This is a genomic window from Aliihoeflea sp. 2WW (assembly GCF_000497755.1).
GTDB lineage: Bacteria > Pseudomonadota > Alphaproteobacteria > Rhizobiales > Rhizobiaceae > Aliihoeflea.
In genome coordinates this window covers 1-56,064 of record NZ_AYOD01000049.1, presented here as the reverse complement: position 1 = coordinate 56,064, position 56,064 = coordinate 1, and the positions used below count along the sequence as shown (strand labels likewise).

The window sequence follows — 56,064 nt, the reverse complement described above, 5'->3', positions numbered from 1 at the left end:
GGGGGCGCCGAAAGATGTCATCTTGCCGCCGTCCGGCGGGCCACGTACACGCTTTTGCGATGACCGCCTTCCTGCCGCACGATTCCGAACCGAAGATCCATACGACGGCCGAGCTCAAGGGCTGCCGTCTCGGGCGCTTCGTCTCGGTCGGCCCGCGCGTCCTGTTGCGCGACGTGGAGGTCGGCGACTTCTCCTATTTCGAGCGCCATGGCGAGGCGATCTACACGACCATCGGCAAGTTCTGCTCGATTGCGGCGAATGTCCGCATCAACGCGCTCGAACATCCGATGGAGCGCGTCACCACGCACAAGATCACCTACCGGCCGAACGAATATTTCCGCTTCCACGGCGTCGATGCCGGCTACCGGTCGCACCGGCAAGCCGCGCGCGTCACCATCGGCAACGATGTGTGGATCGGCCATGGCGCAGTCATCATGCCCGGCGTTTCCATCGGCGACGGCGCGGTCGTCGGTGCCAATGCCGTCGTCACCCGCGACGTGCCGGCCTATGCGATCGTCGCCGGTTCGCCCGCGCGCGTCTTGCGCCAGCGCTTTCCGGCGGATGTCGCCGCGGCGCTGGTCGAGATGGCCTGGTGGGACTGGCCGCATGAAAAACTGGCCGAAGCGTTGCCGGACATGCAGCAGCTTTCGATCGAACAGTTCGTGGCCAAGTATCGAACCGATAAAGCTTGATTCAAATGCTGCCTGTTAAGGTCAAGGCGAAAGGTTAACCGGCCGTTTATTGGTTGTGTTAATGAAATATTGCAATTCCAGATTGCATATCCTGCAGTGCTGTGGCCTCCTCATCTCCGGAAACGAACCGAACCGGCGCGATCAAGAGAGGAGAAGACCACATGAAGACCTTCATCATCGTCACGACCGCAGCAGCAGCCCTTGCTCTTTCCGGTATGTCGGCCCAGGCCGGCGGCTGGGGCGGCAGCAAGAACTCGCACAATTATTCGAGCGGGCTCATCAACGTCTCGCCGTCGGTGCGCACCGGCAACGTCAACCTGCTCAACGGCACGTCGGTGCTCAACAACTCGCCGATCGCTTCGGGCAATGTCCTCTCGGGCATCCTGAGCGGCAACCAGACCGGCAACGGCATCGGCAATGGCAACGGCATCCTGGGCGGCACGCTCGGCATCCTCGGCGGAAATTCCAGCAAGTATTCCGTCCGCAAGGGCCGCCGCTAAGGCGAACATCGCTTGAGGAAACGGGCGGCTCCGGTCGCCCGTTTTCGCATGTGCTAGACACACCTTAGAGGCGGGTTCGCACCGCCAGGGACGCGTCGAGCCGGTCCTTGGCGAAGTCGATGTCCGGCGCGCGCGTCTCGCCATAGTCGAGGCGCAGGACCAGCGTCACTTTTTCGGACGCCTGCCAGCCCAATTCGCCATAGATGCCGCGGCGGTTCTCGCTGTAACCGAGAACGAGATTGTCGCGCGCCTCGACGAATATGCCAGTCGATAGAGCGAAATGTTCGGCAAGCGGCCAGGCAAGCTGCGCTTCGGCGCGCCGCACCCAGGACGCCAGAAGGTCGTCCGTGTCGTCGCTTTCGAAACCCGTTCGCAACGTGCCGCGCAGTTCCAGCCCGGCGATAGGCGCAATCGCGGTCGCCTCGATCGACGGGCGCACGATGTCGATCAGGTCGAAGGAGGCGCGCAGCCATTCGCCGCCCGCGGCAAGCGCGAACGCATATCCATTCTCGCTTCGCCAGCCGATCTCGCCGCGAAGCTGCAACCGGTCGAGGTTTATCGCCTCCGCGAAACTCCCGGAGAAAGTCGTCCGCTCCGCGGTCGTCCGGACTGCTCTTTGGACCGGGCCGTCGGTATGCGTCAGCGCCTGGCTGGCAAAGATGCGGTCGCGATCCGGCTCCAGTCGCAAGGCCGGCAGGACATCGTCTTCGAAGAACGTATCGCGCGCGCGTTCGCGAAATCCCTTCACCTCCGTCGTCGAGACCAGTGCCGGCGTCAGGCGAAGGCCCACCACTGCGCCGGCGCCGCCGATCGTCTTCGCCGTCTGCGTCCCGATCGCCAGGTCCTCGATGACCAGCGCGTCGCCTTCGCGGATGTGTCGCAGAAAAAGCGTGCCGCGCAGTTCGAGGTCTTCCGACGGGCGCAGCGTCGTCTGCGTCTCGATACCGCCGGCGGCATCGTTCTCGATGGTGAAGAGGTCGTGCCGGCGCAGTTCGCCACCGAGCGTGATCCGCGTCTCTCCGAGCCCATGGTCGATGTCGCCAGCGACCGACCCGCGCATCAGCGTGTACCAGTCGGAGACCGCCAGAGGCTCGTCAAGCACGTTGTCGGTGTAGTGCCGCGAGATAGAAATCTCGGCGCTAACGGGCGAGGGCGCGTCCGCTTCGGAAGCCATTGCGATGCCGGGCAGGAGCAGCAGCGGAGACAGGACGGCAAGACGCATGGGACCTCGGACGATCTGTCCGGGAGACCCGAAACCCCTTCCGCCGCGGGGGTGGTGAGACGGAAGGGGTCCCGGAGTCGAACCGCCCGGAAGCGGAATGTGCAAGGCGTGATTGCCGTGCAGGTGAACGATCGCATCTGCAACTTAAAACTGTATTAAAATTATCAAATGCAACCGAAAGGCGCAATCACGCTGCCGTGACGAACCCGTCCAGCACGCGCTTCTGGCCCGCCTTGTCGAAGTCGATGGTCAGCTTGTTGCCTTCGATCGCGGCGATGTTGCCATTGCCGAATTTCTGGTGGAACACCCGGTCGCCGACCGTGAACGCCGAGGGCGTCTCGGCAACGGATTTGGCGACCAGTTCACCCTCGATGGTGCGACCCTTGATGGAGCCGCGCCCCGCACCGAAGCCCGAATCCGGCTCGCCATAGCCGATCCGCTCGATCTGATGGCCTGAGCGCGAGCCCCAGTTGCGATCGGTCGCCTCGGTCTTGTTCTTTTGCGCGCGTTGCCAGCCGGGCGTCGCGTAAGTGTTCGAGAACGATCCCTGATCGTCGAAGCGTGACGCGCCGTATGGATTGCGCCGCCCGGCAAACCCGCCGCCATGGCTCACGCCGTACCCGCCATAATTGCTGTTGCCGCTCTCGGCGACCTCGACATGCGCTTCGGGCAGTTCGTCGAGGAAGCGCGATGGGATCGTCGATTGCCACAGCCCATGGATGCGCCGGTTCGAGGTGAACCACAGATGGAGGTTCTTCTTCGCGCGCGTCAGGCCGACATAGGCGAGGCGGCGTTCCTCTTCGAGGCCGGAACGCCCACCCTCGTCGAGCGCGCGTTGGTGCGGGAAAAGCCCTTCCTCCCAGCCCGGCAGAAACACGGTGTCGAATTCCAGCCCCTTGGCCGAATGCAGCGTCATGATCGAGACGGCATCCATCTCCTCCTGCTGCTCGGCATCCATGACCAGCGCGACATGTTCGAGGAACGAGCGCAGCGACTCGTAGTCCTCCATGGAACGGATCAGTTCCTTCAGATTGTCGAGTCGGCCCGGCGCCTCGGCCGAGCGGTCGTTCTTCCACATCTCGGTATAGCCGCTCTCCTCGAGAATGGTCTCGGCGAGTTCGGTGTGGGACATGGTTTCCAGCGCACTTTGCCAGCGCGCGAAATTGGCGGAAACCTCGCGCAGGCTGGCGCGCGGCTTCGGCTTCAACTCGTCGCTTTCGGCCAGCTTCGCCGCCGCTTCCAGCATCGGAATGCGCAGCGCGCGCGCCGTGTCGTGGATCTGCCGGATCGTCGCCTCGCCGAGGCCGCGCTTCGGCACGTTGACGATGCGCTCGAAGGCGAGGTCGTCGGCCGGCTGCGCGACGACGCGGAAATAGGCCATGGCATCACGGATTTCCGCCCGCTCGTAGAAGCGCGGGCCGCCGATGACGCGGTAGTTTAGGCCGAGCGTGACGAAGCGATCCTCGAACTCACGCATCTGGAACGACGCGCGCACCAGAATCGCCATGTCGTTCAGATTGTTGCCCTTGCGCTGCAACGCCTCGATCTCGTCGCCGAGCGCGCGCGCTTCCTCTTCCGAATCCCAGGCGGCGTGGACCATGACGCGCGGGTCGTCCGGATCGGATTTTTCCGTGAAGAGCGTCTTGCCGAAGCGCCCTTCATTGTGCGCGATCAGGTGCGACGCCGCGCCGAGAATGTGCGAGGTCGAGCGGTAGTTGCGCTCGAGCCGGATGACGGTCGCGCCGGGAAAGTCCTTGTCGAAGCGCAGGATGTTGTCGACCTCGGCCCCGCGCCAGCCATAGATCGACTGGTCGTCGTCACCGACGCAGCAGATGTTGGGCGAAACGCGCGATCCGTCCCGCGCGGCGGGACGCTGCGCCAGAAGCCGCAGCCACATATATTGCGCGGTGTTGGTGTCCTGATATTCGTCGACGAGGATGTAGCGGAATTTCTCATTATATTCGCGCAGCACGTCCGGATAGGCGCGGAAGATGCGGATCGGGTGGCACAAAAGGTCGCCGAAGTCGCAGGCGTTGAGCGTCTGCAGGCGGTCCTGATAGGCCTTGTAGAGTTCGCGGCCCTTGCCATTGGCAAAAGCGCGCGCGTCGCCTTCGGGAATGTCGGCAGGGCCGAGACCCTTGTTCTTCCAGCCGTCGATCATCTGCGCGAACTGGCGTGCGGGCCAGCGCTTGTCGTCGAGCCCTTCGGCCTGGATCAACTGCTTGATCAGCCGCACGACGTCGTCGGTGTCGAGAATGGTGAAGCCGCTTTTCAGCCCCGCCAGCTCGGCATGGCGGCGCAAGATCTTGACGCCGATGGAGTGGAACGTGCCGAGCCACGGCATGCCCTCCACCGCCTCGCCGACGAGCACGCCGATGCGCGTCTTCATCTCGCGCGCGGCCTTGTTGGTGAAGGTCACGGCGAGGATCTGGCTTGGATAGGCGCGGCCGGTCTGCAGGATGTGCGCGATGCGCGTCGTCAGGACGCGCGTCTTGCCCGTGCCGGCGCCGGCGAGCACGAGCACCGGGCCCTCCGTCGTCTCGACCGCCAGGCGCTGTTCGGGGTTGAGCCCGGTCAGATAGTCGGGCGCATTGGGGCGTCGCGCGGCCATGGCGCGCGCGGCCAGCCCGCCGCCTTGCGGCTGCGGCGCGGGAGAAGGGCGTCGGGGACGGTCGTCCTCGTCGAAGAAGGGAATATCGTCGGGAAATCCGGACATGTCCTGCAATGTAGTGATTCGGGACCGAAAGACCAGAACGCGAACGGATCGCTCCGGTCAGGCGCGCGGGAAGACGAGCCGCGTCACCGAGCCTTTGTCGTTCTCATAGGCGATGTCGCCGCGCAGCGTCCGCGCGAAACCGGCCATGATGCGGTGACCGAGACGGTCGCTCGTGGCCGGATCGAAGCCTTCGGGAAGTCCCGGTCCGTCGTCGGACACGATCAGCGCCAGCTTTTCGCCGCCCATGTCGACCAGCCGCACGTCGATGCGCCCGCTCTCGCGGCCGTCGAATGCGTGCTTCAGCGAGTTGCTGACCGCCTCGATCAGCACCAGCGACAGCGTCATCACGCGCTCGACTGGCAGGACGATGTCGTCGGCCACGACATTGCAGGTTACGTGCCGGCGTCCCGACGCGTCGATCAGGTCCTGACAGATCGCGCCCAGCGATTGCGACAGTTTCTGCGTCTTGGTGTCCGGATCGTACAGCCGGCGATGGACGCGCGAGAGCGTTTCGAGCCGCAGCCGCGCATCTTCCAGCGCGCCGGCCGCCTCGGCATTGCCGCTCAGGCGCCGTTTGTGGATGCCGAGCAGGCTGGAAACGAAGGCGAGGTTGTTGGCGATGCGGTGCTGCAGTTCCTGGAACAGCGTGCGCCGCTCCTCGGCCAGCATCGACGCCTCGGCTTCCTGCCGTTTCGCGCGTTCCACCGCCTCGTTCATCAGGTGGATGATCGTGATGTCGACCGCCATCACCAGCACGAAGAACGCCAGCGCCACGATCGCCTGATAGCCGAGGTCGAAGCTCATGAAGGGCGGGATGAACCAGTACCAGGCGGCGAGCGTCGACAGGATGGCGCACACGATTCCTTCGCGCGTCCCGCCCAGGAATGCCGTCAGCATCACGGCCGGAAAGAAGGTCAGAAACGGGAAGCCGCTCGGCAGATAGGCGTCGACCGCAAAGCGCAGAACCAGCGCGGCGGCAAAGCTTGCGCATGCGAAAATCCAGCCGAAAAAAGGTCTGCCGCGCAGCCTCGAGGCATAGTCGAAAATCATGGAACGGCCGAAAAGGGATAAAGGAAAGCTTTCAACTGAAAGTTATGTTGGAACGGCGCGCGCACGTCAATCCGATCGCTTCCGCGCGGATCGGCAAAGGCGGTGGCTTTCGCCGCTTTTCTGGCATAATCGAGGTCCGGGGACGGGCGAACCGAGAGTTGAGATGGACGACAGCGAAAGACCCGGCAATGCCGATCAGGGGCCGGGAACACAGGCGGGCCACGGCTTTCGCCGCAGCACGCGTGCCGCCTCGGCGCTCGGCGCGGCCTTGCGGACGGAACTTGGCGCAGCGCTGCGTGCCGCATCGTCGCGGTGGCGCCGATACCGGGCGCGACCGGATGTCGCGACGCCGAAACGCGCGTCCGGCGTCACGCGAACGCGCCGCAACCGCATTCTCGTTGCGCTTTCCGGCGTCGCGCTCGCGGGTATCCTCGTCGTTGCCGGGATTCTCTTGTGGGCGCTTCGGGACGTTCCGTGGGAAGAGATCGCGGACGGATCGATCGCGCCGGTCGTGGTGCTCGAAAGCGCCGATGGCACGCCGCTGGTGCAGGAGGGGCCCTATCAGGGCGCCTATACGCGCGTCGATGCCTTCCCCCAGCATCTCGTCGACGCCGTGCTCAGCATCGAGGATCGTCGCTTCTACGATCATTGGGGCGTCGACCTTCGCGGCATCGCGCGCGCCTTCATGCGCAATCTCGACGCCGGCGAGGTGGTCCAGGGCGGCTCGACGATCACCCAGCAGCTCATCAAGATCTCCTATCTGGAGCGCGACCGCACCTACCGGCGCAAGATCCAGGAACTCGTCATCGCCTTCTGGCTGGAACGCCGGCTCGGCAAGGACGAAATCCTGACGCGCTATTTGAACAACATCTATCTCGGCGCCGGCGCGACTGGCGTTCCGGCTGCCGCGCGCATCTATTTCGACAAGGAGCCGGGCGAACTCGACCTCGGCGAATCCGCCATGATCGCGGGCCTGATCATCGCGCCTTCCGTCCTCAACCCGATCGCCAATGCCGATCGCGCCGAGGAGCGGGCGCGCGTGGTGCTCGACGCGATGGTCGCCAACGGCAAGATTTCGGCCGATGAAGCGGCAGCGGCGAAGGCCGCCTATGCCGAGTTGAGGCCGACGCGGCCCGCGAGCCGCTCGGGAAGCTGGTTCGCCGACTGGGCGATGCGCGACGCGCGCGAGATCGCGGCCGACTATCGCGGCACGATCAGCGTCGCAACGACGCTCGAGCCGCAATTGCAGGCCGTCGCCGAGCGCGTCCTGCGCGAGGCGCTGGATGGCGCCGGCGCGGACGGCCCGGGGCAGGGCGCGCTCGTCGCGATGGGGCCGGACGGTGCGGTGCTCGCCATGGTCGGCGGGCGGAACTATCAGGAAAGCACTTTCAACCGCGCCGTCGATGCACGCCGCCAGCCCGGCTCGACGTTCAAGACGTTCGTGCTTCTCTCCGCCCTTCAGGCCGGCATCGACCCGCGCGCGCTCGTTCCCGACGAGCCGATCACGATCGACGGCTGGACGCCGGAAAACTTCGGCGGCCGCTACTATGGCCTCGTGCCGATCTATGAGGCTTTCGTGCGTTCGCTCAATGCGGCGATGGTCGTCCTGGCGCAGGAGGTCGGCATCGGGCATGTCGCCGCGGCGGCGCGCGATCTCGGCATCGATGCGGAACTGACCGAAACGCCCGCCCTCGCGCTCGGCGCCTCGGAAGTCACGCTGATCGACCTCACCGGTGCCTATGCCTCGATCCTCGCCGGCGTGGCACCGGTCGAGCCGTGGGGCATCGTCTCGTTCCGCACCGACGAAACCCGCGACGGCTTCCGCGTCGGGCCGAGCCGTCGCCCGGACATCGACATCTCGCCCTTTCGCGACGACTTGATCCGGCTCCTGAGCATGGTCGTCGAACAGGGAACGGGACAGGCGGCGCGGGTCGACGGATTTTCCGCTGGCAAGACCGGAACCAGCCAGAACTATCGCGACGCGTGGTTCGTCGGATTCACCGAAAATCTCGTCGTCGGTGTCTGGGTGGGAAATGACGACGACACGCCCATGAAGGGCGTGACGGGAGGCGCATTGCCGGCGTCCATCTTCAAGTCCTTCATCGACGGCACGTCGGTCGAGGCCCTTGCCGCGCAGTCCGAAGCCGGCGGCTCGGTCGACGAAGGCAGGGCGGGCTCAGGCGAGGTGGCCGCGCAATCCTGCAATGTCCAGGCATGTGCGCGCGCCTATCGATCGTTCCGCTCGTCGGACTGCAGCTATCAGCCCTATCGCGGCTCTCGCCGTCTTTGCGAGCGCTGACCTAACCCGTCGATGCGGCCCAGTTCGCCGCATAGTCCGGCGAAAGCACGAATCCGACCGGCAGGGAACTTGCCGGCGGCGGTTCGCGAACGCCTTCCTTCAAATAGGTCAGCGCCGCGGTGAGCCCGTTCATCGTATAGGGCTTGGCGATGACGCCGACAGCGCCGGCGAAATTCTCGGGCAGGCTGCGCGGATTTGCGGTCATGAAGACTGCCAGCGAACGCCCGCTGTCGCGAATATATTCGGCAATGCGAACCCCTGTCGGTCCATCCGCCAGGTTCAGGTCGACGAACGCGATGTCGGCTTCGTTCCCGTCTACCAGTGCCTTCGCCTCGGCGAAGTTGGTCGCCCAACCGACGACGGAATTGCCGCTGTCCTCGATGAGTCCTTCCAGTTCGAGGGCGAGCAGCGCTTCGTCCTCGACGATGATGATCTTCAGCGGCTCCAATTGAAGCGGCTCCATGGCATTCTCCTATGGCGACGGCTGCTTGGGCGCGTCGTCCTGTGGCAGTTCGATGGTTGCGCGTGTGCCCGGTTGCATGTCCTCCCAGGAAATGTCTGCCTTCAACTGACGGCTGAGCGAGCGAATGAGCTTGGTGCCGAAGGAATCCGCGCCGTCGGCGCCATTCATTCCAGAGCCATTGTCCTCGACCTCGATCCGGAACCGGTCGCCCGAGCGTGCGATGCGCGTGGTCAGGACCGGACGAGCCTCGGCATCGAAAGCGTGCTTGAGCGCATTCGTGACGAGTTCGTTGACGATCAGAGCCAGGGGCGTGGCGCGATTGGCCGCGATCTCCACGCTGTCGAGTTCGAACCGGGTTTCCATGTCGGCAAATCTCGATGCCGCGACGACGTCCCTCACGAGGTCCTTCAGAAAATCGCTGACGTCGAAACGGCCGACGTCCTGCGATTGATAAAGCCGGCGGTGGACCGTCGACAGCGCCTCGACCCGCGCCAGCATGTCCTGGAGCGACTGGCGCGCGGTCTCGTCGGCTATGGTGCGGGCCTGCATGACGATGAGGGACGACACCATTTGCAGGTTGTTCTTGACCCGGTGATCCACCTCATGGAGCAGCGCTGTCTGCGCCTCAAGCGCCACTTCGAGTTCGGCGGTGCGCTCGGCGACCGCCCGCTCGAAACGCTCCTTCTCGCGGATTGCATGTTCCTCGCCCCACTTGCGTTCCGTGACGTCGAGCTGTGAAGCGAAGAAGAACTGAAGTTCGCCCTGCTCGTTGCTGACAGGGCTCAGATAGAGCGCGTTCCAGAACGCACTCCCATCCTTGCGATAGTTCAGGATATCGACATTGATCGCGCGCTTCTCCGCGATTGCCGAGCGAAGTTCGGCGACCGCCAGCGGATCGGTATCGTCACCCTGCAAAAAGCGGCAATTTTGTCCCATGACCTCGTCGCGGCCGTAACCTGTCAGGCGCAGGAAGGCTTCATTGACGAAGACGATCGGATTGTCGGGCAGGCGCGGGTCGGTGATCAGCATGGCCATACGCGTTGCGCGTATGGCAGCCGCAAACGGATCGCCCTTGCCCTGCTCGGCATGGAGATCGTCCGTCATGTGCCATGCTTCGGAGCTTTCGCCCCTCGATTTCCAGTCCATGTCCCGCCAACCTTGGAATTGATCCATTGATGCAGGCGGATAACGAGGGCGCGCGTGCTTTGTTGCATCGACGCCACAGGTTAATGAAAAACTGGACCGTTCAAGACTTGCGTTTGATTCCCACGGAACGGCCGGCTCGCTCGGGCTTCGGCAGGCTCTGATGTGCGGCGTGCATCGCCTTCATGTTGGCGAGGATGTCGTCGGGGAAATGCGCGACCTTGGGACCGTTCATGTCGACATGCAGCGTCAGCACCTCGCAGGTCGCGGCGAGCCAGCCATCGACATGGCGCAATTCCTGATAGGCGTGAAAGCGCTTCTCGTCGAAATCGAGAAGCTGGAACGAGCAGGTCACCTTGTTGCCAAGATGGAGTTCGCGAACGTAGCAGACATGGATTTCCGCCGTGTATGTCGTCAGCCGTCGCTCCTTGGCGTAGTCCGGCCCCATGCCGAGCATCGCGAAGGCTTCGTCGGAACAGCGGTCGAACAGGACGTTGTAATACGCCATGTTCAGGTGGCCGTTATAATCGATCCAATCCCTCTCGACCTCCATCACGCGGGAGATTACGGGCGCTGCTGTCGACATTCTGGGAGCTCCTCCTTTTGCCGTTCGGGCTGCGTCAAACCGAAACCGATTTGCACGTCCGGCGGATAGCGATACAGAACAGGGAACCGGTGGTCCACAGATGCGGCGCCGGCGACTGGAGGAGCGGACATGGCACTGGCAGAACTCGTCGACATCGAACGCAACGAAACCGGCATCGCGGCGGTGCTCGACGCGCTGGCCGACCAGTTCGGCGACCGGTTGCAGACCGGCCGGGCCATTCGCGAACAGCATGCCCATTCGACGAGCTACATTCCCGCCCAGCTTCCCGACGGCGTGGTTTTCGCCGAGAGCGAGGCCGATGTGCAGGCAGTCGTGCGACTTTGCGCCGCCAATCGCGTTCCCGTCATCGCATTCGGAACCGGAACCTCGCTCGAAGGTCACGTCAATGCGCCGGGCGGCGGCATATCGCTCGACCTGTCGCGCATGAACCGCGTGACCACGGTCAATGCCGAGGATCTCGACTGCACCGTCGAGCCCGGCGTCACGCGCGAGGACCTCAACACGCATCTGCGCGATACCGGCCTGTTCTTCCCGATCGATCCCGGCGCCAATGCCAGCCTCGGCGGCATGGCATCGACCCGCGCCTCGGGCACCAATGCCGTGCGCTACGGCACGATGCGCGACAACGTCATTTCCCTTCGCGCCGTCATGCCGGACGGGCGCATCGTCCAGACCGGGCGGCGGGCACGCAAATCGTCGGCCGGCTACGACCTGACGCGTCTCCTCATCGGTGCCGAAGGCACGCTCGGCATCATCACCTCGCTGACGCTGAAGCTCTACGGCATCCCGCAGGCGATTTCCGGGGGCGTCTGCCAGTTTCCCTCCGTCGATGCGGCCTGCCAAGCGGTCATCGCGACGATCCAGATGGGCATTCCCGTCGCCCGCATCGAACTCATCAATGCGCTCGGCATGCGCTCGCTCAACCAGTATTCCAAGCTTTCCTATGCCGAGAGCCCCTGTCTCTTCCTCGAATTCCACGGTTCCGAATCGGGGGTCGCCGAGCAGGCGGAGCTCTTCGGGCAGATCGCGGACGAGTTCGGCGGCGGGCCGTTCCAGTGGACCAAGGTCGCCGAGGAGCGCACGAAATTGTGGAAGGCGCGGCACGACGCCTATTGGGCGGGCCTCGCGCTTCGACCCGGCTGCAAGGCGCTGACGACGGATGTCTGCGTGCCGATCTCGCGGCTTGCCGAGTGCATCGGCGAGACCGAGGCCGACATCGCCGAGCACGGCCTCGTCGCGCCGATCGTGGGCCATGTCGGTGACGGGAATTTCCACGTTCTCGTGCTGGTCGACGGCGAGAACCAGGATGAGATTGCTGCGGCGGAAGCCTTTGTCGGCCGCCTCAACATGCGCGCCATCGCCATGGACGGCACCTGCACCGGCGAACATGGCGTGGGGCAGGGCAAGGCGGGCTACCTCGTCCACGAACTGGGGCCGGGCCTCGACATCATGCGCGCGATCAAGACCGCGCTCGACCCCGACAACATCATGAATCCGGGGAAAATCCTGCCGCGCGCGCAATTATGAGCGGCCAATTCGGGTTTGCCACTGTATCGACGCGGACAAGCCGTTAAAGTCGGTTCCACGAGGATATCTGAGCGGGAGCGGATCGCTGGCGCGCCTCTTTGTCATTATCGGCGGTTTGATCGTGCTGGCGCTGTCGGTGGCGCTGGTCGGGCCGTTCTTCGTCAACTGGACCTCCTATCGCGCCGATTTCGAGCGTGAGGCGAGCCGTATCCTCGGGCGTGAGGTCACGGTCAAGGGCGAGGCCAGTGCGCGGTTGTTGCCGTTCCCATCGGTCACCTTCGCCGACGTGTCGGTCGCGGGCGGTCCGGGCGGCGAGCCGGCGATGCAGGTCGAAACCTTCTCGATGGACGCCGAACTCGCACCCTTCCTGCGCGGGGAAATCCTGATCTTCGACATGCGGCTCGTACGGCCGATCATGACCGTCGAACTCGACGAGGAGGGCGGTCTCGACTGGATCGAGCGCCCCGGCGGCGATGCCGTCCGGCAGGTCACGTTCGAGAACATTTCCGTCGAGGATGGCGAGCTGCGTCTCTTCCATCGCAAGAGCGAGCGGCTGCATCGCGTGTCTAACCTCGATGCCCGGATTTCCGCGCAGACGCTTGCCGGGCCCTGGCGGCTCGACGGGACCGGTGCCGTCGACGGCGTGCCGACATCGATCGGCCTTTCGACCGGTACGTTCGAGAACGACGCGATCCGTGTTCGCCTGCGCGCATCGCCTTTTGGCTCGCCATTCCTGGTCGAAACCGACGGAAGTGCCCGGATTTTGGACGGAAAAGCTGTCTATTCGGGCCAGTTTCGCGCCGAAATGGTCGAGAATCGGCCCGAAAATCAGGCCTCCGCACCGGTTTCAGCCCATCGCGTGACCGGAAATTTCGAAATCGACCATGACGCGCTCGACATTCCGGAGTTCACCTACCAGACCGGTCCGGCGGACAATCCCTATATCGCCAGCGGCCGCGGCGGGCTCGATTTCGGCGTCGACCCGCGCTTCTTCATCGCCGCGGACGGCGCGCAGATTCGGCTCGACGAGGGGAGCGAACCGGGGACGGCCAGCCTCGAAACGCGGCTTGCCGGGGTCGAGCGCCTGCTTGCCGCCTTGCCGAAGCCTGCGGTTGCCGGGACGATCGAGGTCAATCTGCCGGCGCTCGTTGCCGGCGATACGACGATCCGCGATCTGACGTTGAATGCCGAGCCATCGCAAACCGGCTGGAAAATCAACAATTTGCGCGCGCTTCTTCCGGGCCGTTCGACCATCGAGGCGAGCGGCGATCTGGTGGCGACGGACGGGTTGCAGTTCGATGGCGAACTGCTCGTCGCGGTCAACCAGCCCTCCGGCTTCGCGACCTGGCTTGCACGCGACGTCGACGACGCGATCCGGCGCCTGCCGCCCGGCGGCTTCAACGCGCAGGTCGCGCTGTCGCGCGAGCGCCAGTCCTTCCGCGATCTCGAACTGGCTTTGGGCGGCGCCATTTTCCGCGGCGAGATCGACAGTGCGACGCCCGCCGACATGCGCCCGTCGCTGCGGGTCGCGCTCGACGGCGACCGGCTCGATCTTCCCGCCATGCGCGCCTTTGCCTCGCTCTTCGTCAGCGAAACGGGTACAGCCCGGCTCGAGGAGCGCGACGTCGACATCGACCTGAAGGCCGGGCCGGTGACGTTCGACGGGCTGGAAGCGGGGACGCTCGATACGGCGATCCGGTTGCGGCAGGGCCAGATCGAGGTGGACCGGCTGGCGATCGGCGATCTTGCGGGCGCCAATGTCAGCGCGACCGCCTCGCTGCACGGCCTTGGCGAGACGCCGACCGGCCATGTCGACGCCTCGGTCATCGCGGTCGATCTCGCGCCGCTGGTCGACGCGCTCGCAGCGCGTTTTCCGGACAATCGCGCGCTGGCCGGGCTATCGGCCCGCGCCGGTGCCTATCCGGGTCTTCTCGAAGATGCCGAGCTCGATCTCGTCGCCAGCGCCGTCGAGGGCGAAGGCGGCGCGGTCGGCGCCAATGGCAGCGTTGGCGGCACTGCGCTGCAGATGACGCTGACGAGTGCGCGAACCGATCTGCCGATCGCCGACCTGCCGATCAATCTCAATTTCACCCTGCGCAACGACGAACCGGCCGCGATCTACGCGCTGGCTGGCATTCCGGGCCTGCCGCTCGGTTTCGTCGGGCCGGCGGAGGTCACCGGGCGGGTGATCGGAGAGCTTTCCCGCGGTGCTGAAGCTTCGGTCGGACTGCGCGGCGAAGGGCTCGACGCCGCCTTCGACGGTTCCTTGCAACTCGACGCCTCGGATGTGGCGGTCCAGGGTTCGCTGGCGCTCGATGCCGACGATCTTTCGGGCTGGCTGGCGACGGCTGGTGTCTCGCTTCCCGGCATGACGGCCGGTCTCCCGTTCGACATTCGCACCGGCATCGACGTCGAGGACGGGCTCGTCGTCCTGTCCGGCATCAGCGGAACGGCCCTCGATCAGGTCTTGAGCGGCGATCTCAACATCGACATGCGCGAGGGACGCCCCCATCTGGCCGGTGCGCTCGACATGCCGCAGATCGACCTTGGCTGGCTGGCCTCGCTGGTGGTCGGCGAGGCGGCGCTTGCGGACGGGGCGGTGCCTTTCGAAGCGGCGCCGACCAGCCTCTTCACCGCCAATCTCGACCTGACGGCCGGCCGCGCCGAGATCGGAGCGGAATCGCTGACGGACATGTCGGGCGAATTGCGGTTCGGCCCCGAGGGTTTGCGGCTGAACGGGCTGAGCGGCACGATCGCCGGTGGCGGGTTGCGCGGCTTTGCCGAACTCGCCAACAATTCGGGAACGGCACTGTTCCAGGCGCAACTGGCGCTGACCGGCGGGTCCCTGTCGGACGCGCTCAACCAGCCGGCGCTTGCCGGCGATTTCGACCTTTCGGCGGTCGCAAGTTCGAATGGGCGCACGCTCGATACGATGATGAGCGCGCTGTCGGGGACCGTCAGTCTCGACCTGCCGCAATTCGCCATTCGCGGCCTCGATGGCGGTGCCTTTGCGGACCTCATTGCCGAGGCGGACCGGATCGGCCGTGACATCGACGAGGATGCGACGCAGGCTTTCGCACCGGGCATCATCGGCAAGGGTGTGTTCGAGGCGCGGACCGGCGAGATCGCCCTGTCGATGGCCGGCGGACAGTTGCGCGCCCCGCCGATCCGCCTCGAAGGTGCGGGGGCGGATGTGAGCGCGGATGTGCGCGCCGACCTGACGCGCGGTAGCGTCTCGGTCGATGCTCTCGTTTCCTACGAGGCCGGCGACGAGGAACTGGTTGGGTCAGAGCCTGCGGTGCGCATCTTTATCGAAGGTCCGCCAAGCGCTCCGGACATTCGCTTCGACACCCAGCCGCTCGCCCAATTCCTGACGCAGCGCGCGCTCGAGATCGAGCAGGCGCGCGTCGAGGCGATGCAGGCGAGCCTTCTCGAAGCGCAGCGCCTGCGCCGCGAGAACCGTTATTTCGCCGCCCTTGAGCAGGAGCGCCTGCAACGGATCGAAGAGCGCCGTCGCGAGGACGCCGAGACGTTCCTGCGGGAAGAGGCGGCGCGCGTTGCGCGCGAGGCGGCCGAGGAGGACGAGCGACGGGCGGCCGAAGCCGCGCGGGCGGCAGAGGAAGCCGAGCGACTGGCGCAGGAAGAGGCCGAGCGCCGCGCTGAAGAGGCGGAGCGCGTCCGGCGCGCTGCCGAAGAGGCCGAGGAAGCCGCGCGGCGGCAGGAGCAGCAGTCGAACGAGACGGATGCGTTCCGGCTCGATGTCGAGCGCTTCCTGCAACAGGACGGGGCTTTCGACACCGCGCCGCCTGCGCCGACGCCCGCCCCGGCACCTCCTGCGCCTGCAGGCGCGGACATCTTTCGTCCCGAAAACCTGACGATCGACGGGCTGCTCGGCCGCGACGGGCTCTACTGACCGGCGATCCCGCGCCGCTTCAGTTCGTCGAGCACGAAAAGGCGCAGGGCCGAGGAGAGGTTGGTGCGACGATCGCGGGTCGCATCCACCTGCGCCACGAGCGCGGCGAGCGACATGGATTTTTCGTCCGCCAGCCGGTTCAGTTCTTCGAAGAAGGCGTCTTCCAGGGAAATGCTGGTGCGGTGGCCGCGGATCGACATCGAGCGCTTGACGATGCCGCTCATTCGTCCGCTTCGGATGTCAGGCGATGCGCGTCGAGATGGGCATCTCGCGCGGTTTCCTCGGCCTGCTGAACCTTGCGTTCGGCAAGGGTGCGGCCGTGTTTGAGGCGGTTCGCCTCTGCGGTGGCGGCGTCGTCGTCCCGCTTGCGGCGCTTTCGCGCCTGCCGGAGATTGACGATTTCGCCCATCGCTACTTCTTGCGGAATGAATCGAGGGAGACGACCTGGGCGCTCGCCTTGTCGCCGGTCTTTTCGCCCGCTTCGTCGTCCTTCGCGGCCAGTTCGAGCTTCTCGGCCTTCTTGACGGCGGCAGGCTTCTTCGGCGCAGCCGCGACGGGCTTGATCTCCGCGACCGGCTCCGGCTCGATCTCCGGCGCATCTTCCGCGCGCACGTCGAATTCGAGCTCGAAATTGACCGACGGATCGTAGAAGCCGCGCACGGCGGAGAACGGGATTTCAAGCTTTTCCGGAACGTCGGCGAAGGAAAGGCCGACCTCGAAACCGGTGTCGGTCACCTTCAGGTCCCAGTACTGGAACTGGACGACGATCGTCATCTGGTCGGGATAGCGCTCGCGCAGGCGGCTCGATATCCGCACGCCCGGCGCACGCGTCAGGAAGGTGATGAAGAAGTGGTGATTGCCGGGCAGGCCGGTCTTCGCCACTTCCGACAGAACCTTGCGCATGACGCCGCGAAGCGCCTCCTGCGCGAGGATGTCGTAGCGGATCAAATCTTCGGCCATTGTTTGCCTGCGCATCCTGAATCGTTTCGTCCTTGGTGTAGTCAAGCTTCAGGCCGAGGTAAACCGGATTCAGGATTCCGGCGCGGCAGCGCCGATCACCTCGCGGACGAAGGCCACACGCTCGGTGACCGTGCCGAGCGGCAGGCGCACGATTTCGTAGCCGAATTCGCGATAGGCGCGCTCGACGGCGTCGCTCGTGGCGGCGGCTTCTTGCGGGCTCTGGTCGCGTTCGCCGTCGTTGCGGTAGATTTGCGGCCAGTGCGGCGCGACGAAGACGACCGGGTTGTAGCGCAGGCGCCGCGCGGCGGTGACGAAATGTGCGGGCACCGGCCGGTTCATCAGGCGCAGATAGCCGATGAGGTCGGGAATGCCGCGATCGAACAGGACGGGACCGGCATGGCGCCGGGCTTCCTCGTGATTGCGCATGTCGAAGGCGAGCATCAATTCGGCGAAGAAAAGCGGATCATCGCCGCGCGGTGATGCGCCGACGGCCTGCCGCGCCCTGATGATGGAGCGCCCGGCTTCGGGCATCGCGGCAAGACCTTCGCCGGCGAGGGCGGAGATCAGCGTCGACTTGCCGGTTCCCGGTCCTCCCGTGAAGGCAAAAAAGCGATCCGTTTCAGTCATCTGTCCTCGCTTCATGGCAAAGAGAATCATTTGCGCGGGGCGCGCAGCGACAAAGGGACAGGAGAGGGGAGAGAAGTGGAGGTTTCTGTTGCCAGGTACCTCCGAACCCCGCCTAAAGGTGCGAACCCATAGGGCTTGATTTGAAGCTATCGCACCGCATTAAGCGGCGAGACGTGCTTCCGCATAGTTGTCGTTTGCAACTACTATTGTAGCCCGATGACGGTGGTACAATGCCGGGTACAGCGTGCTGTCTTTCAACGTCCGTCGATCCCATTTCACCCCCATCAGCAGCCCGTCCAACAAAATTGTCGCGCGGGCGGGTTCCTGGTGGAGGTGGCGGTTTCGAAACCGCGTCCGGTCCATCTATTGCACAGTCGGTTTAGCACCATAGCCGCCTTGCGACGGCACTTCAGAGATAGGCGCTTGCGACCCGGTTTGCAAGACGGATCATGGCTTGCGCGGCGCGCCCATTCGCCAGCCCAGCGCGGCGCCGCCGAGCCACAGGACGAGCGAGGCGGCGACGTAGAACGCGGCCATCGCGTGCCGGTCGTCCTGGATGAAAATCAGCGTCTCCAGACTGAATATCGAAAAGGTGGTGAAGCCGCCGCAAAAGCCGGCGAGCCAGAAGGCGCTCGCGGTCGCGCCGAGCGCGCCGGCCGCCTCGCGCCGCGCCAACAGCGCGATGAGGAAGGAGCCGGCGACGTTTGCAACCAGCGTTCCGGCCGGGAAGTGCGCGCCGAGCATGGCCAAGGCTGCGACCGAGACGAGATAGCGCGCGAGCGAGCCGAGCGCGGCGCCGCTGGCGACGGCAAAGAGCAGACGTGCGTTCATGCGGCGAGCCAGAAGCCGAGCGCGGCGGCGGCTATGCCGATGAGGAGCGACAGCGCGACATTGGCGGCCGCGCGGCCAGGCTTTCCAGCGTGGACGAGCGACAGGGTTTGAAGGGAAAAGGACGAGACGGTGGTGTAGCTGCCAAGGAAACCGATGATGGCGAGCTGCCAGATTCGCAGGTCGGGCGACGGGGCAAAGTGTCCGGCCGCGACCCCGATCAGGAAGGCGCCGGTGGCGTTGACCACGAGCGTGCCCCAGGGAAAATCGGGGCCGTACCGCCGCGCGACGATGCCCGCGACGGTGACGCGCGCGAGGCCTCCGGCCGCTCCGCCCGCGGCCACGAGCGCCAGACTCATCGCATCGACCATGTTTCGATCCTTGCCCCACCTCCCTTTGGGTTATCTTGACAGCCGCGCTTTGTGAAGCCAACCAAGCAGCGGGGGGCGATGGTCAGGGAGACGGGTCGATGGACGACCATCTTGCCGACGTCCGCCGCTACGATCCGACGGCCGACGCGGAGGCGATCGAGCGGATCGTCAAGCATCTGGGCGTGGCGCTCAGGAACCCGCAATCGCTGCACATCAAGGCGCTCGATGCCAAGCACGCGGCCAGGCTGCGCGAGAAATGGTGCGGCAGGAAGCTCGGCTGCACCGACCGCGAGCGCGCCGACCTCGCCATCGAAATGGCCGACCTCGCGATGGGCGCGGACAACGAGCGCAAGCGGGTGACGTTCTACTATCTGGTGGCGAAGCAGCTCGGACGGCTCGATGCGCTGTGAACAAGAGACGATCGGTGGTGGGCGCGACTCATCGCGTGCGATAAAGTAAGCCGTTCAAGGCGGTGATGCATGCGGCAATATCTCGATCTTCTCCAGCACGTCCTCGACCACGGCGTCGACCGGGGCGACCGCACGGGCACCGGCACGCGCGGCGTTTTCGGCTACCAGATGCGGTTCAATCTCGAAGAGGGCTTTCCGGTCCTCACGACCAAGAAGCTGCACCTGAAATCGATCATCCACGAACTGCTCTGGTTCGTCGCCGGCGATACGAACGTGCGCTATCTGAACGAAAACGGCGTGACGATCTGGGACGAGTGGGCGGACGAGAACGGCGAACTCGGCCCTGTCTACGGCAAGCAGTGGCGCTCGTGGCCGAAGCCGGATGGCGGGTCGATCGACCAGATCGAAAACCTCATTTCCGAGATCAGGACCAATCCGAATTCGCGCCGGCTGATCGTCTCGGCGTGGAACCCGGCCGAGGTCGACCAGATGGCGCTGCCGCCGTGCCATTGCCTGTTCCAGTTTCACGTCGCCAATGGCCGGCTGTCGTGTCAGCTCTACCAGCGCTCGGCAGACATCTTCCTCGGCGTGCCGTTCAACATCGCTTCCTATGCGCTCTTGACGATGATGATCGCGCAGGTGACGGGGCTGAAGGCGGGGGATTTCGTGCATACGCTCGGCGACGCGCATCTTTACTCGAACCATTTCGAGCAGGCGCGCGCGCAGCTTCAGCGCCAGCCGCACGCCCTGCCGGCGATGAAGCTCAATCCGGCGGTGCGCAGCCTCTATGATTTCCGCTTCGAGGATTTCGCGCTCGAAGGCTATGTCGCCGAGCCGTCCATCAAGGCGCCGATCGCGGTTTGATGACGGAGCCTGCACGCATCCCGGTCAGCCTCGTCGTCGCCATTGCCGAGAACGGCGTGATCGGGCGCGACGGTGACCTGCCGTGGCGGCTGTCGACCGACTTGAAGCGCTTCAAGGCGCTGACGCTCGGCAAGCCGATCGTCATGGGCCGCAAGACCTGGGAGAGCTTTCCGAGGCGCCCGCTGCCGGGGCGGACGAACATCGTCATCACGCGGCAGGAGGATTTTGCCGACGAAGGCGCGGTCGTCGCGCGGTCGCTCGACGAGGCGCTGGCGATCGCCGCAAGCGAGGCGCCCGATGAAATCTGCGTGATCGGCGGCGGACAGATATTCGGCGAGGCGATGGCGCGGGCCGACACGCTGCACGTCACGCATATTCTGGCGGCGATCGACGGCGATACGTTCTTTCCGCGGATCGACGAGGCTGCGTGGACGCGGGGCACGACGGAGCGCGTGCCGGCCGGAGAGCGTGACAGCCATGCGAGCGAATACGTCATCTATTCACGAAATAGCGCGACCAACGGCCGCTGACGGACGATCGGCGGCCGGTTTGCGTTGAAACGGCCACATTGCACCCCTATAACGTTTTGTAACGTTGATTAGCGTCGGAGGTTCCGCCGCAACGTTGACAATTCCGGACCAAGAGGAAGTTCATGCCCTGGAACAATCAAAGTGGCGGCAGCGGCGGCCCATGGGGAGGCGGCGGCGGCAATGGCGGCGGCAACGGCCCCTGGGGGCAGGGGCCGCGCGGCCCGAGCGGACCGCAGGGCTCGCCGCCCGATCTCGAAGACATCATCCGTCGCGGACAGGATCGCCTGAAGCAGGCGCTGCCGGGCGGTGGCGGCTCGAATGCGGCGCTGTTCGGCTTCGGTGCGCTGGCGCTCGCGGCGTTCTGGCTCTTCCAGTCCATCTACACGGTCCAGCCGGACGAACTCGCGGTCGAACTGCGCTTCGGCAAGCCCAAGGACGAGATTTCCGAGCCGGGGCTGCATTTCCACTGGTGGCCGGTCGAGACCGTCGAAACCGCCAACGTCGCAGAAAAGCTGATCCAGATCGGTGAGCCGCGCAGCGGCACCTCGACGGGCCTGATGCTGTCTGGCGACCAGAACATCGTCGACGTCAAATTCTCCGTCGCCTACCAGGTCTCCGATCCGCGCGCCTACATGTTCAACGTCGCTTCGCCCGACGACATGCTGCGCCAGGTCGCCGAGAGCGCGATGCGCGAAGTCGTTGGCCGGCGTCCCGCGCAGGACATCTTCCGCGACAACCGCCAGGGCATCGCCGAGGAAGTCCGCGAGATCATGGACAATTCGGTCACGGATTACGGCGCCGGGATCGCCATCAACGCGATTTCGATCGAGGATGCCGCACCGCCGCGCGAAGTCGCCGACGCGTTCGAGGAAGTTCAGCGCGCCGAGCAGGACGAGGATCGCTTCGTCGAGGAATCCAACCAGTATTCGAACCAGCAGCTCGGTGCCGCACGAGGCGAGGCCGCGCAGGTTCGCGAAGAAGCGGCCGCCTACCGCAACCGCGTCGTGCAGGAAGCACGAGGCGAGGCGCAGCGTTTCGTTTCGGTCTATGACGAATACGCCAAGGCGCCCGACGTGACGCGCCAGCGCCTGTTCCTCGAGACGATGGAAGGCGTTCTGCGCTCGTCCAACAAGGTGATCGTGGAGCAGGGCACCAATGGCGGGCAGGGCGTCGTTCCCTATCTGCCGCTGCCCGAACTCGACGCGCGCCGCAACGCATCGAACACCGCCTCGACCCAGGGAGGGACCAACTGATGGCCAACCGTCTTCCCGTCATCGCCATCGTCCTCCTGGCGCTCCTGATCCTGGCCTACTCCTCCTTCTTCGTGGTCAACGAACGCCAGCAGGCGATCGTGCTGCGCTTCGGCGAGATCGTCGATGTGAAGACCGAGCCGGGCCTCTACTTCAAGCTGCCCTTCGGCTTTGCCGAGGCGGACAGCGTCCAGATGATCGAGGATCGCGTGATGCGCTTCGATCTGGACGATATCCGCGTCCAGGTCTCGGGCGGCCGCTTCTACGAGGTCGATGCCTTCATCGCCTATCGCATCGCCGATCCGCGGCGGTTCCGTCAGGCCGTGTCGGGCAGCGTTCCGCTGGCCGAACAGCGCCTTCGCACCCGTCTCGACGCCTCGCTGCGCCGGGTCTACGGTCTGCGCGGCTTCGAAGCCGCGCTTTCCGAAGAGCGGTCCTCGATGATGCGCGAAGTTCGCGACCAGCTTCGTCCCGACGCGACCTCGCTCGGTCTCGAGATCACCGACGTGCGTATCCGCCGGACCGACCTCACCGCCGAGGTTTCCCAGCAGACCTACGAGCGCATGAAGGCCGAGCGTCTTGCAGAAGCCGAGCGCCTTCGCGCCCGCGGCCGTGAAGCGGCCCAGCGCATTCGCGCCCGCGCCGACCGCGAGGTCGTCGAGATCGTCGCCGATGCGCGCCGCGAATCGGAGATCCTGCGAGGCGAGGGCGAGGCCGAACGGAACGGCATCTTCGCCGACGCCTTCACGCGCGATCCGGAATTCTTCGAGTTCTATCGCTCGATGGCTGCCTATACGGCGGCGCTGAACGGCGATGCGACGACGATGGTCCTGTCGCCCGATTCGCAGTTTTTCCGCTTCTTCGGCAACCCGATGGGGCGGACGCAGGCTGAACAGCCGGCCGCCCCGGCGCAGACGCCGCCGGCTGCCGGCGCAGACCTCACCACCGGTTCGACGCAGCCCTGACGCAGCGCCGGTCCACATGAACGAAGCCCCCGGGTCGCGAGACGGTCCGGGGGCTTTTCTTTTGTCCGCCATGCTTTCACAAATACCGGACAGCCGTGCGAGCAGCTTGCGTCCCGCGCACGCCGTTGCGATTGTGTCCGCGACGTCGCCCGCACGCTTTGCAAAGTCGGTCCGGGCCGCAAACACGCCGCATTCGAGCGGATCAATGCGCCGCAGAACGCGCCCCTTGGGAGAAAGTGCCTGATGAAGACCCGAATTTCGATCCGCCGGAAACTCACCGTCGGCCTTTCGATCGCCGCGCTTGGCTTGACGGGCCTTTCGGCGCCCGCCATGCAGGCTTTCGCGCAGGCCCAGACGGACGCCCAGCCCGCTCCCGGCAGTGCGCAACCCCGCCAGCAGGGACCGGCCTCCGTCGCCGACCTGGCTGAAGGCCTGCTGGGCGCGGTCGTCAACATCGCCACGTCGCAGAATGCCGCGCGCAACAACCCGGCGCAGCGCAACGTGCCCGTGCCGCAGCTTCCCGAAGGCTCGCCCTTCCAGGAATTCTTCGACGAGTTCTTCAACCAGCAGCAGCCGGGCGGACCGTCCGCGCGGCCGATGCAATCGCTGGGGTCCGGCTTCGTCATCGATGCCGAGGAAGGCATCGTCATCACCAACAACCACGTCATCGCCGATGCCGACGAGATCGAGGTCAACTTCTCCGACGGCGGCACGCTGCCGGCCGAACTGATCGGCGCCGATCCCGAAACCGATCTCGCCGTGCTCAAGGTCGACCCGACGCGGCGCGAATTGACTGCGGTCGAGTTCGGCGATTCGCAGGAAGCGCGGATCGGCGACTGGGTGATGGCGATCGGCAATCCGTTCGGGCTCGGTGGCTCGGTGACGCTGGGCATCGTCTCGGCGCGCGGCCGCGACATCAATGCCGGGCGCTATGACGATTTCATCCAGACGGACGCCGCGATCAATCGCGGCAATTCGGGTGGGCCGCTGTTCGACATGTACGGCAAGGTCATCGGCATCAATACGGCCATCATCTCGCCCTCCGGCGGGTCGATCGGCATCGGATTCGCCATTCCTTCCCAGCTTGCCGTCAACGTCATCGACCAGTTGCGCGAATTCGGCGAGACGCGTCGCGGCTGGCTCGGCGTGCGCATCCAGCCGGTCACCGACGACATCGCCGAAAGCCTCGGCATGGACCGCGCGACCGGCGCGCTCGTTGCCGGCGTGATCGAGGGCGGGCCGGTCGATGATGGCTCGATCCTGCCCGGCGACGTCATCCTCTCCTTCGACGGCAAGCCGGTCCGCACCATGCGCGACCTGCCGCGCGTCGTCGCCGAAAGCCCGGTCGGCAAGGAGGTCGACGTGCTGATCGTGCGCCGCGGCGAAGAGCAGACCGTGCGTGTGACGCTCGGGCGGCTGGAAGACAGCGAGCGCCAGGCGGAGGCCGGCGTCGAGATGGACGAGGACGAGGCGACGCCGGATGCGGATGTCGAGACGGCCGAAATTCTCGGCATGACGCTTGCCGCACTGGATGAGGAAACCCGCGCATCCTTCAGCATCGGCGAGGACATTACCGGTGTCGTCGTCATGGAGGTCGCGGAAGGGTCGCAGGCCGCTGAGCGCAACATCGTCGCCGGCGAGGTGATCACGGAGATCGCTCAGGAAGCCGTTGCCACGCCGGCCGACGTTCAGGAGCGTATCGCCGCGCTTGAAGGTCAAGGACGGCGCAACGCCCTCCTGATGCTCGCCTCGCCGACGGGCGAGCTGCGGTTCGTCACGCTGCGGATGGAATAGGGTCTGGCGAATACGAAACGATCGGGGCGGCTTCGGCCGCCCCTTTTTCGTTTCGTCAGGCGACGAAGTCCGACCCGCGATAGCCCTGGAGATAGAGAAGGGCCGTCAGGTCGCCATGGTCGATGCGGATGCCGGCTTCTGCCGCGACGGCAGGCTTGGCATGCAGCGCGACGCCCATGCCGGCGATGCGGATCATGTCGAGATCGTTCGCACCGTCGCCGACCGCGAGCACGTCCTGCGGCGTGACGCCGGCGCGGGCCGCAAGATCGAGAAGCGAGGCGGCCTTCGCTTCCTTGCCGAGGATCGGTTCGGCGACCTTGCCGGTGAGCCTGCCATTTTCCACCAGCAGCCTGTTGGCGCGGTGTTCGGCGAAGCCCAGCTTGGCCGCGACCTTTTCCGTGAAGCTTTCGAAGCCGCCCGAGACGAGCGCGGTCGTCGCGCCATTGGCGTTCATTGTCGCGACCAGCGCCTTGCCGCCCGAGGCGAGGGTGATGCGCTCGGCGATCACCTGATCGATCACGGCGACATCGAGGTCGCGCAGCAGGGCGACCCGCTCGCGAAGGGCGGGCTCGAAGGCGATCTCGCCATTCATCGCTCGCGCCGTGATGGCGGCGACATAGTCCTTGATGCCGACCATGTCGGCGAGTTCGTCGATACATTCCTGGTCGATCATGGTGGAATCCATGTCGGCGATCAGGATGCGCTTGCGACGGTTTTCAGCCTCGAGGACCGCGACATCGACCGGGGTTCCCGCGACCGTTTCGCGCAGGAGCGCGAGCGCCTCCCGTGCCTCCAGCCCGGCACGAACCGCGAACTCGCATGCGATGCCGTCGTCGAGCCAGGTGACGGTCGCGCTTGCACCGAGGGCCTTTGCCGCCCTATTCGCTAGATCGACGGTCACGGCCTTTTCGGCCGGATGCGAGATCAGGACGGCGATGAGCGACATGGCGGACTTTCTGAAACGGGGCAGGGCGTGCTGAAGAATGCGGTCCTGATAGCGGGGCCGACCGCGAGCGGCAAGTCGCGGCGGGCGATGGAGATCGCCGGCGAGACGGGCGGGATCGTCGTCAATGCCGATTCGATGCAGGTCTACGACGTCCTGCGCCTGATCACCGCGCGGCCTACCGTGGAGGACGAGGCACGCGTGCCGCATCGCCTTTTCGGCCATGTCGACCCCGCAGTCGCCTATTCGGTGGCGCAATGGCTGGCAGATGTGGACGCGCTGCTCAAATCACCGGATGTGGCGGGAAAGAAGCTCGTCTTCGTCGGCGGCACCGGGCTCTATTTCCGCGCGCTGACGCAGGGGCTCTCGGACATGCCCGACATTCCCGCCGGCATTCGCGCCAGATGGCGCCAAGCGCTGATCGAGGAGGGGGCCGAGGCGCTGCACCGCCAACTCGGCGAGCGGGATGCAGCCGCAGCAGAGCGGCTTCGCCCGAATGACGGGCAGCGCATCGTGCGCGCGCTGGAAGTCGTCGAGGCGTCCGGGCGCTCGATCCTCGACTGGCAGGGCGACCGGTCGGCGCCGTTCGTCGATGCGGCGTCCGCGGCCATGATCGTTCTTGCCCCCGAACGCGAATTCGTGCGCGCCAACATCGATCGGCGCTTCGACGAGATGGTCGACGCCGGGGCGCTCGACGAGGTGCGTGCGATCCTCGCCCTCGACCTCGCGCCGACCCTGCCCGCCATGAAGGCGATCGGCGTGCCGGAACTTGCCGAGCATCTGCGCGGCAAGGTGACGCTGGACGAAGCGATCACGCGCGCCAAGGCCGCGACGCGGCAATATGCGAAACGGCAGGACACGTGGTTTCGCAACCAGCTCGGCCCGGAGTGGGAACGGGTGCATCCCCGTGTGGACTAGCTCGAAAATACTAAGGCGCGTTAACCTGCGATAAGGGAGCGCTGGCGGAAAGTGAAGCCTTGGCGTCAGTATCGGGAACGGTATGCGGTTTCACCAGGCCGAATCGGCTTTCTTTGTCTTCATTGCGGTCGTCCTTGCCGCCGGCGTGACGACGCTGCACGCCTATGGCGTGCTGCAGGCGCTGGCCGCCGAGCCGGTCGGCGAAGACATCGCCTATCTGGCGCGCCTGCTCTTTGCGATCGGGGTGCTGCTCGCGACCGCCATCTTCTTCGGCGCCTTCTTCATCTATCCGCTGATCCGCCATCAGGTGCAGGAGCAGGGCAAGCTGCGCGCCATGACGGAAACGCTGAGCGCGCGTTCGGTGACGCTGGAACAGGCGGCGCTGACCGACAGCCTGACGGGCATGCAGAACCGGCGGTTTTTCGATGAAGCGCTGCGCGAATATCTCGACGCATTCGGCCGGATCGACCGGCCGATCGGGCTGATGATCATCGATCTCGATCACTTCAAGGCGATCAACGACACGCATGGTCACGACATCGGCGACAAGGTGCTGAAGGAAGTCGCGTCATCCTTGCGCGAACTGACCCGCTACCATGACGTCGTCGCGCGGCTGGGCGGCGAGGAGTTCGCGATCGTCGCGGCCAATCTGGACGATGCTGGGCTGATCGCCTTCGCCGAGCGCATCCGCAAGGCGGTGTCCGCGCTCGTCGTCGTCAACGGCAACATCCGGTTGAAGGTCACCGCGAGCGTCGGCCTGGCGGTGTGGAACGGCAAGGAAAACGCGGAAGAGCTCTACCGGCGCGCCGACCAGCGGCTCTATCAGGCCAAGGGGCTCGGCCGGAACCGCGTCTGCGCCTAAAGCCGAAACTCTCCTCGCCCCTAGTCAGTCTTCATAAAGCCGGCGCAGGGCCTCGTCGTCGCCGTGGCGGCGCAGGCTGGCGAGCGATGCGCGCGGCGGCGGGGAATCGAGCGCCGCGGCAAGGCGCTCGAACGGATCGTCGCCGATCATCGGACCGAAATCGTCGGGAACGAAGGCCGGAGCTTCGCCGCGCAAACCCTGGATCAGCGCATGGAGGTCGATTTCGCCCGGATGGGCGGCCGCGTCGGCCACTTCCTGCGGCCGGCCGGGCAATTCGCTCGGCTTCAGCGTCTCGAACTTCATGCGCATCGTGGTCGCGACGCCCTCGCCGAAGGCGATTGCCTCGCGCTGGCCCATCGAGGACAGGAAGGCGAGGGTGGAGGCCGACGAATCGGCGATCGCCGAGCGGATGATCTCCTGGTCGCGCTCGTTGGCGAGGCGCATGGCGAAGATGGTCGAGCACTGCGACAGGACCGTGGGGTCGAGTTCGCCGGGGCGCTGGGTCACGACACCGAGATAGCAGCCATATTTGCGGCCTTCCTTGGCGATGCGCGAGAGGGCATGGCGCGTCGGGGCAAAGCCGAGCCGCGGGTCGGCCGGCATGTAGCGATGTGCTTCCTCGCACAGGACGAGAAGCTTCAGCCGGCCCTTCGAGCCGGAAGCGAGGTCGAAGGCGAGGCGCGACAGGACCGAACAGACCGAATTGACGACTTCGGAGGGCAGGCCCGCCAGTTCGAAACAGGTGATCGTCCTGCCGTGATGGGGCACGCGGAAGATCTTTCCGATCGCCTCGTGCAGATTGTCCTCGATGAGGCGCGAGGCGAACATGAAGCGGTAGCGAGGGTCGGCCAGGGCGGATTCGATCCGTGCCCGCAAGGCGCGGCAATGCGGCCGCTCGATCTTGGATTCGAGCATGCCCATGCGCTCGTCGATCAGCTTGATGAGATCGACCATGCGGTAGGGAACCGGCGTGTCGGCGGTCAGCGACATCGTATCGGCGCCGCGCCGCAGGAGCGTCGCGGACGAAGAGGGGCGGTGATAGCGGCTCTTGGCGGCCGGGATGAGGTCGCGCAGGAGGTCGACTTCCTCCGCAACCGCCTCGCGGCCGCGAAAAAGCACCTCGGTCAGTTCCTCCAGCCGGAACAGCCAGAACGGCATGTCGAGCGAATTGGTGTCGATGCGGACCGAACGATCGGGGAAGGCGGCGTGAAACTCGTTGTGCGGATCGAGGATCAGCACGCGCAATTCGGGATTGGCGTCGACCGCCTTGCGCAGCAGGAGCGCCACCGCGCTCGACTTGCCGACGCCGGTCGTGCCCAGGACCGCGAAATGCCGGCTGAGCGTCGTGTCCATCGAAATGCGGGCGAGGATCTGCTGATCCTGGCTGAGGCTGCCGATCGACACGGCCTGCCGGCCGCCCAGATCGTAGACCGCCTCGAGATCGCGCGAGCGGATGCGGTGGGCGATGGCGCCGACATGCGGATAAAGCGTGATGCCGCGGTCGAAATGCGGCTTGCCGGCGATGTCGCGAACCTCGCCGACGAGTTCGATGCGCACGATCAGCGTGTTGTCGGCATTGTCGTTCCACTCCGCATGCGGCGTCTCGATCGCATAGACGAGACCGACGGTGCGGGCGGCGCCGAGATTGATCGAGATCATGCGGCCGACGGACCACAAGCCGTCGCTGGCAGTCTGCATGCCGTCCGCTACGGCGGCGACGGTCGCGCGCGCGCCGTCGCACTGGATGACACGGCCAAGGACGCGCGATTCCGGTTGAAGCGTGTCGCGCCGTTCCTGGCTGACGGCATCGCCCTCATGTCCCGTTCGCTCAACATACATCGCGCGCAGATCCCCGATTACCGAACCAAGCTAAGCGGGTGGGGTTAAGGTCGCGTTCGGGCGGATGGTTCACGCCGGGTTAAGTCGCGGCAGGGTGCGCAAGGAAATTGCGTCACCGGCGCCATTGACAGTTGATATGTGCTCTGCCTAATCTCACGCCCATGTTGAAGACGGCACTCATTCTCGTAGTAGGAAGGCGCGTGGGCAAGGCGGTGTAACCGCCGGGCGAAAGCACCCCATGCGCAACACGCAGGCTCCCCACGGGAGCCTTTTTTGTTTCCCGAACCCAAGCCCCCGACCACAGACAAAGACGACGGACCAGCCCCATGAACAGCGCCACACACGACAGCGGACGACGCGAAATGACCGGAGCGGAGATGGTCGTCCAGGCCCTCCGCGACAACGGCGTCGCGCACATTTTCGGCTATCCGGGTGGCGCGGTCCTTCCGATCTATGACGAGCTCTTCCAGCAGGAGGACGTCCAGCACATTCTCGTGCGCCACGAGCAGGGCGCGGGCCACGCGGCGGAGGGCTATGCGCGCTCCACCGGCAAGGCGGGCGTCATGCTGGTCACCTCCGGCCCCGGCGCGACGAATGCGGTGACGCCGCTGCAGGACGCGCTGATGGATTCGATCCCGCTCGTGTGCATCACCGGCCAGGTGCCGACCTCGCTGATCGGCTCCGACGCTTTCCAGGAATGCGACACGGTCGGCATCACGCGGCCCTGCACCAAGCACAACTGGCTGGTGAAGGACGTCAACGAGCTCGCTGCCATCCTGCACGAGGCCTTTCATGTCGCGACAACGGGCCGGCCCGGCCCGGTCGTCGTCGACATCCCGAAGGACGTTCAGTTCGCCAAGGGCATCTACACGCCGCCGCAGACCGCGCCGCGCACCAGCTACCATCCGAAGATCCAGGGCGACATGGAGTCGATCAAGGCGGCCGTCGAGCTGATGGCGAACGCGAAGCGCCCGGTCATCTATTCGGGCGGCGGCGTCATCAATTCGGGCGCGGAAGCCAGTCACCTGCTGCGCGAGCTGGTGGACTTGACCGGCTTCCCGATCACCTCCACGCTGATGGGCCTCGGCGCCTATCCCGCCTCGGGGCCGGCCTGGCTCGGCATGCTGGGCATGCACGGCACCTACGAGGCCAACATGACGATGCACGATTGCGACGTCATGCTGTGCATCGGCGCGCGCTTCGACGACCGCATCACCGGCCGCCTCAATGCGTTTTCGCCCAATTCCAAGAAGATCCACATCGATATCGACCCGTCCTCGATCAACAAGAACGTGCCGGCCGACGTGCCGATCATCGGCGATGTCGGACGCGTCATGGAGGACATGGTGCGGCTTTGGAGGGCAACCGCGCGGACCGACAAGGCGCGGCTCGCGCCATGGTGGGAGCAGATCGAGAAATGGCGCGCCCGCGATTCGCTCGCCTATCGGCCGAATGACGAAATCATCATGCCGCAATATGCGATCCAGCGGCTCTACGAACTGACCAAGCATCGCGACACTTACATCACCACCGAAGTCGGCCAGCACCAGATGTGGGCCGCCCAGCATTACGGTTTCGAGAAGCCGAACCACTGGATGACCTCGGGCGGGCTGGGAACGATGGGCTACGGCCTGCCGGCTGCGCTCGGCGTGCAGATCGCCCACCCGGACGCGCTCGTCATCGACATTGCCGGCGACGCCTCGGTTCAGATGACGATCCAGGAGATGAGCTGCGCGGTGCAGTATGAAGCGCCGATCAAGATTTTCATCCTGAACAACCAGTATATGGGCATGGTGCGCCAGTGGCAGCAGCTTCTGCACGGCAATCGCCTGTCGCATTCCTACACCGAGGCGATGCCCGATTTCGTCAAGCTGGCGGAAGCCTATGGCGGGCACGGCATCCGTTGCGAAAAGCCGGGCGATCTCGACGACGCGATCCAGGAAATGATCGACGTCAGGAAGCCGGTCATCTTCGATTGCCGCGTCGCCAATCTCGCCAACTGCTTCCCGATGATCCCCTCGGGCAAGGCGCATAACGAGATGTTGCTGCCCGACGAAGCGACGGACGAGGCGGTGGCCAACGCGATCGATGCCAAGGGCAGGGCGCTGGTCTGATCATTCAGCCAGAACAGCGACTTGAAGACAGATATTCGAAAAGAGAATCACCTGATGAACGCACATCTTCAGCCCACCGGTTCGGCCTATTTCATCGCCAAGGAGACCGAGAAGCCGGAAGCCCACACGCTTTCCGTGCTGGTCGACAACGAGCCGGGCGTTCTCGCGCGCGTCATCGGCCTGTTCTCCGGCCGTGGGTACAACATCGACAGCCTCACGGTCTCCGAGACCGAGCACGAGAAGCACCTGTCGCGCATCACCATCGTTACGCGCGGCACGCCGCACGTCCTGCAGCAGATCAAGCATCAGCTTGAGCGGATCGTCCCCGTCCACCGCGTCAACGACCTGACGGTCCGTGCGGCGGAGCTTGGCCACGACCGGCCGCTCGAGCGTGAACTCGCACTGGTGAAGGTTGCCGGCACCGGCGAAGACCGCGTCGAGGCGCTGCGGCTGGCCGACGCCTTCCGCGCCAGCGTCATCGACGCGAATACCGAGCATTTCATCTTCGAGATCACCGGACGCGTGTCGAAGATCGAGCAGTTCATCGCGATCATGAAGCCGCTGGGGCTGATCGAAGTCTGCCGCACCGGCGTCGCCGCGATGAACCGCGGCCCGCAGGGCATGTAGTTTCGGCGCCGCCGAGATCCCTTGATTGACAGGTCGGCGATGCCGGCCGGAAAGACCGAGCCATGAGCGCGGAGACTTTTGTCGCACTGGTTGCGTTCGCCTTCGTTTCGTCGATCACGCCGGGACCGAACAACTTCATGCTGCTAGCCTCGGGCGTGAATTTCGGCTTCCGCCGCACGATCCCGCACATGGTCGGCATCGGCGTTGGGTTTTTCAGCCTGCTGATGGGTGTCGGGCTCGGCCTTGGCGCGCTGCTCGAAGCCTATCCGCAACTTCACACGACCCTGAAATTCGCCGGCGGCGCCTATCTTCTCTGGCTTGCCTTCAAGATCGCGCGCTCGCGGTCGATGTCATCGGGTGGAACGGGACGCGACCGGCCGATGACCTTCCTCGAGGCGGCCGCCTTTCAGTGGGTGAACCCCAAGGCATGGATCATGGCTGTGACCGCGATGGCCATCTACACCAGCCCGAGCGCGCCCTATCTCTCCGTCCTCCTCGTCGCCACCGCCTTCGCGCTGGTCAATTTCCCGAGTGTGTCGACCTGGGCCGGCTTCGGCACTGCCCTGCGCGGATTTCTGGCCGATCCGGTGCGGTTGAAATGGTTCAACATCGTGATGGGCGTGCTGCTCGCGGCGTCGGTGGTGCCGATGTTGCGGTAGAGATGTTCCTGTTGCGTTCCGATTGTCTATACGATATTGTATTCGTAATGAGACGAGCGCAGAGAGACCTGCAATGACATTGAACATCAGGGACAGAGAGACTGACGCGCTCGTTCGGAAGCTCGCGCAGACCCGGCAGATCGGCTTGACAGATGCAATTCGGGAGGCCGTTTCCGAGTCGCTTGCGGCAGACGAGCGGAAGGCATCGTTGTGGCAGAGGACAGCGGATATCCGCGCGCGCGTCGCATCCTATCCGCGCACGGGCGCGGTGGCGGACAAGGCCTTCTACGACTCGCTGTCCGGTCAGGGCGACGACTAGATGTTCGTAGACAGTTCCGCGCTCGTCGCGATGATCGCTTCCGAGGGCGATGGAGAGGCATTTGCCGAACGATTGAAGATGTCCCGGCGCCCGGTGACTTCGCCGATTGTCATATTCGAGACCGCGCTTGCTCTCGCCCGGATATTCCGTGCGTCAACCGATGAAATGACCTTGAATGTCATCGAGTTTCTCGAACAGTCAGGGATCGACGTGATTGAAGTCCGCGCCGATGCACATTTGATCGCTCTGAAGGCACATCAGCAGTTCGGCAAGGGGACAGGGCACGGCGCGCAACTCAACATGGGCGACTGCTTTTCGTACGCCGTGGCAAAGTCAGCAGGGGTTCCCCTTCTCTACAAGGGAAACGACTTCGCGCAGACGGATCTGCGCTGACATGCGCTTGATCCGGTTCGACGAATCCTGCGAAACAGCGCCATGAAATTTTCTCCCCAGCAGGATGAGGCGCTGAAGGCCGTTTCGAGATGGCTTCAGGGCGGGCGCAGTCAGGTGTTCCGGCTTTTCGGCTATGCGGGCACGGGCAAGACGACGCTCGCGCGGCATTTCGCCGAAGATGTCGACGGACAGGTCCAGTTCGGCGCGTTCACCGGCAAGGCGGCGCAGGTGCTGCGCTCCAAGGGCGCGCTGAATGCCCGCACGATCCACTCGCTGATCTATCGCCCGCGCGGCGAGGAGGCGGTGTCGGACGAGACGACCGGCAAGACGTCGATCAACCCGACCTTCTCGCTCAATCGCCAAAGCCCGATCGCCAAGGCCAAGCTCGTCGTCATCGACGAGTGCTCCATGGTGGACGAGGCGCTCGGGCGCGATCTGATGTCGTTCGGCACGCCGATCCTCGTTCTCGGCGACCCGGCGCAGTTGCCGCCGATCTCGGGCGGCGGGTTCTTCACCGAGCACGAGCCCGACTATCTCCTGACCGAAATCCACCGCCAGGCACGCGACAATCCGATCATCCAGCTTGCCATGGACGTGCGCGAGGGGCGCGAGTTCATGATCGGCGATTATGGACGGGCGAAGGTGATTTCGCGCGACGAGGTCGACCAGGACCTCGTGCTCGATGCCGATCAGGTGCTGGTCGGGACGAACCGCACGCGCAAGCGCTACAACCAGCGCCTTCGACAGCTCAAGGGCTTCGAGGCGGCCTATCCGCAGGCCGGCGACAAGCTGGTTTGCCTGCGCAACGATCCGGCCAAGGGGCTGCTCAACGGGTCGCTTTGGAAGGTGATGACATCCTCGCGCGAGACGGTGAAGCCGGGCATCAACCTGCTCGTCTCGCCCGAAGAGGACGATCCGGATCGCGGCATCGCCAAGATCAAGCTTTTGAAGGCCGCGTTCGACGATCCCGACGCAGACGTTCCCTGGCAGCAGAAGAAGCGCTTCGACGATTTCGACTATGGCTATGCGCTGACCGTCCACAAGGCGCAGGGCTCGCAGTGGGACAAGGTCGTGCTGTTCGATGAAAGCTTCGCCTTCAAGGACACCCGCCAGCGCTGGCTCTACACGGCGATCACGCGCGCCGCCGAGAGCCTGACGATCGTTCGCAGCTAGACGATCTCGAACAGGAGCGCGGTGGCGTCGTCGCTGCGCTTGAAGCGCGGGAAGGCGAGGCCGTCCGGGTCTTCGCGATGCTCGACGACGCGCAGTTCTGCGAGGAGCCTCGACAGGCCATCGCGTGATGCGGTTTCGACGAAAGCTGCCGCATCGTAGCGGCCATAGGTGTCGACGAGTGCGGCGAAGCCGTCCGTGCAGAGGAGACCGCGGGCGGGCAGGGTAATGTCGAGTTCCTCGCTGACAACATGGCGGGCGGCCCTCGGCTCGGTGCCGAGCGTCCAGACATCGGAGCCTTCGCGGTTGTAGGTTGCCCGTCGCGCGCGCAAGGCGCTGCGCACTTCCGGCTGGGCGAGCATGTCCGTAGCTTGCGTCAATCCGCCGAAGGCCTCGATCGCGCGGCGCGCGCCTTCCGTTTCTTCCGCGCGGCCGGGGAGGGCGGTGCGGTCGAGCGCGCTGCCGTCGGCGGGCAGAAGGAAGAGGCGGCAATCGCCGAGGCCGTGCGTGGCGATCGCGCCGTTCGCGACCGAAATCATCTGGAAGCCGGCGATCGGCAACTGCCAGGCAGGAATGTCATCGCCATAGAGCATGCCATCCAGCACGGCCTTTGCCCGGGCGTTGGTCTGGCGGACGATCTCGGCGATCGGGCGCTTGCCGTCGGCGAGTTCCTCGAAGCAATCCTTGGCGAGAGCGGCGAGCCAGGCGGCATCGGAGGGCGCGTCGGGCAGGAGGCTTTCGCCAAGGCCCGTCGCCCCGTCGATGACGAAGGCACAGGACCGATTGCCACCGCATGCGTCCTCATTGGGACGCTTGGGGTCGCCGCGGTCGGTGATGGTATCCAGGATGCGAAGCGTTGCCATGCGGGCGGATGTGCATGCGGAAAATGATGGGAATGTGAAGCCGGATCAGACGCGTTGCGGAATCTCGCGCGCGCCGATCCAGGTCCAGGCTTCGGCTTCCTCGTCGCTGCCGAAGTGCTTGAGTTCGACCGGCAGCCGCTCGAAGAAACCGGCCGCACGATCCGTCCAGTCAGGTTCGCCGACGGCGGCGCAGCGCTGGACGTGCTCGAGCGCGTGCTGGCGTCCTTCCTTGGCGGTGGCCGTCGATATGTCGTCCCAGGCAGAGCCCTCATAGTCGGTCAGGCGCACCAGAACGTCGAGACGGTCGTGGAGCGCGTAGGCGCCTTCGAGCAGTCCATAGAGATTTTCGACGTCCGCGCCGGTGACGAAGCCGGTGATCTCGATGGCGAAGACGTCGGAGCGATCCGTTTCGATGCGGCGAACGGCAGGGATACGGTCGAGCGGGTGCATTGCCTCTCCATGTCTGGACCAAGAATCTGTTCATGTTGAACCCGCAACGAGGCCTGTTCGTTCCGGTCGCGCAACGTTAGAAGAAACGAAAATGCGATGCGGGACAACGCCATGGCGACGAAACTTTCGGTCAATCTCAACGCGGTCGCGATGCTGCGCAACCGGCGTGACCTGCCCTGGCCGAGCGTCACGGGGCTGGGGCGCATCGCGCTGGCCGCCGGTGCGCATGGGCTGACCGTTCACCCGCGCCCGGACCAGCGGCACATCCGATTTTCGGACCTGCCCGAGATACGCGCGCTGATCGACGACGAGTTTCCGCATGCCGAGTTCAACATCGAGGGCTATCCGACGGACGACTTCCTCGACCTCGTCGAGGAACACCAGCCCGAGCAGGTGACGCTCGTGCCCGACGATCCGGCACAAGCGACCTCGGACCATGGCTGGCCGTTCGAACGGCATGGCAATTTCCTGAAGCCGGTCGTCGCGCGGTTGAAGAAGGGCGGGATGCGCGTCTCGCTCTTTGCCGATCCCGAACCGGAAGGGCTCGAAGCTGCGCGCGCGACGGGAGCCGACCGAGTCGAGTTCTACACCGGCCCCTACGGTTCCTGCCATTCCGATTCCGAAAAGGCCGCCAAGGAACTGGAAAAGCTCGGAAAAGCGGCGGATGCCGCCGTCGTGCTCGGGCTCGGCATCAATGCCGGACACGATCTGACGGTCGCAAATCTCGCGCCGCTCGTGCGGCGTGTTCCCAAGCTTGCGGAAGTGTCCATCGGTCATGGGCTGACGGCCGACGCGCTTGAATATGGCATGGCCGAAACCGTGCGCCGTTTCCTGCGTTCCTGCGAAGGGTAGAGCGAAAGACCCCCGCGCGTGCTGCATGGCTGACCCTGCGAAAAGTGCAGTTGATATTGCACTGCAACAGGCGTAGAAGCCCGGCCCGTCCTTCAAAGGAGGGCAAATGAAATGGAAATGCCATTCGAAGGCTCGCGCCATGATGCTCCGTCGTCGACGGGGCACGGCACCGGAGCCCTGGCACTGGCCGCAATCGGTGTCGTCTATGGCGATATCGGCACCAGCCCCATCTATGCCTTGCGTGAGGCCATTCACGCCACCGGAAATCCCGACCGTTCGACCGATGCCGAAGTCCTCGGGGTGCTGTCGATCATCGTCTGGTCGCTGACGCTCATCGTCGCGATCAAATATGCGCTGATCGTGCTGCGCGCCGACAATCGCGGCGAGGGCGGCACGCTCTCGCTGATGGCCCTCGCGCGGCAAAATGCCGGGCGTCTGTCGCCCGCCGTCATGCTGCTCGGCATGGCCGGCGCCGGGCTCTTCCTCGGCGATGCGCTGATTACGCCGGCGATCTCGGTCCTTTCGGCCGTCGAGGGGCTGGAAGTCGCGACGCCCGCCTTCGCGCCCTATGTCATTCCGATCACCGTCGTCATCCTGATTGCGCTCTTCGCCGTCCAGAAGAAGGGCACAGCTTCGGTTGCGATGGTGTTCGGGCCGATCACCGCGATCTGGTTCATCGTGCTCGGCGGCCTCGGTATATGGCACATCATCGACGCGCCGCAGGTGCTGGCCGCACTCAATCCGGCCTATGCGGTCGGGTTCCTGTTCAGCCATTCGCATGTCGCCTTTGCCGTCATCGGCGCGGCGTTCCTCGCCGTCACGGGCGCCGAGGCGATCTATGCGGACCTTGGCCATTTCGGCCGCAAACCGATCGTGCTCGCCTGGTTCGGACTGGTCTTTCCGGCGCTGCTCCTCAACTATTTCGGCCAGGGCGCATTCATCCTCAGCCATGAGGGCGCGACCGGGCAGCCGCTATTCCAGATGGTGCCGTCCTGGGCGGTGTTCCCGCTCGTCATCCTGGCGACGGTCGCGACCGTCATTGCCAGCCAGGCCGTCATTACCGGCACGTTCTCACTCGCCAGCCAGGCGATCCAGCTTGGGCTCCTGCCGCGCTTCGCGGTGTTCCATACATCCGATACGCAATCCGGCCAGATCTTCATGCCGCAGATCAACGCGCTGCTGTTGATCGGTGTCGTGATCCTGGTGCTCGAATTCGGCTCGTCGAGCGCGCTTGCCGGCGCCTACGGCATATCCGTCACCGGCGAAATGGTGGTGACGGCGCTGCTGCTGCTCGTCGTTATGCGCAATGTCTGGAAGTGGCCGGTCGTCGGCGCGCTCGTCGTCATCATTCCGTTCCTCGTTCTCGACATGACCTTCCTCGCCGCCAATTCGCTGAAATTCTTCGACGGCGGCTGGGTGTCGGTCGCGGTGGCTGCGGCGGCGATGGTCGTCATGATGACGTGGCGCAAGGGCAGCCGGCTGCTCTTCCACAAGACGCGCAAGACCGAAGTGCCGCTGGCGCTCCTGACCGACAACCTCACCGCCAAGCCGCCGACGCTCGTTCCGGGAACGGCGGTTTTCCTGACCAGCGATCCCGAAAGCGCCCCGACCGCGCTGATGCACAGCCTCAAGCACTACAAGGTGCTGCACGAGCACAACGTCATCCTGACCATCGTCACGGTCGAGCAGCCGCATGTCGGCGACGCGGACCGGGTCGAGATCGAGCGCATCAACGACCTGTTCTCCAAGGTGACGCTGCATTTCGGCTACATGGAACGGCCGAACGTGCCCAAGGGCCTGGCGCTTTGCCGCAAGGCGGGCTGGAAGTTCGACATCATGACGACGTCGTTCTTCCTGTCGCGACGCACGCTGAAGGGCTCCAGCCAATCGGCGATGCCGCACTGGCAGGACAGGCTCTACATCACGCTGGCGCGCAACGCATCGGACGCGACGGCCTATTTCCAGATCCCGAGCGGCCGGGTCGTGGAGATCGGGACGCAAGTCGTCATCTAGGATGCGGGTCGAGGTTTCGGCACGCCCAGCCCGAAATCTCGACACACCCTGCAAATCCTTAGCCGAGGGACTTGCGCGCCTCTCGGCGCTTCGCTAGAACTCCGAACCGTACCGTACGGTACACAAATTTCGGAGCATGGATTTGGGTGAAGCCGCGACAGCGATGGATGAGTGGACGGAGCGCCAGAAGGACGTTCTGGACGCCGTGCTCGACCTGCTCGTCACCGGGGGCGATGCGGTGACGACGGCCGCCATCGCGCGCAAGGCCAACTGCTCCAAGGAAACGCTCTACAAATGGTTCGGCGACCGCGACGGGCTGCTGGCCGCGACCGTGCGCTGGCAGGCCTCGCGCGTTCGTGCCGGAAATTTCGACGCCCAGCATCTCGACGCCTCGCAACTGCGCGAAAGCCTCGAGGCCTTCGCGGTCAACTGGCTCTCCGTCATCTCCAGCCGGACCTCGATCGCGCTCAATCGCGTCGGCATCAGCCATGCGGGCTCGGGCAAGAGCGGCCTTGGCCGCATGGTGCTGGCCAACGGACGCTTCGCCATCGGCGAGAGGCTGAAGCCGCTGCTCGAGGCGGGCAGGGCGAACGGGCTTCTCGCCTTCGACGATACCGAGACGGCGTTCCGCACCTTTTTCGGCCTTGTCGGCCGCGACGTTCAGATCCGGCTGCTGCTCGGCGACCGGCTGGAAACGACTGAAGCGGAGATCGCGCGGGATGCCGCGCGCGCGACGCAGCAGTTCTTCGCCCTTTACGGGGCACCGCAAACCCAAAAACCACTCCAGGGAAGGATATGACCATGCGCGTTTATTACGATCGCGACGCCGATCTCAATCTCATCAAGGGCAAGAAGGTCGCCATCATCGGCTACGGCTCCCAGGGCCGCGCCCATGCGCTGAACCTCAAAGATTCGGGCGTCAAGGACATCGCCGTCGGCCTCAAGGCCGGTTCGGCGACCGCCAAGAAGGTCGAGGCCGACGGGCTCAAGGTGATGACCGTCGCCGAGATTGCCAAGTGGGCGGACCTGATGATGATGGCGACGCCGGACGAACTCCAGGCCGACATCTATCGCGACGAGATCGCGCCGAACATCCGCGACGGCGCCGCCATCGCCTTCGCCCACGGCCTCAACGTCCATTTCGGCCTGATCGAGCCGAAGTCGACCGTCGACGTCCTGATGGTCGCGCCGAAGGGCCCCGGCCACACGGTTCGCGGCGAATACCAGAAGGGCGGCGGCGTGCCGTGCCTTGTCGCCGTCCACCAGGACGCCTCGGGCAATGCGCTCGACCTCGGCCTTTCCTACGCCTGCGGCGTCGGTGGCGGCCGCTCGGGCATCATCGAGACCAACTTCAAGGAAGAGTGCGAAACCGATCTCTTCGGTGAGCAGGTCGTTCTGTGCGGCGGCCTCGTCGAGCTCATCCGCGCCGGTTTCGAGACGCTGGTGGAAGCCGGATATGCGCCGGAAATGGCCTATTTCGAGTGCCTGCACGAAGTGAAGCTCATCGTGGACCTCATCTATGAGGGCGGCATCGCCAACATGAACTACTCGATCTCCAACACGGCCGAGTGGGGCGAGTATGTTTCGGGTCCGCGCATCATCACCGCCGAGACCAAGGCCGAGATGAAGCGTGTCCTGAACGACATCCAGACCGGCAAGTTCACCTCCGAATGGATGCAGGAATATCGCTCCGGCATGGCGCGCTTCAAGGGCATCCGCCGCCGCAACGACGCCCACCAGATCGAGGAAGTCGGCACCAAGTTGCGCGCCATGATGCCGTGGATCGCGAAGAACCAGCTCGTCGACAAAGCCAAGAACTAACCGGATCGGCCCCGGCTCGCCCTGCCGGCCGGCTGAAGCGACGTTCTGCGCTTCCGGTGCTCACGGACCTCAAGTCCGCTCTGCTCCGGTTCTCGAAGCGCCGCTCCATCCGACTCGGCAGGCCGAACCGGCATCCGATCCCGTGCACGGTATGAGATCGAACGGGCCGCCATCGCGCGGCCCGTTTTCATTTTGGCATCGTCCTTGCTGCGCTCGCGTCAGGTGGATGGAGGTTGTGCCATGATGACACAGATTACCCAGCGCTCGATCGCCATGGGCGGCGAAGTCTTTCCGGATCGGCGCAGCGAGCAGCGCCGGCGGGTCTTCAAGGGTGCCGTGCTGCGGTTCGACGGTGGCTATGCCAGCCGCGAATGCGTCGTTCGCAGCCTCTCCGACCACGGCGCGCGGCTGTCCTTCGGGGATGCGCTCGATATTCCGCCACGCTTCGACATGCGCCTTTCCGACGAGGCGGCGTTCAGGCCTGTCGAAATGCGCTGGCGGCGGGGTGGCGAGGTCGGCGTGCGGCTCGTCTAGCCGTAATGCCAGTGCGGCTTGGGTTCCTCGGCAAGGAACTCGACGCCCACGCGATCCTTCGTGCGCCAGCGCACGACCGAGCGAAAGCCCTTGGCGTCGGTCGGGATGTAGAGAAGGAAGTCGTCCGGAACGACGACATCGGCCGGCACGCGCAGCTCGGCACCCTTCGAATGCATGTTGCGCACGGTGCAGGAAATCTCCGACGTGTTGACGTCGCCGATGATCGACGCGCCCTTGAGGACGCGCTGGCGATGTTCGCGGCGGAGATTCTCGTCAGTCACCAAACTGCCTTACCCAATGCCAAATGATGGCACCGACCCTTATCAGCGCTGGGGCGAAGATAGGGTTAACGATATCACAGATAGGGCGAAACGCAGGTGCGCCGTCCGCCTCGTGGGGGCAAAAACGTGTTGTCGGACGGACGGTACGACGCATAGCGCGCGTTGCACCAATCGACATGGGCGAAGGGCATGGCCGATGCGCCCGCGGCGGGCGGCGCGGCGATGACGCGCCGGCCGGCATAGCCATAGGCCGAGCCGTAGCTTTCGGCGGCCGGGTGGGGCGGGTAGAACCAGCTCGCATCGTCGAGCGGATATTTGAAGCCGCGATAGGGAAGGGGCGGGCTGCCGAGTTCCTCGACGATGATTGCAGATGCCGGAGGCGCGACCGCGACCGGCGCCTGGACGCCCCAGCCGGGATGGATCGGCCCCTTGTGCATGTCGGCGCCAAGGGCCGGTGCGGCGAGGGCGAGCAGGGCAGTGATGGCGAAAAGGGCTCTCGACACGGGCATTCTCCTTGCAGGTGCCCGGCACACTATCCGTCACGGCTTTAGCGAAGCTTGTGTTTGCATGCGCCCTTTGCGACGGTGCGGCCATGTCGCTGCGCATCGCCACGTTCAATGTCGAGAACCTGATGAACAGGTTCGATTTTTCCGGCTTTCGCAACCAGCTCCTGCAGGACCGGGCGCTGTCGCTCTTCCAGATCGAGAACGAGGCCGACTACCGGCATCTGGAGCGCGCGCGGATGATCTCGCACACGGACGATGCGCGCCAGCTCAGCGCGCTCGCTATCGCGGCGGCGCGGGCCGACATCATCTGCCTGCAGGAGGTGGAAAACATCGAGGCGCTGCGGGCCTTCGAATATGGCTATCTGTTCAAGATGGTCGGCCATGGCTATCGCGAGAAATATCTCGCCAAGGGCAACGACATGCGCGGCATCGAGGTCGCGATCATGTTCCGCACCGAGACCGCCTATGGCGAGCCGATCGAGTTCGTCTCGATGCAGAGCCACGCCCATGTCACCTTCGAGGAACTGGGGCTCTACAACGACGCGCTCGCCGGGGTCGGCGAAAAGCCGAACGACCTGGTGTTTCGCCGTGACTGCGTCGAGGTCGACCTCAAGGTCGCGGGCCGGCCGGTGACGATCTATCTCGTTCATTTCAAATCGATGGGCGGGGGGCGCAACGGGCTGCCGGGGCGCGAATCGACGATGCCGGTGCGCATGGCTGAAGCTGCGGCGGTACGCGCGATCATCGAGGCGCGGTTCGGGCCGAAGGCGGCGCAGAAGCGCTGGGCGATCTGCGGGGATTTGAACGACTATCGCGAACGGATCGTCGTCGAGGGCGGGATCGAGGGGGATTGGACGTTCACGCCGGTGACGGAAGACATCCGCACAAGCCTCGACGTCCTCACCGAGGGCGGCTTTTGCGAGAACGTCGCCGAGCGCCTGCCGCCGCTCGAGCGCTGGACGCTCTATCACACGCGCGGGCCGCAGGAGCGGCATCTGTGCCAGCTCGACTACGTGCTCGTCTCGGGCGGATGGGCGCAGAAGAACGCGACGCGCCTGCCGCAGATCATCACCAAGGGCCAGCCCTGGCGCACACCCTTTCCGCCCGGCCAGTCGCCCGAGCGCTGGCCGCGCATCGGCTGGGACAGGCCGAAGGCGTCGGACCACTGCCCGGTAGTGATGGAACTGGACGTCCTATAGCGGTTACTCGTGCCGCAAGGCGACGATCGGATCGAGCCGGGCGCCGCGCAGGGCGGGGAAGAAGCCGAACACCATGCCAATCAGGCCCGAAAAGCCGACTGCGAGCGCGATGACGGCAAGGCTCGGCACGAAGGGGATCGACAGGCTCATCGCGGCGAGGCCGGCGAGCGACAGGCCGATGACGACGCCGATGATGCCGCCGAGCACCGACAGCACCGTCGCCTCGACGAGGAACTGAAGCAGGATGTGGCGCTCATGCGCACCGATGGCGAGGCGGATGCCGATTTCGCGCGTTCGCTCCGTCACCGACACCAGCATGATGTTCATGATGCCGATGCCGCCGACGAGCAGGCTGACGCTGGCGAGCGCGCCCAGCATACCGGTCATGACCCGCGTCGTGCTCGTCACCGCGTCGGCGATCTGGGTCATGTCGCGGACCTGGAAGTTGTCTTCCTGGCCGGGCGAAATGCCCCGGTTTTCGCGCAGGATCTGCTCGATGTCGGTGACGACTCCGCTCGTCGCGACGCCGTCCTGCGCGGCGACGAAGATGGTGCCGATGTCGCGGTTGCCGGCAATGCGGCGCTGGAAGGTCGGCAGCGGCATCAGCACCGTCGCATCCTGGTCCTGGCCGAAGCCCGCCGTGCCCTTGGCCTCCAGCACGCCGATGACGCGGCAGCTCATCTGACCGACGCGGATGGGCTGGTCGAGCGGATCGCCGGCGCCGAAAAGGGTCGAGCGCACCGTCTGGCCGATGACGCAGACATTGCCGCCCGAGCGCGCCTCCTGCTCGGAGAAGGCGCGGCCGAGGGTGACTTCCCAGTTGCGGGCGGCGAAATACTCGGTGTCGGTGCCGGTGACCTCGGCGGTCAGATTGTCGGCGCCGTAGACGATGCGCACCTGCCGCTGCGCCGCGCCCGAGATTGCATCGACGCCGGAAAGCGAGGCCGAGATCGCCGCAAGGTCGCTGGCGTCGAGGCGGCGCGGCGTGAAATTGGTGGTGCCGCCGCGCGAGGGGCGGGCGGATGAGACCATCAGGAGGTTGCTGCCGAGATTGGAGATGTCCTGCTTGACCTTCTCCGTCGTGCCGGACCCGACCGTGATCATGGCGATGACGGCGGCGACGCCGATGACGATGCCGAGCAGCGTCAGGAACGAGCGCAGCGCGTTGCGGCGCACGGAGCGCAAAGCGAGGCGGACGGTCTCAAGAAACATGGGCCGCCTCCGTGTTCACGCGATCATAGGCGATGTTGCCGTCGAGAAAGCCGACGGTCCGGTCCGCGAAGGCGGCGATGTCGGATTCATGCGTGACCATGACGATGGTCAGGCCCTGATCGCGGTTGAGGCCGGTCAGGAGTTCCATGATCTCGTGGCTGCGCGCCGTGTCGAGATTGCCGGTCGGCTCGTCGGCGACGAGCAAGGTCGGATTGGCGACGATGGCGCGGGCGATCGCGACGCGCTGCTGCTGGCCGCCGGAAAGTTCGCCCGGCGTGTGGTCTTCGCGCCCCTGAAGCCCGACCTTCGCCAGTGCTTCCATCGCCATGCCGCGCCGCTCTTTCGCGGGCACGCCACGATAGATCAGTGGCAGTTCGACATTCTCCGCCGCCGTGGTGCGGGCGAGGAGATTGTAGCCCTGGAAGACGAAGCCGATATAGAGATTGCGCAGGATCGCGCGGCGGCCGCGATCGAGCATGCCGGCATCGACGCCGAGAAAATCGTAGCGCCCCTCGCTCGGCGTATCGAGGCAGCCGATGATGTTCATCGCCGTCGATTTGCCGGAGCCCGACGGCCCCATGATCGCGACGAACTCGCCGCGCCGGATCGCCATATCGACACCGGCCAGCGCATCGACGCGCGCTTCGCCAGCGCCATAAGTCTTCCAGACCTTGGCGAAGGCGAGAAGCGGCGGCTCAGTGTGGACGTTCATCACCGCTCCCGCGTGCCAACGACGATCTCGGCGCCTTCCTGCAAACCGTCGACGATCTCGATCCGGTCGCCGTCACTGGAGCCGGTGGTCACGCGGGTCGCCTGCGGTTCGCCGTTTTCCATGACGTAGAGCGTGCGCTGCGAGGGATCGGCCGCCTGTCGCGCTTCGCCGCGATTGCCGCCGCCACGCCCGCCGCGGCCCATGCCCATGCGCGGCGGCGAGAACAAGGCCTGCAGGCCGAAGCCGGAGGAGCGCTCTTCCGCGACGGCCGGGCTGAACCGGAACGCCGAGGCCGGCACCAGAAGCGCATCCTCGGCCTCGCGGGTGACGATATCCACCGTCGCGGTCATGCCGGGGCGCAGCAAAAGCTCGTCATTGGTCACCGCCAGCCGCGCCTCGTAGGTCACGACGCCTTCGGTGACGACCGAGGCATAAGCGATGTCGCTGATCTCGGCGTCGAAACGGCGCGTCGGGAAGGCGTCGACCGTGAAGCGCGCAGTCTGGCCCTCGGCGACCTGGCCGATATCGGCCTCGTCGATCGCCGCCTTCAGTTCCATGCGTTCCAGATTCTCGGCGATGACGAACAGGATCGGCGCCTGCGTCGAGGCCGAAACCGTCTGCCCGGGGTTGAGCGAGCGCGTTAGGACGATGCCGTCGATCGGCGCGTAGATCGTGCTCTTGTTGAGATCGGCCTGCTGCAATTTCAGTTCCGCCTCGGCAATGTCCTGGTTTGCGCGCGCGATGGCGACGGCGCTGTCGGCACGATCGAAGGCGGCCTTGGATGTCTCCAGCGCCTGGTCGGCGACCATGCCGCGGCTTGACAATTGCTCGGCGCGAGCGAGCGCCTGGCGGGTTTCCGTCAGCGTCACCTCGGCGTCGAGGACGCGGGCGGCGGCGGCGGCGACATTCGCCTCGGCGCGTTCGATCTGCGCCTCGATCCGGCCCGTGTCGAGCACTGCAAGGACGTCGCCTGCCGAAACCCGCTGGTTCTCGTCTACCGAGACGGAGCGCACCACGCCCGACAGTTCCGTCGACACGTCGACCTGCGTCAGCGGCGCCAGCGTGCCCGTCGCCGACACCTCGACCCTCAGCGCACCGCGCTCGGCCGGCACGGTGCGGTAGCTGACCTGCGGCGCGGAGGAGGGGGCGAAAGCGTAGTAGGCGCCGCCGGCTGCGCCGAGCAGGAGCAGCCCCGCGACGAGCGGCCAGCGACGCTTTTTGCGTTTCGCCGTGCCGAGGCCGAGCGCATCGGAAATATTCGGAGTTGCGCTGTGCGCGGAGGGCCCTTGCGGCCGGCCGGCGATCTGATCCATCTGACGAAGCCTGGCGCTCGATATGTCCCTATGCTTGACAGATCGCCCCAAAGCGCCCCGATTACAAATTAAAGTTTGGCCATGTCGGCCCGCTTGAGGAGAGCCCGATCCGTGACGTCCGCCCGCCGCTACGCCGTCTACGACGTCTTCGCCGACCAGGTGCTGGCGGGCAATCCGCTCGCCATCGTCTTCGACGCCGATGGGCTCGATGACGGCGCGATGCAGAAGATCGCGAAGGAATTCAACCTCTCGGAAACCGTCTTCCTGCTGCCGGCCGAAGGGGCCGGCCACGCGGCCGCCATGCGCATCTTCACGCCCGGTCGGGAACTCCCCTTCGCCGGCCATCCCACCGTCGGCACCGCCGTCGCGCTTTCGGATGGCGGGCAGCCGACGGACCTTTCCATCCTCGTCCTCGAACAGAAGATCGGCCTCGTGCGCTGCGCGGTCTCGCGTGAGGGCGACGCCGCCTTTGCCGAGTTCGACCTGCCGCGTCTGCCCGAGCGCCTCGACTGCGAGGTCGACAAGGCCTCCTTCGCCGCCGCGCTGGGGCTCGGGGCGCACGAGATCGGCTTCGAGAACCATGTGCCGCAGCTTTGGACGGCCGGCGTGCCGTACGTCACCGTCCCGGTCGCCGGGCTCGACGCCGCCGCCCGCGCCAGATGCGATGGCGCGCTGTGGGCCGAGATCGCGCCGCAGGTCGATGGCATCATCGCCGACGCCTATGTCTATTGCCGCGAGACGGTCGGCCATGATTGCGCCTTCCACGCGCGCATGTTCGCGCCTTACATGGGCATCCCGGAGGACCCCGCGACCGGCTCGGCCGCCGCCGCCTTCGCCGGCGCCATCCACCATTTCGACCAGCCGGGCGCCGGCTCCCACCGGCACTGGATCGAGCAGGGCATCGAAATGGGCCGCCCTTCGCGCATCCGGCTCGAGATCGACGTCGAAGGCGGCGCCATCACCGCCGCGCGGATCGGCGGACACGCAGTCAAGGTCGCCGAGGGCACGCTTTTCGCCTGACCATGCGGTATCGCGCGCTCGCGAAAAACTTTTGCCCAGGCGCTGGACAGCGCGAAAGCGAGTGGCTATAGACGCGGCTTCTTCGGGACGCCCTGGCGACCCGGTGGCCGGGTGATTAGCTCAGTTGGTAGAGCAGCTGACTCTTAATCAGCGGGTCGTAGGTTCGATCCCTACATCACCCACCATTTTCTTTCCATTCCGTCCGTCCCAATTTTTCGCCCGCCATCATCGGCGCGCGATTTTGATCGTGCACGACCGCGTTTTCTGACGCGCCGGCAGCGTGGTCGGGAAGGAACTGTTAACCGTGTGATCCTATCCCTCAACGGTGTCCAACCGTTGAGCATACGCATGTCATCCTCGCCGATCACCAGGGCAAACATCATCCCGATTTCCCTTTACGCTTCCCGCGCGCAGACGGCCCCCGAGGGCTCCGAAACGCAGGCGGAAGCTGCACGCGCCGAGCGTGATGGCCCGCGCGAACCGTCGGTCAATCCGGTTTCGCAGGAGGCCAAGCCCGAGTGGGAAAAGCACTTCTTCATGGCACCGAACGTCCGGTTCACGCGCACGCCGGACAATGCGGTGACGAAGAAGCAGAGCAAGGCGGCCGCTGAACCGACCGCCGGTTCGTCGCCCGACGAGGCGCCGACGGTGCCGGTCGTCGTTCGCGACCATGTTCTGGAACTCGTCCATGACGCGGACGACCGGCCGGCCGAGGCGATCGATGAACTTGCTGCCCCGGCCGTGGCGGCCAAGACCGAGTCGGCCTCGCCGACGAGCGGGGACGTGTGGGCGCTCCTTTCGGACCACGCATTCTTCGAGCTCGCGCCGCCGCTGTCGCCGAAGGGCGAAATCGTGCCCGCGCGCAAACCTGTCGCTGGCCGGGTGGTTTCCGTGGCGCCGCGGACAGACGGCCCGGCCGTTACAGCACGGCCGCGACCCAGCGAATCCGATCCGGCTTCTCTTTACCGTGTCATCGATTGTTCGGTTGGAACGGGTGGCAAGGCTCGCACGTCTTCTGAGGACGCCGCATCTGGCCGTCTCGCGCAGCGTCCTGCTGGGCAGACCACGGTGCGGGCCATCGTGCCAGCCGCTCCGCCGGCGTCAGTGCGGCCACCAGTCTTGCCCGAGCCCATGCGGATCGAGGCCGAAGCTTTCGGGGAGGGCTATTCGTTTCCCCCGATCGACCTCCTGCAGGACCCTCCGATGGGAACCGGCGTCTACCTGACGCAGGAGCGTCTTGAGCAAGGTGCGGACCTCCTCGAAAGCGTTCTGGAAGATTTCGGGGTCAAGGGCGAAATCATTCACGTGCGCGCCGGCCCTGTCGTCACGCTCTACGAATTCGAGCCGGCACCCGGCGTCAAATCGAGCCGCGTGATCAATTTGGCCGACGACATCGCGCGCTCGATGTCGGCCGTATCGGCACGCGTCGCCGTGGTGCCGGGCCGCAATGCCATCGGCATCGAACTGCCGAACGACGAGCGCGAGACGGTCTATTTCCGCGAACTGATCGAGAGCGACGCTTTCGGCCGGTCGAATGCCAAGCTTGCGCTCGCGCTTGGCAAGGACATCGGCGGTCAGCCGGTCGTCGCCGATCTGGCGCGCATGCCCCATCTTCTGGTCGCCGGCACCACGGGCTCGGGCAAGTCGGTCGCCATCAACACGATGATCCTCTCGCTTCTCTACCGGTTGAACCCGGAAGAGTGCCGGCTGATCATGGTCGATCCGAAGATGCTCGAGCTGTCCGTCTATGACGGCATCCCGCATCTTCTGACGCCGGTCGTCACCGACCCGCAAAAGGCCGTGACCGCCCTGAAATGGGCGGTGCGCGAGATGGAGGACCGCTATCGCAAGATGGCGCGCCTCGGCGTGCGCAACATCGACGGCTATAACAGCCGGGCTGCCGCCGCACGCCAGAGCGGCGAACAGATCTTCATGCAGGTCCAGACCGGTTTTGCCAAGGGAACGGGCGAGCCGACCTTCGAGGAACGCGAGATCGACCTGTCGCCGATGCCGTTCATCGTCATCATCGTCGACGAAATGGCCGACCTGATGATGGTGGCGGGCAAGGAGATCGAAGGCGCGATCCAGCGTTTGGCACAGATGGCGCGGGCAGCCGGCATCCATCTGATCATGGCGACGCAGCGTCCCTCGGTCGACGTCATCACCGGCACGATCAAGGCGAATTTCCCGACCCGGATTTCCTTCCAGGTCACCTCGAAGATCGACAGTCGCACCATTTTGGGCGAACAGGGCGCCGAACAGCTCCTCGGCCAGGGCGACATGCTTCATATGGCCGGCGGCGGGCGCCTGGCGCGCGTCCATGGACCGTTCGTCTCAGATGCCGAAGTCGAGAAGGTCGTCGCGCACCTCAAGGCGCAGGCGACGCCGGAATATCTCGACACGGTGACCGCCGATGGCGACGCGCCGCTCGCCGATGAGGACGAAGGCGACGTCGACGCCGCCGTGGACGGCGACGATGGCGACACGCTCTACGCCGAGGCGGTGAAGGTCGTCACGCGCGACAAGAAGTGCTCGACCTCTTATATCCAGCGTCGCCTGGGCATCGGCTACAACCGTGCCGCCTCCCTCGTCGAACGGATGGAGAAGGAGGGGCTGGTCGGTGCGCCCAATCATGTGGGCAAGCGCGAAATTCTTTCCGGCCAGTCTGCTTAAAGCTGGCCTGATCGGAGCTCGGCGGGGCTGAAGGTTCGACCGGACCTTCGCCCCATCAGGCGCCGACGCATGGGAAGATCACATTTTCCAAAGCCGAATTGACTCCCGTTCCGGTTGGGTTCTTAATAGAACAAAATAGGAACATAGGGCATGGATGGTCGACGCGATATCCATGCGCTGCGGCAAAGCCTCGCCGCCCTGGAGCCCGTCGGACTGATCGGGCCGGAAAGCCGGTTTTCGCTTGGTGCGGACGGGCCGGACAGGGCGTTGGGCGGCGGGCTGATGCGCGGCGCATTGCATGAGGTGCTGGGTGCGGCAGGGGCGGATGCGGCTTCCGCGGCTGGCTTCGTCGCGGGCTTGAGCCTGCGGGCGGGCTTGCGGATCGACGAGGATCTGCGCGCCGAGGGTGGTGCGATGCGCCTGCGCAAGACGCTTTGGGTGCGCCAGGTCGCCGGCGAGGTCGAGACCGGCAAGCTCTATCCGCAGGGCCTGCTCGACATCGGGCTTCTGCCTCAAACGCTGATCCAGGTTCGGCTGAAGGATGCCGCGGCCGTCCTGCGCGCCGGTATCGAGGGCGCGCGATGCGAGGCACTCGGCGCGGTCGTCATCGAGCCCTGGGGCAATCCCAAGGTGCTCGACCTGACCGCCACGCGTCGGTTGACGCTGGCGGCGGAAGAGAGCGGCGTGCCGATCTTTCTCTTGCGCCTTTGCGCCCGCGCCGAGCCGAGCGCGGCGACGACGCGCTGGCAGGTGGGCGCGCTTGCTTCGCGCCCGCTCGAAGCCAATGCGCCGGGCATGCCGGCCTTCGACATCACCCTTTTGCGCCAGCGCGCAGGCACTGCCGGCCTCAACTGGCAGATGGAGTGGAACCGTGACGAGCAACGCTTCGAGGAACAGGCGATATCTCGCGCTGTGGCTCCCCTTTCTTCCGACCGACCGGCTGGAGCGTCTGGCGCGCAGGGCTGGCGGCAGGCGGGATGACCGGCCGATGGTGGTCGCGGCGCTCGAGGCCAATGCGATGCGCCTCGTCGCGGCCGATCGCAAGGCGCTGTCGCTCGGGCTCAATCCGGGCCTCGGCCTTGCCGATGCGCGCGCCCGCGTGCCGGCGATCGAGGTGCACGAGCACGAGCCGGAGGCCGATCTTGCGCTTCTTTGCCATGTCGCCGACTGGTGCGACCGCTATACCCCCGTCGTTGCGGAAGAGGCGCCCGACACGCTGATCCTCGAGATTGCCGGTTCGGCGCATCTGTTCGGCGGGGAAAAGCGGCTGAAGGCCGACCTCGAACGGCGGCTGTCAAGCTTCGGCCTGACGGCGCGCTCAGCCATTGCCGGAACCGGAGCTGCGGCGCGCGCTCTCGCCCGCTTCGGGGAGGGCGGCATCGTTGCGTCCGGGGCGGAGCGCGAGGCCGTGGCGCCGCTGCCGGTCGCAGCCCTCGAAGTGGAGCCCGAGAGCATCGTCGCGCTCCGCCGCGCTGGCCTGATGTCGCTCGGTGATCTTGCCGCGCGCCCGCAAAAACCGCTCGCCGCACGGTTCGGTTCGGATTTCGTGCGCCGGCTGCAGGCAATTTTCGGCGAAATCGACCCGCCTTTGTCGCCGCGCCGGCCGCTGCCCTTGTTCACCGCGGAAGAGCGCTTTGCCGATCCGATCGGGCTCGAGGCCGATATCGCGATCGCCTTCGAGGCGCTGACGCGCAGCCTTTGCGCGATGCTGGAGCGGCACGGGCAGGGCGGGCGCGCCTTCGAGGCGACCTTCTTTCGCGCCGACGGCGCGACGCGGCGCATCGAGGCGCTGGTCGGGCGGCCTCTGCGCGATCCCGCAGCACTGAAGAAGCTTTTCATGACCCGGCTCGATGCGCTTGCCGATCCGGTCGATCCCGGCTTCGGTTTCGACATGATCCGGCTCGCCGTGCTGGCGGGCGACCCGGCCGACGGCGCGCAGATGCGCTTCGAGCGCGACCGGGTGGACGAGGCGGCGGTGGCCGACCTCGTCGACCGCCTGAGCGCGCGGTTCGGCCCGGGCGCTGTCGAACGTTTCCTGCCGATCGACAGCCACGTACCCGAACGTGCCGCACGGCGCGTACCGGCGATCGGCGACGGCGAGGCCGAAATCGAGTGGAGCCCGAGCCCCGCCGGCGAGCCGCCCTTGCGCCCGATCCTGATCTTCACGCCGCCGCAACCCGTTGAGACGATCGCCGAGGTGCCCGAAGGTCCTCCCTACCGGTTCCGCTGGCGGCGCATCTGGCACGACATGGTGCGCGTGGAGGGCCCAGAGCGCATTTCGCCCGAATGGTGGCGCACGGCCAAGGAGCCGAAGACCCGCGACTACTACCGCGTCGAGGACCGGCAGGGCCACCGCTACTGGCTTTACCGTGAAGGCCTTTATGCGCGCGAGGCGGGCGAGGTGCGCTGGTTCATCCAGGGGCTCTTTCCATGACGGATTATGCCGAACTTGCCACGACCACCAATTTCTCGTTCTTGCGCGGGGCTTCCAGCCCGCAGGACATGGTGCTGGCCGCACTCATCTTGAACCACAACGGCATCGGCATTGCGGATCGCAATTCGGTCGCCGGCGTGGTGCGCGCCTATGCGACTATCAAGGACATCCTTGCCGGCGAAAGGCCGGCGCGCCGCATGCGCGAGGGCTCCGGGCCGGGCGAGTATGTGCTCGTCATGCCCGGCTTGCTCGAAGACATGCCGATCAGCTTTGAAGAGCTTCAGGCACGCTCACGCAACTTCAAGCTCGCGGTCGGGGCCCGGCTCGTCTTTGCCGACGGCACTCCGGACATCATCGCCTATCCTGAAAACCGGGATGGATGGGGTGCGCTCTGCCGGCTTTTGACGATCGGGAACCGGCGGGCGAAGAAAGCGGACTGCATTCTTTATCTCGATGATCTGCTTGTTCGGTGCAGTGATCTCCTGCTGGTGGTGATGCCTGATGGCAGATTGGACGCCCTGCCGCCTGTTCTTTCGCGTCTGCGCGACATGGCCGGCGGCCTATGGATTGGCGCCTCGATGCTCTATCAGGGGAGCGACCGGCGGCGACTGACGCGCTTGAATGCGTTGTCCGTAGCGCATCGCGTGCCGTTGATCGCCATCAACGACGCTCTCTATCACTCACCCGACGAGCGCGACCTTCAGGATGTCCTCACCTGCATTCGCGAGGCAACCACCATCGAGGCGGCGGGGCGGCTGCTGCTTGCCAATGCCGAACGCCACCTCAAACCGGCCGAGGACATGAGGCGGCTTTTCCGTGATTGTCCCGGTGCAATCGAGGAGGTCCAGATCCTTCTCGCCAGGATGGATTTTTCGCTCCGGCAGTTCAAATACGAATATCCGGAAGAACTGGTCCCGCCGGGTCTTGAGCCTCAAAGCCATCTTGAGGAGATGACTTGGAGGCGCGCGGCCATCCACTACAAGGGGGAGATTCCGCCGAAGGTTCGAAAGACGCTCGTCGAGGAACTGGCCCTCATCGCCAAGCTCGACTACGCCACATATTTCCTCACCATCTACGACATCGTCCAAAAGGCGGAGGAACTCGGCATATTGTGCCAGGGCAGGGGGTCCGCCGCCAATTCCGCGGTCTGTTTCGTTCTCGGCATCACCTCCGTCGACCCGGCGACGAATACGCTTCTATTCGCCCGCTTCCTGTCCGACGAACGCCGCGAGCCGCCGGACATCGACGTCGATTTCGAGCATGAGCGGCGCGAGGAGATCATCCAGTATCTCTATGAAAAATACGGCCGTCATCGCGCCGGCATCGTCGCGACCGTCATTCATTACCGGCCGAAAAGCGCGATCCGCGAGGTCGGCAAGGTGCTCGGCCTGTCGCAGGACATCACGGCGCGCATCGCCGGAACAGTCTGGGGAAGCTGGAGCCGCGACGAACTTCCTGACGAGCGTATCCGGCAGGCGGGGCTCGATCCCGCCAATCCGATGATCCGGCGTGCGGTCGAGTTCGCCTCGCGGCTGCTCGATTTTCCGCGCCATCTTTCCCAGCATGTCGGCGGCTTCGTGCTCGCGCGCCATCGCCTCGACGAAATGGTGCCGATCGGCAATGCCGCGATGGAGGATCGCACCTTCATCGAATGGGACAAGGACGACATCGATGCGCTCGGCATGATGAAGGTCGACGTGCTCGCGCTCGGCATGCTGACCTGTATCCGCAAGGCGTTCGATCTGGTCGAGGCACATTACGGCAAGAAGCTTGCCATGAATGAGCTAAAACCGGACGATCCTGAAACGTTCGACATGCTGCAGCGCGGCGAGTCGATCGGTGTCTTTCAGGTCGAAAGCCGGGCTCAGATCAACATGTTGCCGCGCCTCAGGCCCAAGAGGTTCTACGATCTGGTCATTCAGGTCGCGATCGTTCGCCCTGGGCCGATCCAGGGCAATATGGTTCATCCCTATCTGAGCCGTCGCCACAAGCCCCCGGAGGAGATCGTCTATCCGTCTCCCGGCCCACCGCATGACCCTGATGAATTGAAGCATGTCCTCTCGCGTACGCTGGGTGTTCCTCTTTTTCAGGAGCAGGCGATGAGTATTGCCATAGAAGCCGCAAAATTCACGGATGCCGAAGCCAACCAGTTGCGCAAGGCTATGGCTACCTTTCGCTCGAATGGAAAAATCAAAGATTTTGAGGCGATGATGGTCGAGCGCATGGTAGCTCGAGGCTATGAGCGGGAATTCGCGCAGGGCTGTTTCAATCAGATCAAGGGTTTCGGCGAATACGGCTTTCCAGAAAGCCACGCCGCCTCCTTCGCCAAGCTTGTCTATGTCTCGGCCTGGCTGAAATGCCATTATCCGGATGTCTTCGCCTGCGCGCTTTTGAATTCCCAGCCGATGGGCTTTTACGCGCCCGCCCAAATCGTGGGCGATGCGCGCAAGACTGGCGTCGAAATCCGCGAGGTCGATATCAATCATAGCCTTCGCGACAACACGCTCGAAGCGTGTGTGGGGCATAAGCACCGTGCGCTTCGCATAGGCTTTCGCCAGATCGACGGTTTCAAAGACGAGTGGTCCTATCATTTGACCGCAACGCGGGCAGGGGGGTTCGAGAGCATCGAAGACCTGTGGCGCCGTACGGGGCTTCCGGCGCGCGCCCTGCGACTGCTCGCCGATGCCGATGCGTTTCGCTCGGTCGGGCTCGACCGGCGCGCCGCGCTTTGGGCCGTACGCCGCCTGCCGGACGACGCGCCGCTGCCGCTGTTCGCTGCCGCCGATCGCCATGAACTGGGCGCGGAAGAAAGGGTGGGGCTGCCCGCGATGGCGCTCAGCGAACATGTGGTGGCCGACTATCAGACCATCCGCCTGTCTCTGAAGGCGCATCCGATGCAGTTCCTGCGACGCCTGTTCGACGGCGAGGGGGTATTGAGCGCGGCCGGTCTCAATGCGGCGCGCGATGGCAGGCGGGTGCGGGTCGCCGGCATCGTTCTCGTCCGCCAGCGGCCGGGCAAGGGCAATGCGATCTTCATGACGCTCGAGGACGAGACGGGCGTTGCCAATGCGCTGATCTGGTCGCGCGACTTCGAGCGCTACCGCCGTCCGATCATGGCCGCGCGGCTGGCGCTGGTCGAGGGGAAGGTGCAGCGAAGCGCAGAAGGCGTCGTCCATCTGATGGCGACCGCAGTCCACGACCGTACCGGCGATCTCGACCGCCTGTCCTCTTCCTATGAGGCGAAACCCGAATTTTCACGTGCCGACGAGATCCTGCGTCCACAGCCGAACCGCACCCACAATCATCCCCGAAACGTCCGCGTGATCCCGAAATCGCGGGATTTTCACTGAAAAAGGCGCTGCCGCAGGGGCTTCCGCTTCGGTTTCCCTTCGGTGATGAGCCGATTTCGCAAAAACTTTGAATTGGTCGTTGACAGTTTTGGGATGTGGGGCCTATAACCCGCTCAACAACGACGGCGGCGACGCTGCTGGCGACGAAGAAGTTCGCTTCTGAGTTTCGCGAAAGTTGGTTGACATTACAGAGTATCGCTCTTATGTGAGCGTCGACTTTGAGGTCTTGAGGCGCGAGCGGATGGGCCGGGACGTT

51 protein-coding genes, 1 tRNA gene and 1 other RNA gene are annotated in these 56,064 nt (G+C 65.2%); 31 read left to right on the top strand and 22 right to left on the bottom strand.

Annotated features, from left to right (window positions below; genetic code table 11):
- Positions 1–59 precede the first annotated feature (59 nt).
- On the top strand, positions 60–692 hold the full coding sequence (locus tag ALII_RS0118385) for a DapH/DapD/GlmU-related protein (protein ID WP_024588684.1): 633 nt from the start codon (positions 60–62) through the stop codon (positions 690–692).
- A 161-nt stretch (positions 693–853) separates the two neighbouring features.
- On the top strand, positions 854–1,192 hold the full coding sequence (locus ALII_RS0118380; protein ID WP_024588683.1) for a hypothetical protein: 339 nt from the start codon (positions 854–856) through the stop codon (positions 1,190–1,192).
- Between the two features lie 64 nt (positions 1,193–1,256).
- Here ALII_RS0118380 and ALII_RS0118375 read toward each other — a convergent pair whose 3' ends face one another.
- The 3 genes from ALII_RS0118375 to ALII_RS0118365 all read right to left on the bottom strand — a co-directional run bounded on the left by ALII_RS0118375 (position 1,257) and on the right by ALII_RS0118365 (position 6,180).
- A complete protein-coding gene (locus ALII_RS0118375; protein ID WP_024588682.1) occupies positions 1,257–2,414 on the bottom strand; it encodes a hypothetical protein in 1,158 nt (385 codons plus the stop codon).
- A 187-nt stretch (positions 2,415–2,601) separates the two neighbouring features.
- Entirely contained in the window at positions 2,602–5,130 is a 2,529-nt protein-coding gene (locus ALII_RS0118370) for a UvrD-helicase domain-containing protein (protein ID WP_024588681.1), read from the bottom strand.
- 57 nt (positions 5,131–5,187) lie between these two features.
- Positions 5,188–6,180 carry a DUF4118 domain-containing protein gene (locus ALII_RS0118365; protein ID WP_024588680.1) on the bottom strand — a complete coding sequence of 331 codons (993 nt, stop codon included), beginning with the start codon at positions 6,178–6,180 and terminating at the stop codon, positions 5,188–5,190.
- Positions 6,181–6,343: 163 nt separating this feature from the next.
- On the opposite strand from ALII_RS0118365, the gene ALII_RS0118360 reads away from it, so the two are divergent.
- Positions 6,344–8,479 (top strand): PBP1A family penicillin-binding protein, encoded by a 2,136-nt coding sequence (locus ALII_RS0118360; protein WP_024588679.1) that lies wholly within the window; start codon positions 6,344–6,346, stop codon positions 8,477–8,479.
- 1 nt (position 8,480) lies between these two features.
- Here the strand turns inward: ALII_RS0118360 and ALII_RS0118355 are convergent, their stop codons facing one another.
- The 3 genes from ALII_RS0118355 to ALII_RS0118345 form a co-directional block, all read right to left on the bottom strand.
- A complete protein-coding gene (locus tag ALII_RS0118355) occupies positions 8,481–8,942 on the bottom strand; it encodes a response regulator (protein WP_029660699.1) in 462 nt (153 codons plus the stop codon).
- A 9-nt stretch (positions 8,943–8,951) separates the two neighbouring features.
- A complete protein-coding gene (locus tag ALII_RS0118350; RefSeq protein WP_161632283.1) occupies positions 8,952–10,046 on the bottom strand; it encodes a histidine kinase dimerization/phosphoacceptor domain -containing protein in 1,095 nt (364 codons plus the stop codon).
- 142 nt (positions 10,047–10,188) lie between these two features.
- Positions 10,189–10,671 (bottom strand): thioesterase family protein, encoded by a 483-nt coding sequence (locus ALII_RS0118345; RefSeq protein WP_024588676.1) that lies wholly within the window; start codon positions 10,669–10,671, stop codon positions 10,189–10,191.
- A gap of 129 nt (positions 10,672–10,800) precedes the next feature.
- Between ALII_RS0118345 and ALII_RS0118340 the strand changes: the two genes are divergently transcribed.
- Both ALII_RS0118340 and ALII_RS0118335 read left to right on the top strand, forming a co-directional pair.
- A complete protein-coding gene (locus ALII_RS0118340) occupies positions 10,801–12,219 on the top strand; it encodes an FAD-linked oxidase C-terminal domain-containing protein (RefSeq protein WP_024588675.1) in 1,419 nt (472 codons plus the stop codon).
- Positions 12,185–16,132, top strand: coding sequence for an AsmA family protein (locus ALII_RS0118335; RefSeq protein ID WP_348265988.1), 3,948 nt, complete (start codon positions 12,185–12,187; stop codon positions 16,130–16,132). Before ALII_RS0118340 ends, ALII_RS0118335 begins: the two co-directional genes overlap by 35 nt.
- Here ALII_RS0118335 and ALII_RS0118330 read toward each other — a convergent pair.
- The 7 genes from ALII_RS0118330 to ALII_RS0118305 form a co-directional block, all read right to left on the bottom strand.
- Positions 16,126–16,356, bottom strand: a complete 231-nt coding sequence (locus ALII_RS0118330) for a ribbon-helix-helix domain-containing protein (RefSeq protein ID WP_024588673.1) — start codon at positions 16,354–16,356, stop codon at positions 16,126–16,128. The two genes, ALII_RS0118335 and ALII_RS0118330, sit on opposite strands and share 7 nt — an antisense overlap.
- The gene (locus ALII_RS0118325; protein WP_024588672.1) at positions 16,353–16,541 is read right to left on the bottom strand and encodes a DUF4169 family protein; all 189 of its coding nucleotides are present in this window, start codon (positions 16,539–16,541) and stop codon (positions 16,353–16,355) included. The genes ALII_RS0118330 and ALII_RS0118325 overlap by 4 nt, the downstream gene beginning before the upstream one ends.
- Positions 16,542–16,543: 2 nt before the next feature.
- Positions 16,544–17,092: an SspB family protein gene (locus tag ALII_RS0118320; protein ID WP_024588671.1), complete on the bottom strand. Its 549-nt coding sequence runs from the start codon at positions 17,090–17,092 to the stop codon at positions 16,544–16,546.
- 69 nt (positions 17,093–17,161) lie between these two features.
- The gene (locus ALII_RS0118315; RefSeq protein WP_024588670.1) at positions 17,162–17,719 is read right to left on the bottom strand and encodes an AAA family ATPase; all 558 of its coding nucleotides are present in this window, start codon (positions 17,717–17,719) and stop codon (positions 17,162–17,164) included.
- 74 nt (positions 17,720–17,793) lie between these two features.
- Positions 17,794–18,164: a transfer-messenger RNA gene (gene ssrA, locus ALII_RS22150) on the bottom strand.
- Between the two features lie 2 nt (positions 18,165–18,166).
- Entirely contained in the window at positions 18,167–18,550 is a 384-nt protein-coding gene (locus tag ALII_RS0118310) for a CrcB family protein (protein ID WP_024588669.1), read from the bottom strand.
- A complete protein-coding gene (locus ALII_RS0118305; RefSeq protein ID WP_024588668.1) occupies positions 18,547–18,918 on the bottom strand; it encodes a CrcB family protein in 372 nt (123 codons plus the stop codon). Before ALII_RS0118305 ends, ALII_RS0118310 begins: the two co-directional genes overlap by 4 nt.
- Before the next feature lie 98 nt (positions 18,919–19,016).
- Between ALII_RS0118305 and ALII_RS0118300 the strand changes: the two genes are divergently transcribed.
- From ALII_RS0118300 to ALII_RS0118275, 6 genes are all read left to right on the top strand, one after another.
- Positions 19,017–19,328 (top strand): DUF2853 family protein, encoded by a 312-nt coding sequence (locus ALII_RS0118300; protein WP_024588667.1) that lies wholly within the window; start codon positions 19,017–19,019, stop codon positions 19,326–19,328.
- A gap of 69 nt (positions 19,329–19,397) precedes the next feature.
- Positions 19,398–20,192, top strand: coding sequence for a thymidylate synthase (locus tag ALII_RS0118295; RefSeq protein WP_024588666.1), 795 nt, complete (start codon positions 19,398–19,400; stop codon positions 20,190–20,192).
- Positions 20,192–20,722, top strand: coding sequence for a dihydrofolate reductase (locus ALII_RS0118290; protein WP_024588665.1), 531 nt, complete (start codon positions 20,192–20,194; stop codon positions 20,720–20,722). Before ALII_RS0118295 ends, ALII_RS0118290 begins: the two co-directional genes overlap by 1 nt.
- A gap of 122 nt (positions 20,723–20,844) precedes the next feature.
- A complete protein-coding gene (hflK, locus tag ALII_RS0118285) occupies positions 20,845–21,975 on the top strand; it encodes an FtsH protease activity modulator HflK (RefSeq protein WP_024588664.1) in 1,131 nt (376 codons plus the stop codon).
- Positions 21,975–22,937: a protease modulator HflC gene (locus tag ALII_RS0118280; RefSeq protein ID WP_024588663.1), complete on the top strand. Its 963-nt coding sequence runs from the start codon at positions 21,975–21,977 to the stop codon at positions 22,935–22,937. The genes hflK and ALII_RS0118280 overlap by 1 nt, the downstream gene beginning before the upstream one ends.
- 243 nt (positions 22,938–23,180) lie before the next feature.
- Entirely contained in the window at positions 23,181–24,731 is a 1,551-nt protein-coding gene (locus ALII_RS0118275; RefSeq protein WP_024588662.1) for a DegQ family serine endoprotease, read from the top strand.
- Between the two features lie 55 nt (positions 24,732–24,786).
- On the opposite strand, the gene serB is transcribed toward ALII_RS0118275, so the two are convergent.
- On the bottom strand, positions 24,787–25,677 hold the full coding sequence (serB, locus tag ALII_RS0118270; RefSeq protein ID WP_024588661.1) for a phosphoserine phosphatase SerB: 891 nt from the start codon (positions 25,675–25,677) through the stop codon (positions 24,787–24,789).
- Between serB and miaA the strand changes: the two genes are divergently transcribed.
- Both miaA and ALII_RS0118260 read left to right on the top strand, forming a co-directional pair.
- Positions 25,648–26,592 (top strand): tRNA (adenosine(37)-N6)-dimethylallyltransferase MiaA, encoded by a 945-nt coding sequence (miaA, locus tag ALII_RS0118265; protein WP_051375946.1) that lies wholly within the window; start codon positions 25,648–25,650, stop codon positions 26,590–26,592. The two genes, serB and miaA, sit on opposite strands and share 30 nt — an antisense overlap.
- An 82-nt stretch (positions 26,593–26,674) precedes the next feature.
- Positions 26,675–27,454, top strand: coding sequence for a GGDEF domain-containing protein (locus tag ALII_RS0118260; RefSeq protein WP_024588659.1), 780 nt, complete (start codon positions 26,675–26,677; stop codon positions 27,452–27,454).
- 24 nt (positions 27,455–27,478) lie between these two features.
- On the opposite strand, the gene ALII_RS0118255 is transcribed toward ALII_RS0118260, so the two are convergent.
- Complete coding sequence (locus ALII_RS0118255; protein WP_024588658.1) at positions 27,479–29,293, bottom strand: ATP-binding protein; 1,815 nt, start codon at positions 29,291–29,293, stop codon at positions 27,479–27,481.
- Positions 29,294–29,619: 326 nt separating this feature from the next.
- On the opposite strand from ALII_RS0118255, the gene ALII_RS0118250 reads away from it, so the two are divergent.
- The 6 genes from ALII_RS0118250 to ALII_RS0118225 all read left to right on the top strand — a co-directional run bounded on the left by ALII_RS0118250 (position 29,620) and on the right by ALII_RS0118225 (position 34,578).
- Positions 29,620–31,407: an acetolactate synthase 3 large subunit gene (locus ALII_RS0118250; RefSeq protein WP_081719045.1), complete on the top strand. Its 1,788-nt coding sequence runs from the start codon at positions 29,620–29,622 to the stop codon at positions 31,405–31,407.
- A 54-nt stretch (positions 31,408–31,461) separates the two neighbouring features.
- Positions 31,462–32,034 carry an acetolactate synthase small subunit gene (gene ilvN / locus ALII_RS0118245; protein ID WP_024588656.1) on the top strand — a complete coding sequence of 191 codons (573 nt, stop codon included), beginning with the start codon at positions 31,462–31,464 and terminating at the stop codon, positions 32,032–32,034.
- A gap of 62 nt (positions 32,035–32,096) precedes the next feature.
- A complete protein-coding gene (locus ALII_RS0118240) occupies positions 32,097–32,693 on the top strand; it encodes a LysE family translocator (protein WP_024588655.1) in 597 nt (198 codons plus the stop codon).
- Positions 32,694–32,766: 73 nt separating this feature from the next.
- Positions 32,767–33,012, top strand: coding sequence for a type II toxin-antitoxin system VapB family antitoxin (locus tag ALII_RS0118235; RefSeq protein ID WP_024588654.1), 246 nt, complete (start codon positions 32,767–32,769; stop codon positions 33,010–33,012).
- Entirely contained in the window at positions 33,013–33,405 is a 393-nt protein-coding gene (locus tag ALII_RS0118230) for a type II toxin-antitoxin system VapC family toxin (protein WP_024588653.1), read from the top strand.
- A 42-nt stretch (positions 33,406–33,447) separates the two neighbouring features.
- Positions 33,448–34,578 (top strand): ATP-dependent RecD-like DNA helicase, encoded by a 1,131-nt coding sequence (locus ALII_RS0118225; protein WP_024588652.1) that lies wholly within the window; start codon positions 33,448–33,450, stop codon positions 34,576–34,578.
- On the opposite strand, the gene ALII_RS0118220 is transcribed toward ALII_RS0118225, so the two are convergent.
- The gene (locus tag ALII_RS0118220) at positions 34,575–35,438 is read right to left on the bottom strand and encodes a hypothetical protein (protein ID WP_024588651.1); all 864 of its coding nucleotides are present in this window, start codon (positions 35,436–35,438) and stop codon (positions 34,575–34,577) included. The two genes, ALII_RS0118225 and ALII_RS0118220, sit on opposite strands and share 4 nt — an antisense overlap.
- A gap of 45 nt (positions 35,439–35,483) precedes the next feature.
- A complete protein-coding gene (locus ALII_RS0118215) occupies positions 35,484–35,888 on the bottom strand; it encodes an STAS/SEC14 domain-containing protein (protein WP_024588650.1) in 405 nt (134 codons plus the stop codon).
- A 111-nt stretch (positions 35,889–35,999) separates the two neighbouring features.
- Between ALII_RS0118215 and ALII_RS0118210 the strand changes: the two genes are divergently transcribed.
- The 5 genes from ALII_RS0118210 to ALII_RS0118190 all read left to right on the top strand — a co-directional run bounded on the left by ALII_RS0118210 (position 36,000) and on the right by ALII_RS0118190 (position 41,108).
- On the top strand, positions 36,000–36,740 hold the full coding sequence (locus ALII_RS0118210; protein WP_024588649.1) for a pyridoxine 5'-phosphate synthase: 741 nt from the start codon (positions 36,000–36,002) through the stop codon (positions 36,738–36,740).
- Between the two features lie 117 nt (positions 36,741–36,857).
- On the top strand, positions 36,858–38,753 hold the full coding sequence (locus ALII_RS0118205; protein ID WP_024588648.1) for a potassium transporter Kup: 1,896 nt from the start codon (positions 36,858–36,860) through the stop codon (positions 38,751–38,753).
- 163 nt (positions 38,754–38,916) lie between these two features.
- Positions 38,917–39,552, top strand: a complete 636-nt coding sequence (locus ALII_RS0118200) for a TetR/AcrR family transcriptional regulator (protein ID WP_244437467.1) — start codon at positions 38,917–38,919, stop codon at positions 39,550–39,552.
- A 2-nt stretch (positions 39,553–39,554) separates the two neighbouring features.
- Positions 39,555–40,574 (top strand): ketol-acid reductoisomerase, encoded by a 1,020-nt coding sequence (ilvC, locus tag ALII_RS0118195; RefSeq protein WP_024588646.1) that lies wholly within the window; start codon positions 39,555–39,557, stop codon positions 40,572–40,574.
- A 240-nt stretch (positions 40,575–40,814) separates the two neighbouring features.
- On the top strand, positions 40,815–41,108 hold the full coding sequence (locus tag ALII_RS0118190; RefSeq protein ID WP_024588645.1) for a PilZ domain-containing protein: 294 nt from the start codon (positions 40,815–40,817) through the stop codon (positions 41,106–41,108).
- Here ALII_RS0118190 and ALII_RS0118185 read toward each other — a convergent pair.
- The gene (locus tag ALII_RS0118185; protein WP_024588644.1) at positions 41,105–41,389 is read right to left on the bottom strand and encodes a PilZ domain-containing protein; all 285 of its coding nucleotides are present in this window, start codon (positions 41,387–41,389) and stop codon (positions 41,105–41,107) included. The two genes, ALII_RS0118190 and ALII_RS0118185, sit on opposite strands and share 4 nt — an antisense overlap.
- Before the next feature lie 74 nt (positions 41,390–41,463).
- On the bottom strand, positions 41,464–41,892 hold the full coding sequence (locus tag ALII_RS21725; RefSeq protein WP_024588643.1) for a BA14K family protein: 429 nt from the start codon (positions 41,890–41,892) through the stop codon (positions 41,464–41,466).
- A gap of 89 nt (positions 41,893–41,981) precedes the next feature.
- Here ALII_RS21725 and ALII_RS0118175 point away from each other — a divergent pair, with 89 nt between their 5' ends.
- Positions 41,982–43,094, top strand: coding sequence for an endonuclease/exonuclease/phosphatase family protein (locus tag ALII_RS0118175; RefSeq protein WP_024588642.1), 1,113 nt, complete (start codon positions 41,982–41,984; stop codon positions 43,092–43,094).
- Between the two features lie 3 nt (positions 43,095–43,097).
- Here the strand turns inward: ALII_RS0118175 and ALII_RS0118170 are convergent, their stop codons facing one another.
- Genes ALII_RS0118170 through ALII_RS0118160 form a run of 3 tightly spaced genes read right to left on the bottom strand, consistent with a single transcriptional unit; the run spans position 43,098 to position 46,331 of the window.
- Positions 43,098–44,306 (bottom strand): ABC transporter permease, encoded by a 1,209-nt coding sequence (locus ALII_RS0118170; RefSeq protein WP_024588641.1) that lies wholly within the window; start codon positions 44,304–44,306, stop codon positions 43,098–43,100.
- Positions 44,296–45,018 (bottom strand): ABC transporter ATP-binding protein, encoded by a 723-nt coding sequence (locus ALII_RS0118165; protein WP_024588640.1) that lies wholly within the window; start codon positions 45,016–45,018, stop codon positions 44,296–44,298. Before ALII_RS0118165 ends, ALII_RS0118170 begins: the two co-directional genes overlap by 11 nt.
- The gene (locus ALII_RS0118160; protein WP_024588639.1) at positions 45,018–46,331 is read right to left on the bottom strand and encodes an efflux RND transporter periplasmic adaptor subunit; all 1,314 of its coding nucleotides are present in this window, start codon (positions 46,329–46,331) and stop codon (positions 45,018–45,020) included. The genes ALII_RS0118165 and ALII_RS0118160 overlap by 1 nt, the downstream gene beginning before the upstream one ends.
- A 111-nt stretch (positions 46,332–46,442) precedes the next feature.
- Here ALII_RS0118160 and ALII_RS0118155 point away from each other — a divergent pair, with 111 nt between their 5' ends.
- The 6 genes from ALII_RS0118155 to ALII_RS0118130 all read left to right on the top strand — a co-directional run bounded on the left by ALII_RS0118155 (position 46,443) and on the right by ALII_RS0118130 (position 55,808).
- A complete protein-coding gene (locus ALII_RS0118155; RefSeq protein ID WP_024588638.1) occupies positions 46,443–47,351 on the top strand; it encodes a PhzF family phenazine biosynthesis protein in 909 nt (302 codons plus the stop codon).
- 109 nt (positions 47,352–47,460) lie between these two features.
- Positions 47,461–47,536, top strand: a tRNA-Lys gene (locus ALII_RS0118150).
- A gap of 163 nt (positions 47,537–47,699) precedes the next feature.
- Entirely contained in the window at positions 47,700–50,024 is a 2,325-nt protein-coding gene (locus ALII_RS0118145; RefSeq protein ID WP_051375944.1) for a DNA translocase FtsK, read from the top strand.
- A gap of 150 nt (positions 50,025–50,174) precedes the next feature.
- On the top strand, positions 50,175–51,005 hold the full coding sequence (locus ALII_RS0118140) for a hypothetical protein (RefSeq protein ID WP_024588637.1): 831 nt from the start codon (positions 50,175–50,177) through the stop codon (positions 51,003–51,005).
- Complete coding sequence (locus ALII_RS0118135; RefSeq protein WP_173401420.1) at positions 50,896–52,458, top strand: DNA polymerase Y family protein; 1,563 nt, start codon at positions 50,896–50,898, stop codon at positions 52,456–52,458. Before ALII_RS0118140 ends, ALII_RS0118135 begins: the two co-directional genes overlap by 110 nt.
- Positions 52,455–55,808, top strand: coding sequence for an error-prone DNA polymerase (locus tag ALII_RS0118130; protein WP_024588635.1), 3,354 nt, complete (start codon positions 52,455–52,457; stop codon positions 55,806–55,808). The genes ALII_RS0118135 and ALII_RS0118130 overlap by 4 nt, the downstream gene beginning before the upstream one ends.
- Positions 55,809–56,064: the final 256 nt, after the last annotated feature.

Bases quoted from the DNA above. Each gene is read 5' to 3' on its own strand.
- ALII_RS0118370 (WP_024588681.1), bottom strand. From the start codon at position 5,130: ATGTCCGGATTTCCCGACGATATTCCCTTCTTCGACGAGGACGACCGT.
- ALII_RS0118140 (WP_024588637.1), top strand. From the start codon at position 50,175: ATGGATGGTCGACGCGATATCCATGCGCTGCGGCAAAGCCTCGCCGCC.
- ALII_RS0118280 (WP_024588663.1), top strand. From the start codon at position 21,975: ATGGCCAACCGTCTTCCCGTCATCGCCATCGTCCTCCTGGCGCTCCTG.
- ALII_RS0118380 (WP_024588683.1), top strand. From the start codon at position 854: ATGAAGACCTTCATCATCGTCACGACCGCAGCAGCAGCCCTTGCTCTT.
- serB (WP_024588661.1), bottom strand. From the start codon at position 25,677: ATGTCGCTCATCGCCGTCCTGATCTCGCATCCGGCCGAAAAGGCCGTG.
- ALII_RS0118325 (WP_024588672.1), bottom strand. From the start codon at position 16,541: ATGGGCGAAATCGTCAATCTCCGGCAGGCGCGAAAGCGCCGCAAGCGG.
- ALII_RS0118290 (WP_024588665.1), top strand. From the start codon at position 20,192: ATGACGGAGCCTGCACGCATCCCGGTCAGCCTCGTCGTCGCCATTGCC.
- ALII_RS0118300 (WP_024588667.1), top strand. From the start codon at position 19,017: ATGGACGACCATCTTGCCGACGTCCGCCGCTACGATCCGACGGCCGAC.
- ALII_RS0118250 (WP_081719045.1), top strand. From the start codon at position 29,620: ATGAACAGCGCCACACACGACAGCGGACGACGCGAAATGACCGGAGCG.
- ALII_RS0118350 (WP_161632283.1), bottom strand. From the start codon at position 10,046: ATGACGGACGATCTCCATGCCGAGCAGGGCAAGGGCGATCCGTTTGCG.
- ALII_RS0118385 (WP_024588684.1), top strand. From the start codon at position 60: ATGACCGCCTTCCTGCCGCACGATTCCGAACCGAAGATCCATACGACG.
- ALII_RS0118210 (WP_024588649.1), top strand. From the start codon at position 36,000: ATGGCGACGAAACTTTCGGTCAATCTCAACGCGGTCGCGATGCTGCGC.
- ALII_RS0118365 (WP_024588680.1), bottom strand. From the start codon at position 6,180: ATGATTTTCGACTATGCCTCGAGGCTGCGCGGCAGACCTTTTTTCGGC.
- ALII_RS0118360 (WP_024588679.1), top strand. From the start codon at position 6,344: ATGGACGACAGCGAAAGACCCGGCAATGCCGATCAGGGGCCGGGAACA.
- ALII_RS0118340 (WP_024588675.1), top strand. From the start codon at position 10,801: ATGGCACTGGCAGAACTCGTCGACATCGAACGCAACGAAACCGGCATC.
- ALII_RS0118130 (WP_024588635.1), top strand. From the start codon at position 52,455: ATGACGGATTATGCCGAACTTGCCACGACCACCAATTTCTCGTTCTTG.
- ALII_RS0118215 (WP_024588650.1), bottom strand. From the start codon at position 35,888: ATGCACCCGCTCGACCGTATCCCTGCCGTTCGCCGCATCGAAACGGAT.
- ilvN (WP_024588656.1), top strand. From the start codon at position 31,462: ATGAACGCACATCTTCAGCCCACCGGTTCGGCCTATTTCATCGCCAAG.
- ALII_RS0118375 (WP_024588682.1), bottom strand. From the start codon at position 2,414: ATGCGTCTTGCCGTCCTGTCTCCGCTGCTGCTCCTGCCCGGCATCGCA.
- ALII_RS0118355 (WP_029660699.1), bottom strand. From the start codon at position 8,942: ATGGAGCCGCTTCAATTGGAGCCGCTGAAGATCATCATCGTCGAGGAC.
- ALII_RS0118305 (WP_024588668.1), bottom strand. From the start codon at position 18,918: ATGGTCGATGCGATGAGTCTGGCGCTCGTGGCCGCGGGCGGAGCGGCC.
- ALII_RS0118235 (WP_024588654.1), top strand. From the start codon at position 32,767: ATGACATTGAACATCAGGGACAGAGAGACTGACGCGCTCGTTCGGAAG.
- ALII_RS0118315 (WP_024588670.1), bottom strand. From the start codon at position 17,719: ATGACTGAAACGGATCGCTTTTTTGCCTTCACGGGAGGACCGGGAACC.
- ALII_RS0118310 (WP_024588669.1), bottom strand. From the start codon at position 18,550: ATGAACGCACGTCTGCTCTTTGCCGTCGCCAGCGGCGCCGCGCTCGGC.
- ALII_RS0118275 (WP_024588662.1), top strand. From the start codon at position 23,181: ATGAAGACCCGAATTTCGATCCGCCGGAAACTCACCGTCGGCCTTTCG.
- ALII_RS0118330 (WP_024588673.1), bottom strand. From the start codon at position 16,356: ATGAGCGGCATCGTCAAGCGCTCGATGTCGATCCGCGGCCACCGCACC.
- ALII_RS0118345 (WP_024588676.1), bottom strand. From the start codon at position 10,671: ATGTCGACAGCAGCGCCCGTAATCTCCCGCGTGATGGAGGTCGAGAGG.
- ALII_RS0118225 (WP_024588652.1), top strand. From the start codon at position 33,448: ATGAAATTTTCTCCCCAGCAGGATGAGGCGCTGAAGGCCGTTTCGAGA.
- ALII_RS0118145 (WP_051375944.1), top strand. From the start codon at position 47,700: ATGTCATCCTCGCCGATCACCAGGGCAAACATCATCCCGATTTCCCTT.
- ALII_RS0118320 (WP_024588671.1), bottom strand. From the start codon at position 17,092: ATGGCCGAAGATTTGATCCGCTACGACATCCTCGCGCAGGAGGCGCTT.
- ALII_RS0118205 (WP_024588648.1), top strand. From the start codon at position 36,858: ATGCCATTCGAAGGCTCGCGCCATGATGCTCCGTCGTCGACGGGGCAC.
- ALII_RS0118240 (WP_024588655.1), top strand. From the start codon at position 32,097: ATGAGCGCGGAGACTTTTGTCGCACTGGTTGCGTTCGCCTTCGTTTCG.
- ALII_RS0118165 (WP_024588640.1), bottom strand. From the start codon at position 45,018: ATGAACGTCCACACTGAGCCGCCGCTTCTCGCCTTCGCCAAGGTCTGG.
- ALII_RS0118170 (WP_024588641.1), bottom strand. From the start codon at position 44,306: ATGTTTCTTGAGACCGTCCGCCTCGCTTTGCGCTCCGTGCGCCGCAAC.
- ALII_RS0118295 (WP_024588666.1), top strand. From the start codon at position 19,398: ATGCGGCAATATCTCGATCTTCTCCAGCACGTCCTCGACCACGGCGTC.
- ALII_RS0118175 (WP_024588642.1), top strand. From the start codon at position 41,982: ATGTCGCTGCGCATCGCCACGTTCAATGTCGAGAACCTGATGAACAGG.
- miaA (WP_051375946.1), top strand. From the start codon at position 25,648: ATGCGAGATCAGGACGGCGATGAGCGACATGGCGGACTTTCTGAAACG.
- ALII_RS0118160 (WP_024588639.1), bottom strand. From the start codon at position 46,331: ATGGATCAGATCGCCGGCCGGCCGCAAGGGCCCTCCGCGCACAGCGCA.
- ALII_RS0118200 (WP_244437467.1), top strand. From the start codon at position 38,917: ATGGATGAGTGGACGGAGCGCCAGAAGGACGTTCTGGACGCCGTGCTC.
- ALII_RS0118230 (WP_024588653.1), top strand. From the start codon at position 33,013: ATGTTCGTAGACAGTTCCGCGCTCGTCGCGATGATCGCTTCCGAGGGC.
- hflK (WP_024588664.1), top strand. From the start codon at position 20,845: ATGCCCTGGAACAATCAAAGTGGCGGCAGCGGCGGCCCATGGGGAGGC.
- ALII_RS0118260 (WP_024588659.1), top strand. From the start codon at position 26,675: ATGCGGTTTCACCAGGCCGAATCGGCTTTCTTTGTCTTCATTGCGGTC.
- ALII_RS0118190 (WP_024588645.1), top strand. From the start codon at position 40,815: ATGATGACACAGATTACCCAGCGCTCGATCGCCATGGGCGGCGAAGTC.
- ALII_RS0118255 (WP_024588658.1), bottom strand. From the start codon at position 29,293: ATGTATGTTGAGCGAACGGGACATGAGGGCGATGCCGTCAGCCAGGAA.
- ilvC (WP_024588646.1), top strand. From the start codon at position 39,555: ATGCGCGTTTATTACGATCGCGACGCCGATCTCAATCTCATCAAGGGC.
- ALII_RS0118220 (WP_024588651.1), bottom strand. From the start codon at position 35,438: ATGGCAACGCTTCGCATCCTGGATACCATCACCGACCGCGGCGACCCC.